This window comes from Vibrio sp. MMH1-50, assembly GCF_022347645.1.
GTDB lineage: Bacteria > Pseudomonadota > Gammaproteobacteria > Enterobacterales > Vibrionaceae > Vibrio > Vibrio harveyi.
Genome location: NZ_JAKRGG010000039.1, coordinates 1 through 52,814, shown reverse-complemented (window position 1 = coordinate 52,814; position 52,814 = coordinate 1). Strand labels below are relative to the sequence as shown.

The window sequence follows — 52,814 nt, the reverse complement described above, 5'->3', positions numbered from 1 at the left end:
ACTCAATAATCAAAATAGTGGCAGGTCTACCTGGATTCGAACCAGGGAATGGCGGCATCAAAAGCCGCTGCCTTACCGCTTGGCGATAGACCTGCAGGCGATAGTCATAAAGACTAATCAAGTTAGAAAAGTATGGTGCGGAAGGAGAGACTTGAACTCTCACACCTTGCGGCGCCAGAACCTAAATCTGGTGCGTCTACCAATTCCGCCACTTCCGCAACTTTTCTGTCGTCATAAGGTAATTGGTAAAACCTAAACAACGAAATAAATGGTGGCTACGACGGGATTCGAACCTGTGACCCCATCATTATGAGTGATGTGCTCTAACCAGCTGAGCTACGTAGCCAACACAATATTCTTTAAATCAAGATGGTGCGGAAGGAGAGACTTGAACTCTCACACCTTGCGGCGCCAGAACCTAAATCTGGTGCGTCTACCAATTCCGCCACTTCCGCAACTTGATTTGTCGTTACTGATATAATTGGTAAAACATCAATAACATTCCTATGTTTCAAGGAAGAATAATGGCAGGTCTACCTGGATTCGAACCAGGGAATGGCGGCATCAAAAGCCGCTGCCTTACCGCTTGGCGATAGACCTACAACTCAATAATCAAAATAGTGGCAGGTCTACCTGGATTCGAACCAGGGAATGGCGGCATCAAAAGCCGCTGCCTTACCGCTTGGCGATAGACCTGCAGGCAATAGTCAAAAGACTATTCAATATATGGTGCGGAAAGAGAGACTTGAACTCTCACACCTTGCGGCGCCAGAACCTAAATCTGGTGCGTCTACCAATTCCGCCATTTCCGCATATATTGTTTAGAGTATTTCAAGATGGTGCGGAAGGAGAGACTTGAACTCTCACACCTTGCGGCGCCAGAACCTAAATCTGGTGCGTCTACCAATTCCGCCACTTCCGCATCTTGAACTCTATAAGTTGTCAGTTAATTGGTAAAAACTAACAACTAAATTTTGTCTTTCAAAAGAAAGAATGGTGGCTACGACGGGATTCGAACCTGTGACCCCATCATTATGAGTGATGTGCTCTAACCAGCTGAGCTACGTAGCCATCTTTTTGAGCGAGACAATATAAACCTTCACGCTCTAAGTGACAACCCTTTTTGTCAAAGGAATCCCACTTTAAATAATGGCAGGTCTACCTGGATTCGAACCAGGGAATGGCGGCATCAAAAGCCGCTGCCTTACCGCTTGGCGATAGACCTGCAGACAGTAGTCGTAAAACTACTTAAAACATGGTGCGGAAGGAGAGACTTGAACTCTCACACCTTGCGGCGCCAGAACCTAAATCTGGTGCGTCTACCAATTCCGCCACTTCCGCATCTATTCCTAATTGCTCTTAAAAAAGAACCTTTAGGAATGGTGGCTACGACGGGATTCGAACCTGTGACCCCATCATTATGAGTGATGTGCTCTAACCAGCTGAGCTACGTAGCCAAAACCATGTTTTCTCGTTCTCGTCGCTAAGTTGCCTTGTCGTCGGGAACGGCGCGCATTATGCGAAGTTGAGTGAGATCCGTCAACAGTTTTTTTCAATAAATCCTGCAAAATCCATCGTTCGCTTCCTTTTTAAACAAAGAGGCGCGTTTATGATCTAAAACTGGAAATAAAATGGCTTGCAGTAAGGGACTTAATTTCTTGTTGTTTTAGAAAGGTATAAAAAAAGCCAGCGCTATGGCTGGCTTTTTATGTAAATGAAGTGTTTAGAATTCATTCACTTAATTATACGTTGAAGCGGAAGTGTACAACATCACCATCTTTAACGATGTATTCTTTACCTTCTAGACGCCATTTACCTGCGTCTTTCGCGCCGCTTTCACCGTTGAATTGGATGAAATCGTCGTAACCAACAACTTCAGCACGGATAAAGCCTTTTTCGAAGTCTGTGTGGATCTTCGCTGCCGCTTTTGGTGCCGTAGCGCCAACAGGGATAGTCCATGCACGAACTTCTTTCACGCCAGCTGTGAAGTAAGTTTGTAGGTTCAGTAGTTCGTAACCTGCGCGGATAACGCGGTTTAGACCTGGTTCTTCGATACCTAGGTCTGCTAGGAACTCTTCACGCTCGTCATCTTCTAGTTCAGCCATTTCTGATTCGATAGCTGCACATACAGGAACAACAACGTTGTTTTCTTTCGCTGCAAACTCACGTACTGCATCTAGGTATGCGTTGTCTTCAAAACCATCTTCGTTCACGTTAGCGATGTACATTGTTGGTTTTAGCGTTAGGAAGTTTAGGTAGCCAATTGCTGCTAGCTCTTCTTTTGCAAGATCAACAGTACGCGCCATGCCACCTTCTGTTAGTACAGGAAGCAGTTTTTCTAGAACCGTCAGTTCGAATTTCGCGTCCTTGTCACCGCCTTTTGCTTTCTTAGCGTTACGCTGGATAGCGCGTTCACAAGAATCAAGGTCAGCCATTGCTAGTTCAAGGTTGATAACTTCAATATCTTCGATTGGAGATACTTTACCTGCAACGTGAACGATGTTGTCGTTTTCGAAACAACGTACAACGTGGCCGATTGCGTCAGTTTCACGGATGTTCGCTAGGAATTTGTTACCTAGACCTTCACCACGAGATGCGCCCGCAACTAGACCAGCGATGTCTACGAATTCCATTGTGGTAGGTAGAACTTTCTGTGGGTTAACGATCTTTGCTAGAGCATCTAGACGTAGATCTGGCACAGGAACCACACCAGTGTTTGGTTCAATGGTACAGAACGGGAAGTTTGCTGCTTCAATACCCGCTTTAGTTAGTGCGTTAAACAGAGTTGATTTACCAACGTTAGGTAGACCAACGATGCCACATTTAAAACCCATGATAGTAACCTTATTCAGCTTTGAACGTGTGGAGGCGATTTTGTGCTTTTGATAGACCATCCTTAATTAGGATATCTAGACAGCGCACTGATTCGTCAGCTGCGGCGTCTAGTAGCTCTTGCTCTTTCGCTGGAGCTTTGCCTAGTACAAAACCCGCCACTTTATCTTTGTGTCCCGGATGGCCAATGCCGATACGAAGACGATAAAAATCTTTGTTATTGCCCAGTTTGCTAATAGTGTCACGCAGACCATTGTGACCACCGTGACCACCACCTTTCTTAAACTTAGCGACACCTGGCGGTAAGTCTAGCTCGTCATGAGCAACCATGATCTCTTCTGGCTTAATTTGGTAAAACTTCGCAAGTGCTGCGATTGCTTTGCCAGAGAGGTTCATGAAAGTGGTTGGGATTAGCAAACGGAGATCCTGGCCATTGACCATAATGCGTCCTGTTAGGCCAAAGAATTTTGGTTCATTCTTCAGGGTAACGTTGTGAACGCGTGCTAATTCTTCTACAACCCAAGCGCCCGCATTGTGGCGAGTTTTGGCGTATTCTGGTCCCGGATTAGCAAGACCAACAAGAAGTTTGATTGGTTGAGTCAAGGTTAGGATCTCTCTGGAATCTCAAAAAGCGCAGTATGATAGCACAGAATTCTCGCAGTGGGCGACCAAGGGATTTTCTGCCTATCGATACAAATAAAAAAACACCCCAAAGAGGGGTGCTTTTGAAATCAGTTTAACTGAAATGTTCGTATTAGTTGAACATTGCAGAGATTGACTCTTCGTTGCTGATACGACGAATCGCTTCAGCTAGCATGCGAGATAGACTTAGTGTGGTTACTTTGCCAGTTGCAGCCATCTCTTTAGATAGAGAGATAGAGTCAGTGACGATAACTTGGTCAAGAACAGAGTTCTTAATGTTGTCCGCAGCGTTACCAGAGAATACAGCGTGAGTTGCGTAAGCGAATACACGCTTAGCACCGCGCTCTTTTAGCGCTTCAGCTGCTTTACATAGAGTGCCACCTGTATCGATCATGTCATCAACGATCACACAGTCACGACCTTCAACGTCACCGATTAGGTTCATTACTTCAGAAACGTTTGCACGTGGACGACGCTTATCAACGATAGCGATGTCGATGTCGCCTAGCGCTTTTGCAGTTGCACGAGCACGAACAACGCCACCTAGATCAGGAGAAACCACTACTGGGTTTTCTAGACCACGAGATTGCATGTCTTCTAGAAGTACTGGTGTACCGAAGATGTTATCAACTGGTACATCGAAGAAGCCTTGAATTTGCTCAGCATGTAGGTCGATAGTTAGAACGCGGTCTACGCCAACGTTAGATAGGAAATCAGCAACAACTTTTGCAGTGATTGGCACACGCGCAGAACGTACACGACGGTCTTGGCGAGCGTAGCCAAAGTAAGGAATTACTGCAGTGATACGACCTGCTGAAGCACGGCGCATTGCATCAATCATAACAACCAATTCCATTAGGTTGTCGTTAGTCGGTGCACAAGTGGATTGAATGATGAAAACATCACTACCACGAACGTTCTCATTGATTTGAACTGCAACTTCGCCATCAGAAAAGCGAGAAACAGATGCATCACCAAGAGAGATGTAAAGACGATCAGCAATACGTTGGGCTAGTTCAGGTGTTGCGTTACCAGCAAATAGCTTCATATCAGGCACGGTGGAAACCTCGGGTTTGCGTCCAGTTTAAATAGGTCGGTGTGAGGCTGATTGGTATTCAGCCAAAGTCTCTTTTAGTGGCGAAATATTTCGCCCTTGAGCGACAAATGCCGAGACTTTATCAGAGAGTTGTGCAAGGATAGTTTCTGCTTCGGATTTGCTCGAAAATTCAGCAAAAACGCAAGATCCTGTCCCCGTCAATCTTGACGGCGCGTATTGTAGCAGCCATGAAAGTTGCTTATCAACCTCTGGGTAGAGCATTCGTACAATTTTTTCGCAATCGTTTACGCTTGGCGTGTTCAAAAGCGTTTCTAAATCGCGTTTTGGCGTGTTTCGAGTCAAATCCGGATGTCCGAATATGTCGGCGGTTGCAATAGAAACATTTGGACGAACAACTAAATACCATTTCTCATCTGGATGAGCAGGAGAAAGTTTCTCACCAACGCCTTCAGCAAATGCGGCAAAACCACGCACAAATACAGGCACATCTGCACCAAGTGCAAGACCAATTTCGGCTAATTCATCATCACTAAGATGGGTTTGCCATAGGTAATTGAGCGCAACCAAAGTAGTTGCTGCGTTGGATGAGCCGCCGCCAATGCCACCGCCCATAGGTAAGATCTTATGAAGATCGATATGTGCCCCATAAGAGCATTTCGCATAACGTTGAAGTGCGGTCGCCGCTTTCCAGATCAAATTGTCTTGCAGAGGAACACCTTCGATCTCTGGCGAAATCGTGATCTCACCTGAATCGTTTGCTTGAATGGTTAGTTCATCGCCGTGATCGACGAACTGGAATAGAGTTTGTAACTCGTGGTAACCGTTTTCGGTCCGACCATTGATATAAAGAAAGAGATTCAATTTCGCTGGTGATGGCCAACGGGTTGAAAGATCGATCATTGGGTGATGTTCCATTTTGTGATCACTAAATTAATTTTTACGTCAGACGTACTGAGTTTTAGCTTGTTTGGGAGAGGTAACGTCTGGTTATGCCACTCAATATCACCGTAACGCTGGTAAGCAATATTCCAGTCGTTCAAACCGATCTGTTTGTCCAGTGCTTGGAGAGTATTGGTCGGTGATAGTTGGAAAGAGTCAGCATCTGTTGGTAAGCCAAGTAGCCAATCAGGTAAATGGTCAACTGGCATCATTAAGCCGGTTAATCGGTAAATCAGTTGGTTAGCATCACGAGCGGAGAGTACTTGGTCATCATAGGTTTCGACGGTTGCGCCTTGTGGCGTAATAGTGAGCTTTAATGCGGTTTGACCAAGTAAGGTCGTTAAGCGTAACTGGCTTAATGACGAAGAGTGCTTCCAGAAGAAATTCAGGCTTTGTCTTTGATCGGGACCAATGTAGCCAAGTTTACCTGTGGCTTGAAAATTTTTAATGGTTTCAAGTCGCTGCTCGTGTGCCTGCCACTCTACGCTGGTGACACTTTCAGGAACAGAACTACAACCTGCGAGAACAATGCTCGACATGAGCAAGATGAGAAAGGAGCGTAAGGTCATGTTTGATGGCTTATTAATCAGTTTCATCGGTAATCGCTCACAACTATAGCATTGAAAAGCCGAGTGAAGGAAAACAAATCCGGCTTACCCTTTCAATAAATGCGTGCTTACAGTAAAATTCTGAACCTATTTTATAACCGATCTCAGAGATACCACGTTAGATGTCCTTGCTTGCTATTGGAATCAATCACAATACAGCGTCTGTTGACTTGCGAGAGAAAGTGGCGTTCGGACCCGATAAATTGGGACCAGCACTTGAGCAACTCAGAGACCATGAAGCCGTCAATGGCAGTGTGATTGTTTCTACCTGTAACCGTACCGAAGTGTACTGCGACGTGAAGCAAGGAGCGCGAAATAAGCTTATCGACTGGTTAGCCCAGTTCCATCAAGTTAGTCAAGAAGACTTGATGCCGAGCCTTTATGTCCATGAAGAGCAAGCGGCGATTAAGCACTTGATGCGTGTTTCTTGCGGCCTTGATTCACTGGTACTAGGTGAGCCTCAGATTTTGGGTCAGGTAAAACAAGCGTTTTCTGATTCCCGAGATCATCAGGCGGTGGATGCGTCGATTGATAAGTTGTTCCAAAAGACTTTCTCAGTCGCAAAACGTGTTCGAACAGAAACTGATATTGGTGGTAACGCCGTGTCGGTGGCTTATGCTGCCTGTACATTGGCGAAACACATCTTTGAATCACTGTCTGACTCAACGGTACTGTTGGTTGGTGCAGGTGAAACCATCGAATTGGTGGCAAAACACTTAGCGTCGAACGGCTGTACTAAGATGATTGTTGCAAACCGAACTCGAGAGCGAGCTCTTGGTCTAGCAGAGCAATTTGGAGCAGAAGTGATCAGCTTGAATGAAATTCCTGACCATTTACCAAGAGCAGACATCGTCATCAGCTCAACGGCGAGTCCTCTACCTATCATTGGTAAAGGCATGGTTGAGACCGCGTTGAAGAAACGTCGTCATCAACCGATGTTATTGGTCGATATCGCAGTACCTCGCGATGTGGAAGCTCAGGTTGGGGAATTGAGTGACGCTTACTTGTACTCGGTGGATGACTTACAGTCGATCATTGATAGCAACATCGAACAACGTAAAGTAGAAGCCATTCAAGCAGAAGCGATCGTTAGCGAAGAAAGCGCGGCATTTATGACGTGGCTGCGTTCACTTCAAGCTGTGGATAGCATTCGTGATTATCGCAAATCGGCCAACGAAATTCGTGAAGACTTACTAAGTAAAAGCCTACAATCATTGGCAACCGGTGCAGACCCAGAGAAAGTGCTGCGCGAACTTAGTAATAAACTCACCAACAAACTGATTCACGCTCCAACTCGCGCGCTGCAAAGTGCGGCAGAGCAGGGCGAACCAGCAAAATTAACGGTTATCCGCCAGACCCTTGGTTTGGATGATCTGTAACTCACGCTTTTTATTAAGAAAACGACACTATGAAAGCCTCTATTCTGACTAAGCTAGAAACGCTAGTAGAACGTTACGAAGAAGTTCAACATCTTCTTGGTGATCCTGATGTAATTGGAAATCAGGATAAATTCCGCGCTCTATCAAAAGAGTACTCTCAGCTAGAAGAAGTTACTAAGTGCTTCCAAGCGTATCAACAAGCGCAAGACGATCTTGTCGCTGCTGAAGATATGGCGAACGAAGACGACGAAGAAATGCGTGAAATGGCGCAGGAAGAAATCAAAGAAGCAAAAGAAACGATTGAGCGTCTAACTGATGAACTACAAATTCTTCTTCTTCCAAAAGATCCAAACGATGACCGTAACTGTTTCCTAGAAATCCGTGCAGGTGCGGGTGGTGACGAAGCGGGTATCTTCGCTGGTGACCTGTTCCGTATGTACAGCAAATACGCAGAAAAGCGTGGTTGGCGTATCGAGGTGATGTCTTCAAACGAAGCTGAACACGGTGGTTACAAAGAGATGATCGCGAAAGTGAGCGGTGACGGCGCATACGGCGTGCTGAAGTTTGAGTCAGGCGGTCACCGTGTACAACGTGTACCAGCGACAGAATCTCAAGGTCGTGTTCATACTTCTGCGTGTACCGTAGCGGTTATGGCGGAAATCCCAGAAGCGGATCTGCCAGAAATCAAGGCAGCAGACCTAAAAATCGATACATTCCGTGCATCTGGCGCGGGTGGTCAGCACGTTAACACCACGGATTCTGCAATCCGTATTACCCACTTACCAACTGGTACAGTAGTAGAGTGTCAAGACGAGCGTTCACAGCATAAGAACAAAGCAAAAGCGATGGCAGTGCTTGCTGCTCGCATCGTTCAAGCAGAAGAAGAACGTCGTGCAGCAGAAGTTTCTGATACACGTCGTAACTTATTAGGTTCTGGTGACCGTAGTGACCGTATCCGTACTTACAACTACCCACAAGGTCGAGTTTCTGACCACCGCATCAACCTAACCATCTACCGTTTGAACGAAGTGATGGAAGGTGACCTGCAAAGTTTGATTGATCCTGTGGTTCAAGAGCACCAAGCAGACCAACTTGCGGCGCTCGCAGAGAACAACTAATCGATGAGCCAAGTTCAATCTATTGAGCAAGCGCTGAAAAGTGCGACGGCAATATTGACTGAAGGCGGCAAAGAGTCGCCTTCTCTCGATGCAGCCGTACTTCTTTGCCATGTCCTTGGCAAACCAAGAACCTATCTTCTGACTTGGCCTGAAAAAGCATTGGACCCCGAGCAACAAGCTCAGTTTGATGCGTTATTGGCTCGTCGTATCACGGGTGAGCCTGTGGCTTACATTATCGGTGAACGCGAGTTTTGGTCTTTACCTCTTAAAGTCTCTCCATCCACATTAATTCCAAGACCGGACACGGAACGTTTGGTTGAAGTTGCATTGGATAAAACTTACGAGCAGACAGGACCAATCCTTGATTTAGGCACTGGCACTGGGGCGATTGCATTGGCATTGGCGTCTGAGTTACCCAAGCGCCAAGTGATGGGAGTTGACCTTAAACATGAAGCGAAAGACCTCGCAGAGTACAACGCATCGCAGTTAAACATCAAAAATGTGACGTTTGATCAAGGTAGTTGGTTCGAACCTATTGCCAGCGGAACAAAGTTTGCTTTAATTGTCTCCAACCCACCGTATATCGACGAAAAAGATCCACATCTCGCGCAAGGTGATGTGCGTTTTGAGCCAAAATCGGCACTCGTTGCGGATGAGAATGGCTTGGCGGATATTCGCCATATCTCTGATCTCGCTCGTCAATATTTGGAAGAAGATGGGTGGCTCGCGTTTGAACATGGTTATGACCAAGGCGGAGCTGTTCGTGAGATCATGACTCATTTTGGTTTTGAACAAGTAGTCACGGAAAAAGACTACGGCGGTAACGACCGAGTGACACTTGGTTGTTACAAGCCTTCATAATAACGAGCAAGTCAGCAGTAACTTATAAAAGAGAAATGAAATGTACGTAGCTCTAAAACACATTCACTTAGTAACGATCGCATTGAGCGCGACGCTACTATCGATCCGATTCGTATTGTTGATGATGGATTCTCCAAAGCGCAACAACCGATTCCTAAAAGTTTTCCCACATATTGTTGATACCGCGTTACTCCTTTCCGGTATTGGTTTGATCATGGTGACAGGCTTTATTCCATTTACGGATGCAGCGCCTTGGTTAACCAACAAGATCACTTGTGTGCTTGCGTACATTGCTCTTGGTTTCTTTGCTTTAAAGATGGCAAAGAACAAGCTGCTGAGAATTTTCGCCTTCTTTGGTGCTCTAGGCTGGCTAGTGATGGCCGCTAATATTGCCGTATCTAAAAATCCAAACTTATTTGGGTAATCTTCATGCTTGAGTTTTTTGACGAAGATTTTGACAACATGGCGTTGGTGGAAGGCGCGTTAGAACTGAACCACTCCATCAATCCAGACACTAATGTGCATTGGGCAAAGCAAGAATTAGAACGTCTTTATAAAGAAGCGGAAGCTATTCTGGTTCACGAGACGGACGAAGAACAACGTTTTGATTCGTTTCTCCGTTTGTTCTTTTATGAATGGGGCTTTAAAGGCGACGATCAAGAGTACTTTATCTCTGACAATAGTTTCATTGATAAAGTGTTGGAGCGTAAAAAAGGCATTCCCGTTAGTTTGGGGGCGGTCCTACTTTACTTGGGGAACCGACTTGGTTTTCCGATGAAAGGCGTGACCTTTCCGACGCAATTTTTGATCAAAGTAGATTGGATGCACAAAACGCCGGACTACATTAATCCATTTAACGGTGAATACGTCGGTGAGAAAATCCTTCAAGCTTGGCTGATTGGTCAAGAAGGTCCACTTGCAACCTTGAAGCCTGAGCACTTTGAAGAAGCGGATAACCCAACAGTAATAGGTCGTTGGTTGGCATTAATTAAAAGTGCGATGTTGCGTGAAGAGCGTTATACGTTAGCACTACGGTGCACCAACCTTGCGCTGACTTTCGTACCGGACGACCCATACGAGATTCGTGACCGAGGCTTTATCTTCCAACAATTGGAGTGCCATCAGGTAGCGGTTTCAGATTTTCAGTACTTTATTGACCAATGCCCAGACGATCCGGCATCAGAGCTACTAAAATCACAAGTTAACGCGATGAGCGAAAAGCACGTTACGCTTCACTAAATTTTATCGGCATGCAGAAAGCGGCGTGTCGAAGACAGACAAAAGAGAATCAAAATGGAACAGAAAATCGTTAATATTGGCGACATTCAGGTTGCTAACGACAAGCCATTCACCCTATTTGCAGGTATGAACGTTCTTGAGTCTCGTGATCTTGCTATGCAGATCTGTGAGCACTACGTAAAAGTAACCGACAAACTTGGCATCCCATACGTGTTCAAGGCGTCGTTCGATAAAGCAAACCGCAGTTCTGTTCATTCATACCGTGGTCCTGGTCTGGAAGAAGGCATGAAAATCTTCCAAGAGCTGAAAGACACGTTTGGCGTGAAGATCATCACTGATGTTCACACTGAGGAACAAGCTCAACCTGTCGCTGATGTGGTTGATGTTATCCAACTTCCTGCATTCCTAGCTCGTCAAACTGACCTTGTAGAAGCAATGGCGAAAACAGGCGCGGTGATCAACGTTAAAAAACCTCAGTTCATGAGTCCTGGTCAAGTAGGTAACATCGTTGAGAAGTTTGCTGAGTGTGGTAACGAAAACATCATTTTATGTGAGCGCGGCTCTTGCCATGGTTACGACAACCTAGTGGTTGATATGCTTGGTTTTGGTGTCATGAAGAACGCATCAAAAGGCAGCCCAATCATTTTTGACGTAACGCACTCGCTACAAATGCGCGATCCGTCGGGCGCGGCATCTGGTGGTCGTCGTGAGCAAACCGTTGAACTTGCGAAAGCGGGTCTAGCAACAGGCATCGCAGGTCTGTTTATTGAAGCGCACCCGAACCCAGATCAAGCTCGCTGTGATGGTCCGTCTGCACTGCCTCTAGATAAACTTGAGCCATTCCTAGCGCAAATGAAGTCACTAGATGACCTAATTAAGAGCTTCGACAGCATCGATATCAAATAATCAGTTTACTGAATGTTTGTGGGAAATGGTCAGCCAATGTGCTGACCATTTTTGTATTGGCATATTCATTCTGCCAAATTATTCTTTTGTCGCTTCTCGCTTCTCGCTTCTCGCTTACCAATTGCATTGAAATGCCTGCCAATGTCACAGCAAAACGATTGCCTGTGAATGGGTCTATAATCTGTTGAAACGTAGCGTCAGAGTTGCAGTTGTTAAAATAGTCATTAGTGATCCATGCATCATAATTATGAAATCAATATGTTAGCGTGCAATTCTTCCTATAAACTACGTCAAGTTTTAGCGCTCTTAATTATATGGACGGAGCTCCTTTAAAGGGTTAAGAGCGTCTGCAGTGGACCCCAGACGATAAAAAGGTAAAACAATGAAGCAACGCCTGATTGTAAAAACCGCTTTGAGCGCGGCGATTCTGGCAACTCTTGCCGGATGTGCAACGCAACCAGCACATGAATGGAATGAAGATACAACATACAAACTGACTGTACTGCACACGAACGACCACCACGGTCGCTTCTGGCAAAACAAATACGGTGAGTATGGTATGGCAGCTCGTAAGACACTGATCGACGAGCTACGTACAGAAATTCAAGCAGAGGGTGGCAGCGTTCTTCTACTGTCAGGCGGCGATATCAATACAGGTGTTCCTGAATCAGATCTGCAAGATGCGGAACCAGATTTCAAAGGCATGAGCAAAATTGGTTACGACGCGATGGCGTTGGGTAACCATGAGTTCGATAACCCACTTGACGTGCTATTCAAGCAGCAAGAGTGGGCTAACTTCCCAATGCTGTCTGCGAACATTTACGATAAGGAAACCGGTGAGCGCTTGTTCCAACCTTACGCAATGTTCAATAAGCAAGGCATCAAGATTGCCGTGATCGGTCTAACGACAGAAGACACAGCAAAACTAGGTAACCCAGAGTACATTGGTCAAGTTGACTTCCGTGATCCGAAAGAAGAAGCGAAGAAGCTGATCGCTGAGCTAAAAGAAACTGAGAAGCCAGACCTTATCTTTGCAGTGACACATATGGGTCACTACGAAAACGGCAACCGTGGTGTGAACGCTCCGGGTGATGTTGCATTGGCTCGCTACCTAAATGAAGGTGATTTGGACATGATTGTGGGTGGTCACTCACAAGAGCCTGTATGTATGGAAGGTCCAAACGTTATTAAGAAGAACTTCAAGCCGGGTGAAGAGTGTAAACCAGATGAGCAAAACGGCACTTACATCGTACAAGCGTACGAGTGGGGTAAGTACGTTGGTCGAGCTGATTACGAATTCCGCAACGGCGAATTGTCTATGGTGAGCTACGATCTGATCCCTGTGAACCTGAAGAAGAAGATCAAAGTTGATGGTAAATCTCAACGCGTGCTTATCCAAGATGAGATCGCGCAAGATGAAGCTATGCTTGATTTCCTACGTCCTTACCAAGAAAAAGGTCAAGGCAAGCTAAACGTTAAGATTGCAGAATCCAATGGCAAACTGGAAGGTGATCGTAATGTGGTACGTTTCCAACAAACGAACCTTGGTCGTCTGATTGCAACAGCACACATGGAGCGTGCGAAAGCAGACTTCGCTGTAATGAACTCAGGTGGTGTTCGTGATTCAATTGAAGCGGGTGACATCACGTACAAAGATGTGCTGACCGTTCAACCATTTGGCAACATGGTTTCTTACGTAGATATGTCTGGTAAAGAAGTACTAGACTACCTAAATGTTGTTGCAACGAAACCTGTTGATTCTGGCGCTTACGCTCAGTTCGCTGGTATTTCAATGACTGTTGAGAATGGCAAAGTAGCAAATGTATTTATCGGTGGCAAACAGCTTCGACTTGATGGTGAGTACCGCTTTACTGTACCAAGTTACAACGCTTCAGGCGGTGACGGCTACCCGAAAGTTAACACTCACCCAGGTTACGTAAATACAGGCTTTACGGATGCTGAAGTACTGAAAGAGTACCTAGAGTCACACAGCCCAATTGACGTAAACGAATACGCGCCTTCAGGTGAGATGGTTTACAAGTAAAAAGCGATTGACTCAAAGTCGCTGATACCATTAACTTAAAGCGCTGCTCCTCACTAGGGGCAGCGTTTTTTGTTTTATAAGGAGAATCTTGATGACTCCGGCCATTAATCTTGCGAAAAAGAAAAAAGTTTCACACACCATTCACCAATATGAGCATGATCCCAGAGCAGACAGCTACGGATTAGAAGCAGCAGAAGTATTGGGACAAGATCCAAAGAAAGTATTTAAGACTTTGCTGTTTTGCTTAAACGGCGAGCCTAAGAACCTTGCCGTTGCGATCATTCCTGTCGATCAAAAATTGAACCTAAAATTGGCGGCGAAAGCTGCGAAAGGTAAGAAAGCGGACATGGCAGATCCTGAAATTGCTCAAAAGACCACAGGTTATGTTGTGGGTGGAATCAGCCCATTGGGGCAGAAGAAAGCGCTGCCTACTTTTCTGCATGAAAGTGCAACACAGCAAGAGACGATCTGTGTGAGCGCAGGTAAGCGTGGTTTAGAAATTGAATTGGCACCCAAAGATTTGTTGAGTCTAACACGTGGTCAATTTGCTCCTCTTTGTCTGTAAATACATGACCAATAAAAAGGACGCTGATGAGCGTCCTTTTTTGATCTTGTGATGGAGCGAATGGTTACTTCTTCAGGCTCAACGTGCCGCCTGTGCGTTTCGTTGGTTTGCTTGGCTTCGCTGCATTTGGATTCATGTAATGCTGCTTAGGCTTGCTCGGTGATTGAGGTCTATTGTGATCACCTTGAGGCTTACTGCGTTCACCTTGTGGTTTCGCTTTGTAGTGCTCTTTTGCAGGGCGTGCATTCTCATCATCACGTTGGCGACGTTTTTGCTGACCTTTTTTAGAATTTGGCGCATGGCGGAATTCATCCGCGTTGTTACCACGGAAGGTACGTGTTTTTTGGTTACGGCGTGCCGTTGAACCTTGGTTTTCTTCGCGGCTATCAAATAGTTTGGCATCGGTCGCTTTACGAATGTTACGACCTTTAGAATCTGTCTTTGACGCTTCCTCTGTGCCCACTGAACCTTCACACATTGCTAGGATCTCTGCCACTTCATCGTCACTCAGGTAACGCCATTTACCATTTGGAATGCCGTCAAGTGAGATGTTCATGATACGTACGCGACGCAGTTTAAATACTTCGTAGCCGAGCGCTTCACACATACGACGGATTTGACGGTTCAAACCTTGCGTTAACACGATGCGGAAAGAGAATTTGGTTTCTTTTGTTACCTGACAAGGTAGCGTGACTGTATCGAGGATTTTCACACCGCTCGACATCTGTTTTAGGAATTCGCCAGTAATAGGCTTATCAACACGCACCACGTATTCTTTTTCGTGGTTGTTACCTGCACGCAGAATCTTATTTACGATATCGCCATCGTTAGTCAGAAAGATCAAACCATCTGAGGGCTTATCCAGACGACCGATAGGGAAGATACGCTTTTTATGACCGATGAAATCAACGATGTTGCCCGGGATGTCGCGTTCAGTTGTACAGGTGATGCCCGTTGGTTTGTTCAACGCGATATAAATCGGTTTTTCTTTTGCTGCAACAGGGTTTCCATCGACACAAACGTCATCGCCTGGAAGTACTTTTGTTCCCATTTCTGGTTGTTGACCATTAATGGTGACACGACCTTGCTCGATAAGACGGTCGGCTTCACGACGTGAGCAGAAGCCCGTTTCGCTGATGTATTTGTTTAAGCGTTTTGCGTTGTCTTGTGACATGTTGGTCTCCTAACGTTTCACAACGGCGGTTAATAAAGGTTGTCTTGCCGCAGTTAATTGCAGCAAGACAAGATAAGGTCGGGCATTCTAGCACCGAGATTCGAGTTAGCCTAAACGTTTTTGATGACGTTCACGCGTCTCCATTTTCTTTTCAGCACTCTTTCTTAATAGAACGTAAACGGCGCCGCTGCCACCGTGGAATCGTTGTGCACTATGCACGCATTGCACTTCACGGATCTGTTGTAACCAACTGCTGACGAAACTTTTCATTAATGCTGGTGGATTAGAGCGCTCGCCACGACCATGTACGATCACGACGGTACGGATATCCATCTCAATACATTGCTTGAGGAATTTGACTACTTCGTCACGTGCTTCTTTCAGTGTCTTACGGTGCAGATCAAGTCGAGCTTGAATTGGGTATTTACCAAGGCGTAGTTTGCGGTATACACCATCTTGTACACCATCCCGTTTGAACTCGATAAAGTCATCGGGTTTGAGCATTTCTGCATGGTCAATCGACAGGTACTCTGGGTCGTCTTCAGTAAGCCAAATTGCGGCTTCGCGTTTCGCCATCTGAGCGTCCGTCACTTGGTGCACTTTTTTGTGCTCTGCAGTATCGTGGTCGATAGGCTTTACGTCGCCCATCATCTGTTGAAACAGATCAAAATCGTCGTCTTGAGACATAACGGCAATCTCATAAAGAACAGGGTAGGAATAGTAAGATTATATCAATGAGTAGTGCATTGAGATCAAATAAAAAACCGGAGCAGGCAAGTAACCAACTCCGGTGCAAAGCGTTTCTAGAGCTAAGCGAGATCTAGTGAGGAGATTTGTCGTTCATAATCTTGTAAATGAAGAAACCGCCGTAAAACAACATCAGACCAATTGCCCCAAAGATTACTATCATTGACGATAGTCCCACCGCATTACCAAATAGGAGATCAAGCCAAAAGTCCATACGTTTCCTCCAAGATATTTCCGACATTGATAACGTTAATGGGTGGTGTTTTTTTGCACACTGATCTGGATCAATTATGTTGCCAAGGTTAATAAACTGTGTTTTATTGTGGGTTCTTAGTCACATTTCACGTGCTAGTGTTCAGTAAATCGTCAAACGAATTAAGACATTACGTTTTTTTGTAAAAAGCGCTTGCGTCTAACTAAAGAATCCGTAATATACGCATCCGTTGACGGGGATAAGTCCTCAGTTAAACATCTCGGTGAATAGCGCAGCTTGGTAGCGCATCTGGTTTGGGACCAGAGGGTCGGGGGTTCGAATCCCTCTTCACCGACCACTTTCAGAAAGCCTGCTCAATGAGCAGGCTTTCGTCGTTTCAGCGGTCGCAAATTTGGCTTTGATAGTAGTGAACCAAATGGGGTTCGCCTGAAGTTAGAATATGGCTCTTTACCGACCGTATTAGAGAAAGCCGTAGCAGAAATGCTACGGCTTTTTTGCGTTTTACGGCTTTTTGAATCGAGAACGCTTCGCTTCGGGAACAGACTCTGCTCTTCGAGATGCGAGAGAAGGAACGCTTTGAGGCAAATCAGCTTTCATCAGCTGGTAAATGAAAACGTAAGAGATCCCCAACTCGCTCGTCCCTCGCTCTTGAGGATGACGAATAAAAAGCACTGAATTCAAAGGCGTCATTCCCGAAAGCGACGAAGGAGCGCAGTCGGGAATCTCTCTATTGTTCTGAGTGATATGATAAAACTGCGCTTCTCGCTAGTTCACATCACAACTAATGTCTTTAATCGGAGTTTCGGACGTCGTGAAACAAACGTAAGCCGTTTTTGGATGGTTTGGACCGATTTTAATGTACCCAGCTTTTAGCTCATCTTCATCAAAAGTAGCGGAATGAGACTGACCAGTTTTGCCATCAAAGTAAGTAGCTTCAAAGCTCTGGTTCATCATATGAGCGACGCGGTTACGAGTATGGGCGGTTGAAAAAGTGATGTTTGCACAACGCATCATAGGCTTTTGGTTAATGAGAAACTGTCCACTTTCTTTATCCAAAACACCGCCTTTTGTATCCGGCGTAATATCAATAGGTTGGAAGTCTTCAATCGTACAAGACGATTTTGCATGGGCAAGCGATGGCAATAGTAGCGCGCTAGCAAGGCATAATAATGAGGCTTTGAACGTCATAAAGGCTCTTATCAAATTTGAAGTTGTTTAAGGATTGACTCGATAGTATCCAATAGGTGACCGCATTTGTCAGCGTGACGTAAGCGTCATTTGCCTACAAATACAACACGATAAGTAGATGTAAGCATACCAGCAAATGGAGCTATCTTCTTTATCCAATATCGCAGTCTGCTTTGTGAGTTTTTGCTAGTGGTTTGACAGTGAAACCGCGTTTTTCTAATAGTTCGATTACATTGTCTTTACCTACTAGATGTAAGCTGCCTACCACCACGGTGTATTTACCGGATTTTTTCGGTAGTACACTACCTGTATCGAGTTTCTGAGCCCAGTCGCGATTACGGGAATAGAGAAAGGCTTCATTGAACTCATCACTGGATTGTTCACTCGCTGATGCTGCTTCAAGCGAGCTACCATCGCCGCTCTTCCAACTGTCGATTAAGCATTGTACCAGTTTGTCGCCACCGTCATATTCTTCAATAGAAGAGAGCAAAAAATCTTTACCGCCATCTTTTTGTCCCGCAATTAAGTCCAATTGGAATTGCACATTCTCCAAAGCAAGTACTGGTACTTTTTGTTGGTCAGCTAAGTTAATGAGGTGCATGTCGACACCTTGATCAGACGCGTAACCAAGTTTGTTTACCAACATTAACTGGATTGTCAAAGCCGCAGACCATGGCGGTGCATTGAGCAACTGTGCTTCTTGTAGACCTAGGTCATTGGCTATTTCAGCAAGATGTTTGCGCTGTGTTTTATCTAAAACATCTCTAGCGTGAAGCGAGGTTTCCGGGTAAGTCACCCCTTCTGTATTTCGAATGTCTGCTTCGATGATTAAACCATCACTGTTTGTCAGGAACCGAGTCACAGCTTCTGGTAATGGATACATGCTTTTATCGCCGACATGTACAGACCCGATAATCATGTATTCCGTCTCGCCCTTCTTTGCCAGCCAGTGTTGTGGTTCGGCTTGAACAGAATAAGAAGTAAAAAAGACGATCAGAGATGACATCACGGACAAGAGTCGAAACATATTTTGCTCCTCGAATTCAATAAGCACTTTATCTATAACATGGTTCGGCAAAATCGTCATTTTTTAAAAAATTGACGAGTTTTAACGGCTAGGAAATGAGAGGTAATTCACGAAAGTGTTTCAATTGAGTTTGTTGTTAATGGTTCACTTAATAACCAATAGTGATCAGAATCCTACAAAATCAGTCGAAACCCATCGATATTCGTGATTGAGATCGCAACAAACTCGTCAAAAAAAGTTAGCCGCTTTTAACGTCAAGTTTAACTTGTTGAAATTATTATGTTTATATTTTTGAATGCTTGGCTTAATTTGAGCCAGATCACTTCTTAGTTTTATTAATTTTACGCTTAGAAATAACTGCTTGTATGTTGAATGCAACTGTTAAGCGCCTCGCATTTAGGTGCTCACCATTTTTAATAAATGTCGTTTTGAACCACTGACTTTTTGGGGAAAGTAAGATGTTGAAACATAGTCTGATTGCTGCTTCTGTTATCGCTACATTGGCAGGCTGCTCTTCACTACAGAGCTCTGAGCAACAAGTTGTAAACTCACTGGCTGATAACCTTGATATCCAATATGAAGTGTTAACTAATCATGGTGCTAACGAAGGTCTTGCGTGCCAAGATATGGGCGCAGAATGGGCTTCCTGTAACAAGGTAAACATGACGCTTGTTAACCAAGGTGAAGCTGTTGACTCAAAAGATTGGGCTATTTACTTCCACAGCATTCGTCTGATTCTGGATGTTGACAACGAGCAGTTCAAAATCTCTCGTGTAACGGGTGACCTACATAAGCTAGAACCAACAGATAAGTTTGACGGCTTCGCTGCCGGTGAAGAGGTTGTTCTTCCATTGGTTGGTGAATACTGGCAACTATTTGAAACTGACTTCATGCCAGGTGCATTCGTTTCTGCTCCAAACGCAGAACCTAAGATGATTGCTTCTCTAAATACTGAAGATGTTGCGTCTTTTGTGACGGGTCTTGAAGGTAATAACCTAAAACGTACACCAGACGACAACAATGTATTTGCAAACGCTGTGTCTCGTTTTGAGAAAAACGAAGACCTAGCAACACAAGACGTATCAACCACGTTACTACCAACACCAATGCACGTTGAAGCGGGTAAAGGCAAAGTAGATATCGCGGATGGTATTGCGCTGCCTAAAGACGCATTCGATGCGACTCAGTTCGCAGCGATTCAAGATCGTGCAGAAGTGGTAGGTGTGGACGTTCGTGGTGATCTTCCTGTAAGCATCACTGTTGTTCCTGCAGACTTCACCGGTGAATTAGCAAAATCTGGTGCTTACGAAATGAGCATCAAAGGCGACGGTATTGTGATTAAAGCGTTCGACCAAGCAGGCGCTTTCTACGCAGTACAATCTATCTTTGGCCTGGTAGATAGCCAAAATGCTGATTCTCTACCACAACTGTCTATTAAAGATGCGCCTCGTTTTGATTACCGTGGTGTGATGGTGGATGTGGCTCGTAACTTCCACTCTAAGGACGCAATCCTTGCAACGCTAGACCAAATGGCAGCGTACAAGATGAACAAACTTCACCTTCACCTAACCGATGATGAAGGCTGGCGTTTAGAAATCCCGGGTCTGCCTGAGCTGACAGAAGTGGGTGCTAACCGTTGTTTCGATACACAAGAGAAAAGCTGTTTACTGCCTCAGCTTGGCTCTGGTCCAACGACAGACAACTTTGGCTCTGGCTACTTCAGCAAAGCAGACTACGTGGAAATCTTGAAATACGCGAAAGCACGTAACATTGAAGTGATTCCAGAAATCGATATGCCAGCTCACGCTCGTGCAGCAGTAGTATCAATGGAAGCTCGTTACGACCGCCTAATGGAAGAAGGTAAAGAAGCTGAAGCGAACGAATACCGTCTGATGGATCCTCAAGATACATCAAACGTAACGACGGTTCAGTTTTACAATAAGCAAAGCTTCATCAACCCATGTATGGAATCTTCAACTCGCTTTGTTGATAAGGTGATTTCAGAAGTGGCAGCAATGCACCAAGAAGCTGGCGCTCCACTAACAACTTGGCACTTCGGTGGTGACGAAGCGAAGAACATCAAGCTAGGTGCTGGTTTCCAAGACGTTAACGCAGAAGATAAAGTAAGCTGGAAAGGCACGATTGACTTGTCTAAACAAGACAAGCCGTTTGCACAGTCTCCACAATGTCAGACGCTAATCACAGATGGCACAGTCAGTGACTTTGCTCACCTACCAAGCCACTTCGCGGAAGAAGTGTCGAAGATTGTTGCTGAGAAAGGCATTCCAAACTTCCAAGCTTGGCAAGATGGTTTGAAATACAGTGACGGCGAAAAAGCGTTCGCTACAGAAAATACTCGCGTAAACTTCTGGGACGTTCTTTACTGGGGCGGTACTTCGTCAGTGTACGAGTGGTCTAAGAAAGGTTACGACGTGATTGTTTCTAACCCAGATTACGTGTACATGGATATGCCATACGAAGTTGACCCGAAAGAGCGTGGTTACTACTGGGCAACACGTGCAACGGATACTCGTAAGATGTTTGGCTTTGCACCAGAGAACATGCCTCAAAACGCAGAAACTTCTGTAGATCGCGATGGCAATGGCTTTACGGGTAAAGGTGAAATCGAAGCGAAACCTTTCTACGGTCTATCTGCACAACTTTGGTCTGAGACAGTACGTAACGACGAGCAATACGAGTACATGGTATTCCCTCGCGTCCTCGCTGCTGCTGAGCGTGCATGGCACCGTGCTGACTGGGAAAACGACTACAAAGTTGGTGTTGAGTACTCGCAAAACTCTAATCTAGTTGATAAAGCATCGCTAAACCAAGACTACAACCGCTTTGCGAACGTACTTGGTCAACGTGAACTGGCTAAGCTAGAAAAATCAGGTATCGACTACCGCCTACCAGTACCAGGTGCAAAAGTAGAAGATGGTAAGCTAGCAATGAACGTTCAGTTCCCTGGCGTAACGCTTCAATACTCTCTGGATGGTGAGAACTGGTTGACTTATGCAGACAACGCTCGTCCAAATGTAACTGGTGAAGTCTTCATCCGCTCGGTATCTGCGACAGGTGAGAAGGTAAGCCGTATCACTAGCGTGAAATAATAGCGCTCAGTATTCACTAAAATCATAGTTCCTTACTCAAAGCCCTCAACTTATGTTGGGGGCTTTGTTTATTTTTCTTCGGAAAATAAGCGTGATCAATGTCTAATTATTTTTTATTGATAATTAAGTTTCTAATTTAGGGTGTCTGTCATAGTGTGATCTGGATGTGTATTTAACTGTCAAATAAAAGGGGAGATATGCCTTACTTCACACTTTATTTTTTTGACGAATTTTTAGTTTTTATATCAAACTACTGTATTTAATAAACTTTTTTTATTTTCGAAAATCACGATTTGAATTTGATCACTGTTTTAAACGATTTATTTTTCAATGCGAATTAAATTGCGCAGTATTGCCGTCGCCAGGGAGGCACATCCCAAAGTATGTGATGAGAGGCAAGTGATAGCCAAAAAACTCGTCGCATAACGTGAACAAATAAAGGCAGTAATTATGAAAAACGTTTTAGCACTAAGTGCACTTTCTCTTGTTTTCGCTTCAAGCGCTTTCGCGGGTTCATCTTATGTAACTGGTAACATCCAATTCCACGATGACGGTCGAATTCACGGTTCAGACATGACATCTACGCTAGAAGCGGGTCATACGTTTGATAACCAATTCGGCGGTCTTACGGTTTACACTGAGTTTGATGGTATTCAGCTAGGCAAACTGGAAACTGAAAATGGCGGCGCAGGCAACACAACGCCAGCCATAACTGTAGGTGGTGAGCAATCTTTCAACATCACTGATCATCTATGGGTTGCTGCGGGCTACCAACACCTATTCTCTGCGGGTGAGAGCATCCAGTACCGTCCACTTGTAAAGATCGGCTACAACTTTGATAACGGCATCTCATTGAGCAACCGTACTCGCGCGCACATCGATGCAACGTCTGCAGACGCGAAAACAGACTACCGTATGGATAACCGCATTGGTTACGTAATGAACGAAGATGTGACTTTGAGCTACAACAACGTTTACATGATTGAAGCAGAAACGATGGACCACGAGCTACGTGCAACATGGACTCGTAAGGGCGTTCAGCCTTACTTCGAGTTCCGTAGCCAAGCACACGGTGCGGAAAATGCGGCGGGTGATAGCCTAGTGAACAACGCATTCGTATTTGGTGCGTCTTACGGCTTCTAATTAAAGAGTTTTGTCTTAACTGTCCATTAAGAAAAAGCCCAGCGGTATGTCTCGCTGGGCTTTGTTTTTACTGGTCGTTGCCTTTGTGGAAGCGGTATTCGTAAACCTGACCTTTGTCGTTGTAGGCGTAGACGGCGTAACTGTCTTTTTTATCGCCATACTCCATACCCGGTGATCCCATAGGCATGCCGGGTACCGCAAGGCCTTTTGCGTTGCGAGGTGGGTTTTCTAAAAAGGCTTTAATGTCGTCAGCAGGAATATGACCTTCAAATACGTAGCCATTAATTTCTGCGGTGTGGCACGAGTAAAGCTGTTCATTCTTGATGCCCAAGTCGCGTTTAACCGCGTTCATGTCATCGTGCAGCTTTTCTTCGACGGAAAAGCCGTTCTCTTCCATGTGTTTCGTCCATTCTCCACAGCAGCCACAGTATGGCGATTTGTGGTTGATGACATCAGCGGCTAATACGTTCGCCGATGTGACAGCAAGCATTGTAAAGGTCAATAGTTTCAACTTCATAATATCCTCTATAAGAAGTGTCGCTTACTTAATGGTAAACAGTCGTAGTCGATTTGCATTACTCACGACTGTGATTGAAGACAGTGCCATTGCTGCGCCAGCAACAACAGGACTGAGTAGGAATCCGAATGCTGGGTAGAGCACGCCAGCGGCGATTGGAATACCCAACGAGTTATAAACAAAGGCACCAAACAGGTTTTGTTTCATGTTCTTCAATGTTGCACGAGATAGTTCGATGGCATGAACAATGGCCATTGGTGATGTATTAAGAATCGTCATTTGTGAACTTTCGATCGCCACATCACTGCCGCTGCCCATTGCAACGCCGAGATCGGCGAGGGCGAGAGCGGGTGCGTCATTAATACCATCACCAATCATGGCGACGGTTTGTCCTTGTGATTGTAGTTGTTTTATATGTTGCGCTTTCTCATCTGGCATCACCTGAGCAATGACTTCATCAATGCCTAATTCGTTGCCGATGGCTGTCGCTACGTGTTGATTATCACCAGTGAGCATCACTGTGTTGATACCCTGTAATTTTAGTGCAGTGACTGCTTGTTTGGCATCAGATTTAATTGGATCAGCGATGGCAATTAAACCAATCAGTTCGTTGTTGAGGGAAATGGCAACCGGTGTCCATGCGTTGTTGGCGCAATCTTGAATGGCTTGCTCCATCGCGGAAGTATCTACCTGCTCTGTTTGCATAAACTGCAATGAACCAATCAGCAGTGGTTGTGCTTGGTAAGTTGCAAGAATGCCGCGACCGCGAATGTTTTCAAAAGCGTCCAACTCGATATCTTCAGCCGCATTTTCCTTAGCGTAATCACACACGGCTTTTGCTAATGGGTGCTCAGATTGACGCTCTGCTGCGTATGCTAATGCTAACAAGTGTTCTTGGCTGGTGGCGTGAGTAAATACTTGCTGCACACTGGGTTTGCCCTGAGTTAACGTACCGGTTTTGTCGAATACGACGGTGTCGACTTTGCTCGCCAATTGCAGTGCGTCTGCGTCTTTGATCAAGATACCCAGTTCTGCGGCTTTGCCCACGCCTACGGTGACCGACAATGGTGTTGCTAAGCCCAGCGCACAAGGACAGGCAATAATCAGTACAGTCGTCGTTACCACAAGCATGTAGCTGGCTTTAGGTTCTGGACCTACTGCGAACCAAACCAAAGCAGCAAGGATTGCGATACCGACAACCACAGGGACGAATACAGAAGAAATCTGATCCGCTAATTTGGCAATTGCTGGCTTACTGCTTTGTGCGGTGCGTACCATACGGATAATACGCGCTAGCATGGTATTTGCACCGATGCCGGTGGCTTCAATAATCAGAGCGCCATCGGTATTTAGTGTGCCCGCAGACACTTGAGCCTCTTGCGCTTTTAACACGGGTACGGGTTCACCAGTTAGCATAGATTCATCAATGTATGATTCCCCCTGAATCACGATACCATCAACGGGCACTTTCTCACCCGGTTTGATGCGTAGCTTCATGCCCAACGTGATTTGCTCAACCGCAATTTGCTGATCGCCATTTTCAGTAATGACGGTGGCTTGCTGAGGTTGTAGGTTAATCAGAGCTTGCAATGAGCGTGTTGTATTTGCCTTTGCTTTTGCTTCTATATAGTGACCAAGAGAAATCAGACCGACGATCATCGCACTTGCTTCAAAGTAAACATGGCGAGAGGCGAGTGGGAACCAATCAGGAAAAATCACCACAAGCATTGAATAAAACCACGCGGCGCCAGTACCTAGGGCAACTAAAGTGTCCATGGTGGCACGTTTGTGAGTGGCTGCTAACCATGCGTTAGTAAAGAAGTGCTTACCTGCTGTCGCCAGCAATAATAGACAGAGAATACCTATCGCACCCCAAACCATTTGATCACTGGCATCTCGGATAACCATGTTGCCACCAAACACACCCCAGAGCATCAATGGTGCACCAACGACTAAGCCTGCGATAGCATCAAGTTTAAAGCGCTTTTGTTGAGCAAGTTGCTGTGCTGCTTGTTTTTCTTGTTGCGTTGCTGCGTCTTGAAGGATTTCTGCTTGATAGCCCGCTTGTTTTACTGACTCGATGATGGCTTGATGAAGCATTTCACTATCTTGGTTTGCAAATACTAACGCGCTCTGCTCTGCAAGATTGACCTGTGCTTTCTCTATGCCTTCGACATTAGTGAGTGCTTTCTCTACCGAAGATACACAGCTGGCACATGTCATGCCTTGAATCAGCATCTGTAGCTGAACATTGGCAGATTCGGGTTGGTTACGATCGAGATGCGCTTCTTTTATTGCGGGCGTTATTTGCTCTGTGACTTCTTCTTTAGCCTCGATAGTCTCGATGCTAGCGGTATAGCCCAATGTCGCAACGAGATCGATCACTTGCTGCTCAGAGAGTAGGGTTGTGATGTCAAGTTGTGTTGTAGAGGCTTGGAATGTAATGACGTCTTGATTTGATTCTAATAAAGAAGAGAGCTTTTTCACGCAGCCACCACAGCTCAAACCCGTTAAATGGAATTGATATTGGTGACCGGCGTGGTAGCCCAGCGATTCGATGGATTCAATAATAGAAGAGAGTGAAGATTCGGTTTTCACCTCTACCATCGTCGGGGACAAATTAATGATCTCAACACTGTGATTGGCATGTAAAGCTTTCTCAACTTTTCTCGCACAGCCCATGCAGTTGAGTCCCGACATAGGTACAACAAACTGATACATAATTTGTCCTCAATAATAGTAATGTGTAGAGCATAAACCTTCCTGCAAGGGGAAGGTCAAGCTTTTCGACGCGAAACAAATTTGTCAAAATCCCCTTTATTGAGCCGCCCTTACGCCCCTATTGTTGCGAGTTATCTCAAAGTTTTTTCTCTCTGAATATAAAGTTCCGTTAAAACGCCTAAAACCTGAGTGAAGTCGCTCACGATTTTTGAGCTTTTTATATAAAAACGAAGTTGATTAGAACGGTTTTGACGTTTTTATATTTTTATTTATCACTATAAATAGCTGTTATTTAAAGATTTATATTCTTTTTGATCTTCTCATTTTGAACTTGCTCAGATTGCCGCTGGGAAAGTTTTTTACTGCGAAAAAAGTTTGTCATATTTGCCCCGTCCACACATTGTTTCAAGTTCCTGCAATGTCCTAGTTAGCGAATTTGAAAATGGAAAAAACTAAAAATATAGGGGTTTAAAATGTCTTACCTAAAGAAAAGCCTACTTGCTACTGCAATCACAGGCATGATGTTCAGTGGTTCAGCTTTTGCTGATGGTGCAAACAGTGATGCAGCGAAAGAGTACCTAACTAAAGACTCTTTCTCTTACGAAGTTTACGGCATTATCGCGATGCAGGCCGCGTACCGCGATTACGATTCTGGTAGCAAAGCAACTGACGACGATTTGGGCGGCATGCAGCTAAACAACGAATCACGTATCGGCTTCCGTGGTAAAAAGCAATTCGCTAACTTTGAACCAACGTTCATTTGGCAAATTGAAGGTGGTTACGTAGACCCAAGTTTCGGTGGTGAAGGTGCAGGTCTTGGTGAGCGTGATACATTCGTCGGTTTTGAAAGCGCTTCTTGGGGTCAAGTTCGTCTAGGTCGTGTTCTTACTCCAATGTACGAGTTGGTTGACTGGCCAGCATCTAACCCAGGTCTAGGCGATGTTTACGACTGGGGTGGTGCGATCGGTGGTGCTAAGTACCAAGACCGTCAATCAAACACAATCCGTTGGGACTCTCCAATGTTTGCTGACAAATTCTCTCTAGATATCGCAGCGGGTGCAGGTGACAAAGCTGGTCTAGGTGAAGGTGACGATTACTGGGGCGGCATCGCGGCTCACTACAAGTTAGGTCCACTACAATTGGATGCTGCGTACGAAGGTAACCGCAACATCGAAGGTGAAGGTCAAACTTGGGAAAACAACACGTACCTAGTAGGTGTTCAAGGTTGGTTTGAAAACGGCATCTCTTTCTTCGCTCAATACAAATACATGGAAGCTGACGCAAGCAACGGTGTAAACGAGAAGCAAGATGCAATGTCTGCAGGTCTTATGTACACAACAGGTGACTGGCAGTACAAACTGGGTTACGCAGCAAACTTTGACCTAGAACGTGACGGTAAGACAATCGACAACACAGCAGATGATGTACTATCTGCACAGATCATGTACTTCGTAGACCCATCCGCAGTACTTTACGCTCGTGCACGTACTCTAGACTTCGGTGACGGTGCGTCTCAACTAGACAAGCCAACAGAAGCACGTTGGAAGTCAGCTGACTACGACGAGTTCTCTGTAGGTGTTGAATACTACTTCTAATAAAGAAGCAGCTAAAAGGGCGGAAACGCCCTTTTTGTCTTGATACTTATTCACATAAGCCATTGGAATGACCGGCCTGTTAGTTTCAGTGGCTTATCTAAATTGGTATAAGACGAGAAAACCATGATGAAAAAAACAACCACACTATTAGGACTTTGCGCAATCCTTTCTGCGCCTGCATTTGCTGCTCAACTGACTCTGCAAGCGGAATTGGTTCCTCGCGTTCTCAACAGTGAGTTCGTCTACCCTGAGTGGATCTCTGACAACAACAGCATCAAAGTTGAAGATGGTGCAAACCAACTTGCTGTAAATGTTGGTCAAATTGTGTTTGAAGATGGCAAGCGTCGTAAGTTTGATTCACAGCCGCTTTTACTTGAATTTGATGCACCGAAAGGTGCTGAGCTTACGCTGACATACAACAAGTTCCGCACTATTGAAGAAGCCAAGGCTTTTGAAATGGACCCTAAACTGACGCTAAAAGATGCGAACGGTAAAGACGTTAAGTTCTCAATGGTTCAACTTCGCAAAGGTGGTTTACAAGGTTTCCGTGACTACGAACGTGAAGTCGCTGACTACAACCAAGCAATGAACAAGCAAACGACGAAAGCGAGCATTGCAGCTTCTCCAGCGGTAACAAAAACACTGAAAGAGTCGTTCAACGATCTAAGCCGTGAAGAGCAGCAAGAGTTCATGCAATGGGCAATGCGTAACCTAAAGTAATCTGGTTTTCTTCTTTTATATAGGCTTTCTATAGCGATAGTAGTTATCTAGCAACAATTGTACTTAAGAGATAAATCAAAGGGCAGCATCGTGTTCGGTGGCTGCCCGTTTTTATTTCTGGCGTTAAACCACAAGGAAGGATTGTAGTATTGACTTACGGTGGTAAAATGTCGCCACTTTTATCCTTGACATTACAACGAGAGCCTTCTCGTTGCTCATTATCCCTAAGGAACTCAAATGACGGTTAAAACTCGTTTTGCTCCTAGCCCAACTGGCTACCTACACGTTGGTGGTGCTCGTACTGCACTTTACTCTTGGCTATACGCTAAAAACCAAGGTGGTGAATTCGTTCTACGTATCGAAGATACTGACCTTGAGCGTAACTCTCAGGAAGCGGTTGATGCGATCCTAGAAGGCATGGAATGGCTAGGTCTTGAGTGGAACGAAGGCCCTTATTTCCAAACTCAACGTTTTGATCGTTACAACGAGATGGTTGATAAGCTTCTAGAAGAAGACAAAGCATACAAATGTTACGCGTCTAAAGAACTGCTAGACGAAGTTCGTGCAGAGCAAGAAGCAAACAAAGAAATGCCTCGCTACGATGCTAACCATCCAAAAATCAAAGCGGCAAACGAAGCGGCAAAAGATGGCGATCCATGTGTTATCCGTTTCCGTAACCCGAAAGAAGGCAGCGTAGTATTTGATGACCAAATTCGTGGTCGCATTGAAATCCGCAACGACCAAATGGATGATCTGATCATTCGTCGTACTGACGGCTCTCCAACGTACAACTTCTGTGTTGTGGTTGACGACTGGGATATGGGTATCACTCACGTTGTTCGTGGTGAAGACCACATCAACAACACGCCTCGTCAGATCAACATCTACGAAGCGCTAGGTGCGCCAGTACCAACATTTGCGCACTGTGCAATGATCCTAGGTGATGACGGCGCGAAACTGTCTAAGCGTCACGGTGCAGTATCTGTAATGCAGTACCGCGATATGGGTTACCTACCTGCTGCGCTAAACAACTACCTAGTGCGTCTTGGTTGGTCTCATGGTGATCAAGAAATCTTCACTCAAGAAGAGATGATCAACCTATTTAGCCTAAACGCAGTATCTAAGTCAGCGTCTGCATTCAACACTGACAAACTGCAATGGTTGAACAACCACTACATCAAAAACTCAGATCCAGCGTACGTTGCACAGCACCTACAATGGCACCTAGATCAACAAAAACTAGACGTAACTAATGGTCCAGCTATCACGGAAGTGATCAAGCTTGTTGGTGAGCGTTGCAACACGCTTGTTGAGCTAGCTGAGCAGATTCGTTACTTCTACGAAGATTTCTCTGAGTTTGAAGCGGGCGCAGCGAAGAAGCATCTACGCGGCGTAGCTAAAGAGCCTCTAGAGCTTGCTCTAGCGAAAGCTGAAGCACTGACTGAGTGGACGACAGCGAACATCAAAGATGGTGTTATCGCAGCTGTGTGCGAAGAGCTAGAAATCGGCATGGGCAAAATCGGTATGCCACTGCGTGTTGCAGTAACAGGTGGCGGTCAGTCTCCTTCTGTAGACGCAGTAATGGAACTGATTGGCAAAGAGCGTTGTGTTGCACGCATCAAAATGGCTCTTGAGTTCATCGCTGAGCGCGAAGCAAACGCATAATTACTTGAATAAATAATCAGAAAGCCGCGATATATTTCGCGGCTTTTTTGTGCCTGACGTTAAGAAAACATCTTAACTCAACATAAATGACGTCGAAATCTGTATGTTTTCCCAACAATAGTTCGAAAAGTTAATAAGTTTTACTTATCCAAATATATCCTCGACGAATGTTTTTTTGACCTTTCAATACAAAATATCTCTCTGACTTAGCACCAAAATCCATAAAGTTCCTTAAATATCGTCTCATTAATGAGAAGTTAATTTGCTTTACTTATTTTATCTTGAAATGTCACGCAAACGTTTGCGTCATTGCTATCACTCGTATTTGAGTGCTCTAGATCACATAAAGTCATGCTTTTCGATGACATTAAATTGACAGTTTTGGGATTTGTCTTGGGATTTCTTGGAGTTATAGTGCTCGCCATCAGTGAAGCAGCAATATGCATCACTGGTCAGGATCCATACCCAAGTAACTTTTATGCAAAATTGCGGAAGTTACTTCAGTATCAAAATCAAAGGATTTGAATAAAAGAATTGAAATACAACGTCAGTCAGGCGGCGCATTTCGTTACGAACAAGAGAACTTCTTTTAGAGGAATCAATAATGAAAAAACTAGCAGCGGTAATTTCAGCTTCTTTACTTATGGCTTCAGCAGCACACGCAGAAGTGTACGTGGGCGGTAAGATGGGTAAGTCTTGGATGGAAGACGCTTGTGTAGCTGGTCAAGCTTGTGACAAAGATGGCTCTACTCTAGGTGCTTTTGTTGGTTACGAAATGAATGACTACTTCTCAGTAGAAGCAGGCTTCGACAACCTTGGTGATTTTGACCAAACTTCTTTCGGCGGTCACGTAGAAGCAATCACTCTTGCTCCTAAATTCAGCCTACCAATCACTGAAGACATCGCTCTTTACGGTAAAGTTGGTGGCGCATACCTAATGATGAACGACGGTAAAGACGATTACTCTTACCTAGGTGCGGCTGGTCTTGAGTTCAACGTTAGCCAAAACGTAACAGCACGTGCGGAATACCAAACAATCACTGACATCAACAACGATTCAGTAAAAGCAATGGGTAACACAGCAACTCTAGGTGTGTCATTCAAGTTTGGCGGTCAAGACGAAGTGGTTGTTGAAGAAGAGCCAGTAGTTGAAGAAGTAGTAGTAGAAGAAGTTGTTGCACCAGTTGTTGTAACGAAAACTTTCGAAACTCAAACAATCGGTACAGGTAGCTTTGCGCTAAACAGCACAACGCTTAAACCTGCGAGCGCAGCAAAACTAGACGACCTAGTAGCGTTCCTAAACGAGTACCCACAAGCAAACGTTGATGTAATTGGCTACACAGATACTTCTGGTCCAGCGGCATACAACCTAAAAGTTTCTGAGAAGCGTGCTGAATCTGTAGCAAATGCTCTTGTAGAGAAAGGTATCGATGCTTCTCGCATTCACGCTCGTGGTGAAGGTGAAAACAACCCAATCGCTTCAAACGACACTCGTGAAGGTCGTGAGCAAAACCGTCGCGTAGAAATCGTTGTTCCTGAGTTTGAATACCAAGTTCAACAATAATCGCGAAATCTAACACTAACCGTTAGAAAGCTAGATACGAAAAGCCCCAAAGAGTTCGCTCTTTTGGGGTTTTTTTATATACCCAAGTGACTTTAAGATTCCGGATTCAGAGCGTTGTCATTGATTCCCTATTTACCGAAAGCAAGCAAGGAAAACAACGTAGCGTACCTGCTCATTCCAAGTTGTTTGACGCAGCCATTGGTTTAATAAAAAAGCGAGTCAATGACACACTCCCAAAGGGTACTCTTTGCAAATAGTAAGAACCTTGGCTTGTATACTTTGTTGTCGGTTCTTGATTTAGGTCCACTAGACCTTTAAATCGTCGCCGCGTCTACAAAACAAGTCATTCTCGCTGAACCCTGCATCTCGAGGTTACTTGGGTATATCTGTTTATCAGCGAAGAACACTCAATGAAAGGAAGGAATAAAGGTCACTTGAGGTCAATGCTGTTGAGACGCCCCATAAACGTCAGGATTTCCAGGTTATCTTTGTGTGCATCCAGCAACGCTTTCTTTGTTTGCATATAGGCGGCCAGTTTGCCGTACTTGTTAATAGAGCGCACGACCGTTTTATATTTGTACTCGCCAGCATCGTTAAACTCACGCCATTTCGCAATGTAGCAGGTGTCTCTATTATCAGGATCCTCTAGGGTAGGGTTAGGCTTATGGACAATCTTTGGTTCGACGCTATGCGGCAGTCTGGTCATTAAATAGGGGTCTTTCAGCAGACGACGCCAAAATTTACCCCACATCTCCCGTCCAAGCTCGTTACGCAGCTTGATAGCCTTTTTAAGCCCTTTCTTTTCTCCAATGCGAACGAAACCTACGGAGCGGTGTAAAACCGTGTCATCCGGTGTGTGGATATGAATCTTGAAGGCCGTTTTGCCCTTCGAGATGAAGCGGTGTCCAGTGTTTGTAATTAAATTGCTCTTAGACATAGTGCTAACTAATAGTTTTGTTAATAGCTAAAAGGGTAAGCAAAACTCATAGATAATTAAAGTAATAAAATACAAAACTGTAAATAGCATGAGTATTGAATCTTTTCTGATACATCTAAATCAAGACAGAATTCTTGAGTTAGGCACTCCCTCAAAGCCGGCAAAAAGTTTGTCTGCTAAGAGTAGTCGATAAAAGAGAAGTCTCATGGTGTATTTACTTTGTTGCAATTTGAGGAGTAATAAGAAGTGCCAATAATGCATCAACACACATATATGAAAAAATTTGTTAGCATGAGCTATTTAATGCCACGGGAGAAATATGATGAATGCTTTTTATCGATTGCGTTTCGCAAAACCATCCACGTTTAGTTTTGAATCTGGCTTACATTTTTCCCAACTGGAGATAATGCTAGATGACCTTGCAAATGCACCCAAGGAGGTGAGGGAAGTTGCGGTATTGGAAGTGAAAAAAATGCTGGAGCTTAAGTCGAGCTGGGATGTTAATGAGAGTAAAAAAGAGTATGAAATGCTGTATGAAGACTTAAAAGAATGGATGGCTCAGTTTTACCTTGAGTAAGGTTTGCTTATTGGGAGAATTCGGGGCATCAACCTCAATGCATGGACATTTTGTGGATACAAACAAAAACGCCTTAGCTAAAGTTATAGCTAAGGCGTTGATCTATGTGGCGCCCCCAGTAGGATTCGAACCTACGACCTGTCCCTTAGGAGGGGACTGCGCTATCCAGCTGTGCCATGGGGGCGTAATCAAATAAGATGCGTTGCCTATGATATTCAAAAGTAGGCATATGGCAATGCTTTATACGTGCATCTACAACATCTTGTTCATTACGTCGCCAATTTGCACGCTAGACGCAAGGTTTGGCTGGTCAATCGTGAGCTCCGCTTCGTGTTCGTAAACACGAGAAACCGTTAGGGTAATTTCACTCTGAGACACCTTGTTACGCGGCAAGCCATTTTGATCGATGAACGACGCCGTGTGCCAAAGTTGTAGCTGGTCGCCTTCTTTTACGCCGTGCATACGACCAAGATCCATGGTTACGGTATTGCCAAATACTGCAACGACTTCAGGAAGCGTGATCTTACAAGACAGCTCTGATTCTAGGTCTAGCATGATATTGCGGCTCACACGCAGCATCATCTCACCGTAAGTCGATGCCCAGAAACGTGCGCTACGAGTATCTACTTGACTGGTTTTTGCAAAAGGCCAGTGTGCCACTTCACGATAGTTTTTGTGGTAGACCTCGTGACCTGTCTTGCCATCAAAGACTTTCATCTCTAGTGCAAACTGACGGTTGATCACATCATCTTGGAGTAGTTTGGCATCAATGGTTGCCGTTAAGTCTGTAATCACACCACCGATGATGTACTGAGCGCCATTATCTTGAGCAATCATCTGGGTGCGTTCTGGTGACTTCGCTGAGATCGAATAGTCTGTGGTGCCGACAGAAACAAAGCTGCGCGATGTTTGATCTAACTGGCGGTTGACGACGTGACTAAAATCATTGCCCACGTTGTAGATCTGTCCCATCACCGCTTGCTGCGGAGAGGCAACATCAATATTGCCGACTAATACCGTCTTCTTGTATTGATTCACGTGGCAACCCGTTGCCGACGGATAGATGTCCACTCGGATCCTCATTTCCATCTTGCCGCCACGTTTACGTTCAGATTCTACCAAGATGTAACGTACTTCATGGTTCGTGAATTGGTACTCTTTACGGCTTTCTTCTAGCAGTGGCATCAAGTTACTGATGCTACCGATATCCGCACCCGAAAAGTTGACGGCTTTAAAGAGTGCGTCCTCTAACGCATGTAGCCTTGCCGCTTCATCTGAAGAAACGATCGTGGCAACGCCTGTCACTTCATACCAAGATGCCACCGCACGAAATGGTAGGATCAATATGAAAGTGATTGATATAAGGCTAAAAATTATTTTTTTCATTGTTTGTAACCGTTCGGGTATAAATATTGCTTTACCAATTTCAGTGAAGTTTGGTGAGCTTTCTTTCGTTCGACAAACAGAAGAAAAGCAAAGACTGTTCCAAGATTGCACTTTATAGAAATGAAGTCAGTAAAGAGCAGTAACACCTAAGATTATCTGGAGAATCAAACCATGAAAAGATGGCTTGTTGCCGCATCGATGATGACGCTTTTAACATCGTGCGCATACTCACCAATTTATAATGGTAAAGAACCGTACTCTGGCAGTCAGTTCATGTTAATGGACAGTCCACGCCATACGATGGATTTCTTTATTGAAAGCATGACTGAAGAGTTGATGGTTTCAAACGTTGCAGTGTCGTCACGTACGCCCGTTGCGATTACTTCTTTTGTCGACCTGCAAAACATGGATTCAACCAATTGGTTGGGTAACTCAGTATCGGAAGGGTTTATCCACCAGTTCCAACGTCGCGGTTTTAAAGTTGTCGACTTTAAAACGACAGGTTCAATCCAAGTAACCCAACAGGGAGATTTCGCTCTGAGCCGAGATTGGCAAGATCTGGCACAAGAGCAAGAGATCCAGTACGTATTGACGGGCACAATGCTACGTCAAGAAGGCGGTGTCCTCGTCAACGCACGCATTGTCGGTATGCAGAGCCGCATTGTTGTTGCTACGGCGCAAGGCTTCTTACCTGCGGACCGTATCGGTCGTGATCTGGATACGCTTAATAGCATCCGTACTCAAGATGGTGTGTTGATTCGTTCTGACCCAACCATCCGTCAGCCATACACAGTGATTCTCCGCCCGTAGGAAACAGACATGAAGAAGTTATTATTTATTATCGCGACCTTAGTGCTGGTGGGTTGTCAGCCTCTGCAGCAGATGCGTCAAGACGAAATTTTAGTGGCGGTGGGTTATGCAAGCGTTAGTGAGCAAACCGGTCGCACAATGGAAGAGAAGCGCGTTCGTGCAATGCGTGCATCTAAGATCGATGCGTACCGCGAACTTGCCGAGCAAGTATATGGCATGCGTGTAAGTGGTCGTGCGCAGTTGGAAGACCAACGTTTAGGCATTGAAAGCACAAGCGGTGCTGTAGACGGTGTGATTCGTGGTGCAGAAGTGGTACGTAGTTACTTAGTTGAAGACAGCTATGTGACAGAGTTGCGTTTGGATATCCGTAAGATGGATAAATTACGCGACTACGGTGAAGTGCAACAGGTGCCTGAGAAGCGTCAGCAGACCTTGTTCTAATTCAATCTTCACTAAACAGATGATCTTTTTGAGCGGCTGATTGGCAACAATTGGTCGCTTTTTTATACGTGATACTTTTTGGGAATGAGTGAAGCTAATAAACTTGCTGTATTAGACGGCAGTTTAAATAGACTGAAGGACAGAAGAAAAGTGCTAGGCTTTGATGTTGGTGCCTAGTGTGGAGATGGTGTGAGTTTTGCCGCCGGAGTTGTAAGTCATGCCGACCTTTCCGTGCGTGCGTTGAAGCATGTTGTTGAGTTTATTGAAACTCGATTGGGCACGATTGAGCGATTCACCATTCATTTGGTTTACTTGCTGACAATCGAGAACGATAGATTGGATTTGAGCGACAACCTGACTCAGGTTTTCATCTTCGGTAAGTTGATTGACGTGCGGGTGAGAGGCGATTCGCTGGTCGGTGGTTCTTAGTTGACCAATGAGTGTCATCTTTTCCTTGGCGAGTTTTTCGATCTCAGTAGACACACGAGCGCTGATCGCCTGTGTTTCTTGACGTAACACACCAGAAAGTGCTTTTGCATTTTCTAGTTGGAAGTTTACAAGATCGACTAATGCTGCCATGAATACTTACCTTGGGCCTAAGTCAGTTAGCTTTTGCCTTGCAATTCATTTTCAAACTTAATCATATTGTCAGCCAGTTTTTCTGGGTCAACTTTGTATGAACCGTTTGCAATTGCTTCTTTAATTGCCGCCACTTTCGCGCTGTCATAAGCCGGAGAAGCTGCCATATCCTTTTGGAGTTTGCTGACTGCTTTGCCTTGTTGGCTTAATGATACCGCGTCTTGTTGTGCTGGCGCTTTCTTTGATTCTGTTGTGCTGGTCGCACTAGAATCAGTACGTGCAGGAGCGCGACTTGTCGTCGTCATCATCTGACCTGAACGTATATTATCTATACCTGCCATATCTCAACCTTAAACTCGTATCGTAATACTGGTATCCAGACTATCGACCAAGCGCAAAATAACTTTAGAGATTTTTTGCATTTTTATTGATCGATTTGCCGTACACCAGCCTACCTTAGAAGGTGATGGTGATTTCCGCAATACCTGTCACAATTCCTTCTATTATACGTTGGGACTTATCATTTTTCACTCTTACTTGATCACCAGATGATCCATCTTGCAATGCCGTACCCTGTGTGGTGATGGTCATGCCGCCTTTTACGGCTCGAATCGTCACTTTTTCATTTCGGCAAACTACGCACACATCGTTACGTTCGACCACGTCACCCAAGCGAACATTGCGTTTTAACTTTGCGCCAACTACTTGCTCAAAGTTAGTAAAGCCATCTTTGCGAAAACGCTGAAGCTCGATCATTGATGTGGTGACATCTGAAGCGCTAATGATCTCGCCGCGACCCAATTGGCGGGTAGAAACGATCATTGGCACTGACGCTGAGATCCTAACTGGGACATAAACTTTCCAGTTGTCAGCCAGACACTCGACTAAGACGTTGATGTTGCTACGTGTGCTACTGGTTGATGATGCAGACGTTTCCAGTGGCTCTGGGCAATCCGTGGCTTTGATACGTGGATCAATATTTGCCGCATTGACTGTTAATTTCCCTCCCGCTGGCTGCTCTACCGTGCTAAGAATGTGCTGTTCAGCGGCGGTTCTGATTTGCTCAATTTGACTTTCCGTTGCTGAATGAACAAAAAAGCTAAACATACTGAGCAAAATGCCGATAAACTTAGCGTACTTTGTAAATAACGCTCTACATATTGTCATAGTAAATGGTGTCGAATTTATATTATGATACGCCATACTGTTTCTCTGGTATTATGCCTGCCAGTGGTAGAGTATCATTTAAAAACAAAAAGTTTGAGATGGAGATGAGCATATGACGGGGATTCTTGACTCGGTGAATCAGCGTACGCAACTCGTCGGCCAAAACCGATTGGAGCTACTTACTTTCCGATTGATGGGTCGACAGCGCTACGGCATTAACGTATTCAAAGTAAAAGAAGTACTTCAGTGCCCTAAGCTGACTTCGATGCCAAATCTACACCCGCTGGTTAAAGGTGTCGCTCATATCCGTGGCCATACCGTGTCAGTGATCGATTTAAGCTTGGCTATTGGTGGTCGTCCGACGACTGATATTGACAAGTGTTTTGTTGTGATCGCTGAGTTCAACCGAACAATCCAGGCGTTCTTGGTATCTTCTGTTGAGCGTATCATTAACATGCACTGGGAAGCGATTTTGCCGCCGCCAGATGGCGCAGGTAAAGCACACTACCTAACGGCAGTCACTAACATCGACAACGAGCTAGTTGAAATTCTGGACGTTGAGAAGATCTTGGCTGAGATTGCACCAGTAGATGAAACCATGGATTCAACCATCGGTGAAGAAATTGCAGTCGCAGAACAAGAAAAGCCAATCGTACGTCGTATTTTGATTGCGGATGACTCTACGGTTGCGCGTAAACAGGTTGAAAGAGCAATTACTTCTATCGGATTTGAAGTTGTCTCTGTGAAAGATGGTAAAGAAGCGTACAATAAGCTGATCGAAATGGCACAAGAGGGTAGTATCTACGATCAGATCTCCTTGGTGATTTCGGATATCGAGATGCCAGAGATGGACGGCTATACCTTAACAGCTGAAATTCGCAGAAATGCAGATTTGAAGAACCTTTATGTTATCCTTCACTCCTCATTGAGTGGCGTCTTCAACCAAGCCATGGTTGAGCGTGTAGGTGCGAACACCTTCATTGCGAAATTTAACCCAGACGAATTGGGTAACGCGGTTAAATCTGCTTTAACACAATAAAAGAGACATTAATGACTGCTATTACAATCAGTGATCAAGAGTATCGTGACTTTAGCCGTTTTCTAGAATCACAATGTGGCATCGTATTAGGTGACAGCAAACAGTACCTAGTGCGCAGTCGACTGAGCCCGCTTGTGACTAAGTTCAAGCTTGCTTCTTTGTCGGATCTGCTGCGTGATGTCGTGACAGGTCGCAATCGTGAGCTGCGTATTGCTGCTGTTGATGCAATGACGACTAACGAAACATTGTGGTTCCGAGATACTTATCCGTTCACGGTATTAGCTGATAAACTATTGCCGGAGATGGCGGCAAACAAACGACCAATCAAAATTTGGTCTGCAGCCAGCTCGTCAGGTCAAGAACCTTACTCAATGGCGATGACTGTTCTGGAAACACAACAGCGTAAACCAGGACTGCTTCCGAACGTATCGATTACGGCTACGGACATCTCATCGAGCATGTTGGATATGTGTCGTGCGGGTTTGTACGACAACCTAGCATTGGGACGTGGTCTTTCTCCTGAGCGTCGCCGCACCTTCTTTGAAGATGCGGGAGACGGTCGCATGAAAGTGAAAGACAACGTAAAACGCCTAGTGAACTTCCGTCCTCAGAACTTGATGGACAGTTATGCACTTATGGGCAAATTCGACATCATCTTCTGTCGCAATGTACTGATTTACTTCTCGCCAGAGATGAAGTCTAAAGTACTAAACCAAATGGCAAACAGCCTTAACCCCGGTGGTTACTTATTGCTTGGTGCGTCAGAATCGCTAACAGGTTTGACTGACCGATTTGAAATGGTGCGCTGCAACCCTGGCATTATTTACAAGTTAAAATAGCGGACTCTTTAACCCATTCCAAAGCCTGACCTTGTGTCAGGCTTTTCTTTTTTATTCGATTTTCTTTTTCCTTGTCTTTTTTCACGTCTCTTATTCTTACATCGCTTTTTCGCGCCCTTGTTCTAAAAGCTCACGCCATTTTTGCCTGCTCCCGACCATAGGGTGTATATTTTTTAAAGAGTCGAGCTGATTACTCGATTCGTATGACACTCCATCAATAACATTGGCTTGCTTATTGCAAACCATTACGTCGATAACTGAAGCGGCAAAATGGCATGTTCTATTTTTGGCACGCTAATTGCTTTTTAGTTATTAATTACGGTCAGTTCTTAATGTAGAGGCAAACATGGCTATATCTTTTGACAACGCACTAGGCATCCACCAGTACACGGTGGGCGTACGTGAGCGCAACGCGGAGGTGATTTCCACCAACATCGCGCAAGCAAACACGCCTGGTTATAAAGCAAGAGGTTTAGACTTTGCCAAGGAATTGCAGGCGGCAACATCTGGGGCAAGCATTGGTCTTAGCCGCACAGATGGTCGGCACATTCCTGCCACTACAACGTTGGTCGGGGACAAGCTATATCGTCTACCTACGCAACCAGATACGGGCGATGGCAACACGGTTGATTTGGATTTAGAGCGTAACTTGTTTATGCAAAACCAAATTAGACACCAAGCATCACTCGACTTTCTAGGCAGCAAATTCAAGAACTTAACCAAAGCAATCAAAGGGGAATAATTTAGATGAGCTTATTTAACGTTTTCAATGTGACAGGTTCCGCAATGAGCGCTGAGTCCGTTCGTCTGAATACTACCTCAAGCAACTTGGCGAATGCCGACAGTGTCAGCAGTTCTGCGAAAGACACTTATAAGGCTCGTCATGCTGTGTTTGGTGCTGAGTTAAGTAACGCCATGCGTGGCGGTGATACGGTGCCAGTGAAAGTGATGGGTATTGTAGAAAGCGATAAACCGCTTAGTGCGGAGTACAACCCTGACCATCCCCTTGCAAACGAGGAAGGCTACATCTACAAGCCTAACGTGAATGTAATGGAAGAAATGGCAAACATGATTTCAGCTTCTCGCGCATACCAAACTAATGTGCAAGTGGCTGATTCTAGTAAACAAATGCTGCTGCGTACGCTGCAGATGGGTCAATAAGGATAAGGGGGTAGCGTATGGCCGGAATTAACAACGTTGGTCAAAGCGGCTTGTCCTATATCGACCAGCTTAAAAGCCTACAAGAGAACAAGAAGACTGAAGAGAGTACAGGTAAGCAGGACCTGAAACAGGAAGACTTCCTATCTTTGCTCACTAAGCAATTGTCTCAACAGGACCCTTTTAAGCCGGTAAGTAATGACCAGATGATTGCGCAAATGGCGTCATTTGCGACCGTAGATGGTATTGGCAAGATGAACTCTCAGTTCGAGAGCTTAAACTCGTCAATGACATCAAACCAAGCGTTACAAGCTTCCTCTTTGGTTGGTCGTGACGTATTGGTCCCAGGTGCGGCGGGTGTGAAGCAAGACAATGCGGCAATGGCGGCAATGGTTAAGCTAGCACAACCGATCGACAACTTATTTGTCCGAGTAGAAAACGAAGCGGGCCAACTGGTGCGTACTTTTGAGGTAGGTGCGAAACCAGCCGGTGATACTCGTGTACTTTGGGACGGTAATGATGAAAACGGTAATCCGATGCCTGCTGGCAAATACAATGTGAAAGCGTCTGGCTTGGTAGAAGGGGAGTCTCAAGAGTTCCCAGTATCTACTTACGCGAACGTGAACAGTGTGTTGCTAGGCAAGGGTGACGGTAACGTATTACTCAATCTGGCAGGCTTTGAATCGCCAGTTCGACTTGCAGAAGTTTTGGAAGTTGGCAAAGCGTAATCAATAGCACGTCAGGTTAGGAGATTTTGGAATGTCATATGTATCTTTAAGCGGTTTGTCCTCCGCTCAACTGGATTTGAACACCACCAGTAACAACATTGCGAACGCCAACACGTACGGCTTTAAAGAGTCTCGTGCGGAATTCAGCGATGTGTACTCAAACTCTTTGTTCACTAACGCAAAAACCACTCCGGGTGGCGGTGCACAAGCGAACCAAGTGGCGCAACAGTTCCACGAAGGTTCAAGCATTTACACCAATAACCCAATGGATTTGCGTGTATCGGGTACGGGCTTCTTCGCGGTAGCGAAAGATCGTCTTATCCCACAACAAAATGAAATGACACGTAACGGTGCATTCCATTTGAACAAAGACAACTACATGGTAACAGCGAACGATGAGTTCCTACTTGGTTACCAAGTAAACCCAGAGTCTGGTGAGGTTTCATCTTACGAGCCACAACCAATCAATATTCCTGCAGAATTTGGTAAGCCAAAGCAAACAGCGAACATTGAAGTGGGTGTGAACTTACCTGCTAACGGTGATTTGAAAGATCCAACTCAGTTTGATTTTTCTGACCCGGATACATATAACCGCTCTACGTCTTCGACGATTTATGACTCTATGGGTCAGTCTTACAAGTTAACTACGTACTACTTGAAAGACCAAACTCAACCGAACACGTGGCAAACCTACTACACCGTGACAGATAAAGGTGGTGAGAAGCCATTGAACATCGCAAACGGTGATGCGGCAACGCCAACGGGTCATGTTGGTCACACAATGAAGTTCAACAACGACGGTACATTGGCGAGCCTAAACAATGGTCAGCCAATCACATCGGTAGCGTTGGGCGATCCTGCGACAAACACGACACCACTTGATCTGAACGGTGCGGACATTGCGCAAACACTTAACTTTGGTCTAGGTTCAGCAACACAGTTTGCCGCTCCATTTGAGCTAACTAAGTTCGATGAAGATGGTGCGACAACAGGCTTCCTAACCAAAGTCGACTTTGATGAGAACGGTAGCGTGTTGGGTACTTACTCAAACGGTGAAAACGTAACATTGGGTCGTGTAGCGCTGGTTCGTGTTCCTAACGAGCAAGGTTTGGATAAAAAAGGCGGTACTCAATGGGATTCAACACAGTTCTCTGGTGACAAGATCTGGGGTGAATCTAACAAGGGCTCTTTCGGTACTATTAACAACGGTATGCTAGAGCAATCAAACATTGATATGACTCAGGAGCTGGTGGATCTGATCTCTGCTCAGCGTAACTTCCAAGCGAACTCTCGTGCGCTAGAAGTACATAACCAGCTACAACAAAATATCCTGCAGATTCGCTAGAGCGCTAATTGATAGCTCACTAGGTAATCTGTTTAATCAAACGCTGCGTGCGCTTGCCGCTTCGTTTGATAACATCATGACATTCATCTGATGCTCAACCTGAAATTACCTCAATTCAGGTTGGGCATGCTTTGATCTCCAGCTTGCCGCTATTGCCGCTAAGCGGATCAAAACATTGCCTCTCTTTTGGTTGATTCTCATTGAATTGCCATCTTAAAGACTACATTTCATGTTCAAGTCTTTGATTAATAACATTATTTTAATGTTGGCATAACTATTGCTTTTACTCCTTCGTACAGAGAATTTTTGGAGTAATTTATGGATCGCGCACTGTTTCTCGCAATGAGCGGCGCCAAGCAAAATATGCAGGCCCTGCAATTGCGTGCCAACAACTTGGCAAACGTGAGTACAACGGGTTTCCGTGCTGACTTGGCACAAGCTCGTTCTATGCAAGCTTATGGTGAAGGTTTACCTTCACGTGTATTCAGCATGACGGAACGTCCAGGGCACAACTTTGCGCAAGGTAGTGTGATCACTACAGGTCGCGATCTTGATATTACAGTGGAAGGCAGCGGTTGGATTGCGGTTATGGACCAAACTGGTAAAGAAGGTTTGACGCGTAACGGTAACCTAAAAGTTGATCAAAATGGCTTACTGACAAACGCTAGTGGTCATGTGGTACTGGGCGAAAACGACGCGCCAATTACGTTACCCATTCCAGTCTCCAAAATCGAAATCGGTCGTGATGGCACCATCTCTGTACTGCCTCAAGGTGCGCCTGCCGAAGAATTAGAAGTGGTTGATCGTATTAAGCTTGTACGCACAGACGATCAAAGCTTATTTAAAGATACCAATGGCTTATTCCGCCATAAAACTCCAAACCAGCCTTACGAAGCAGACGGCACTATCCGCATCCAAACTGGTGCAATTGAAGGTAGTAACGTAAATGCCGTGGGTGAAATGACTGCTCTGATTGACCTTCAGCGTCAGTTTGAAATGCAAGTCAAGATGATGAGCACCGCTGAAGAGATGGATAAATCTTCAGATTCATTGCTTCGTATGAGTTAACAGAGTTAGAGGTTCACAATGCATCCAGCACTATGGGTAAGTAAAACGGGTTTAGATGCCCAGCAGACCAACATCGCAACGATTTCGAACAACTTGGCGAACGCCTCTACCGTGGGCTACAAAAAAAGCCGCGCGGTATTCGAAGATCTTTTCTACCAAAACATTAACCAGCCTGGCGGTCAATCGTCTCAAAACACTGAACTGCCAAGTGGTTTGATGCTGGGTGCCGGCTCTAAAGTGGTTGCGACACAAAAAGTGCACACGCACGGTAACGCGCAAACTACAACTAACGCTCTCGATATGATGGTAGAGGGTGATGGCTTTTTCCAAGTGACACTGCCAGACGGCAACATTGGTTACACTCGTAACGGTCAGTTCACGCTAAACGGCGAAGGTACGCTAGTGACCTCTGGCTCCGGTTACCCAGTTGAGCCAGAGATCGTGATTCCTGAAGATGCTATCTCGATTACTGTCGGTACTGACGGTGAAGTCTCTGTACGTATCCGTGGTGAGCAAAACAACGTTGTGGTTGGTCAGTTAACCATTACCGATTTCGTAAACCCTGGTGGTCTAGAGCCAATCGGTCAAAACCTTTACCTACCAACAGGCGCAAGCGGTGACCCACAAGAAGGTGTCCCAGGTCTTGATGGTTTGGGCGAAATTCGCCAATCCATGCTTGAAGCATCAAACGTGAACGTGACTGAAGAGTTGGTCAACATGATCGAAGCGCAGCGTGTGTATGAAATGAACTCAAAAGTGATCTCATCTGTCGATAAGATGATGAGCTTCGTTAACCAGCAGCTTTAATCGCTAGAATCGGGATTTAGGAGCCAATGATGAAACGTATTTGTCTACTTGCACTTATCGCTACGATGTCTGGCTGTACGATGCTAGAGCCTATCGAAACAGATGAAGTCAGCCAAGCAACAACAGTGGTTGATGCGGTTGAAGGCGATAAGTCGAAAGACGAGAGCAGCGGCATCATTGATACTCTGCGTGGCAGAAGCGATCCAGTAGCAGGCGATCCGGCATGGGCCCCGATTCATCCTAAGCAAAAGCCAGAGCATTACGCGGCGGCAACGGGCTCTTTGTTTAGCGCAGAACACATTACTGACCTGTACGATGACTCTAAACCTCGTGGCATTGGTGACATCATTACCGTGACGCTCGATGAGACGACTCGTGCGACTAAGAGTGCAAATGCGGATCTATCGAAAACCAACGACGCGAAGATGGAACCGCTGTCGGTGGGTGGTCAAGAGCTGCAAGTGGGCGGTAAGTACAACTTCTCTTACGATTTGAACAACACCAACACGTTTGCTGGCGATTCTTCGGCGAAACAGAGTAACAGCATCAGCGGTTACATTACGGTGGAAGTGATTGAGGTGCTGGCAAACGGCAACCTAGTGATCCGTGGCGAAAAGTGGATGACGCTAAACACGGGTGACGAGTACATTCGCCTGAGCGGCACAATTCGTCCTGATGACATCAACTTCGACAATACTATTGCGTCAAATCGCGTATCTAACGCAAGAATTCAATACTCTGGCACGGGTCTACCACAAGATATGCAAGAGCCTGGTTTCTTGGCACGATTCTTTAATGTAGCCCTATAAAACGCCGCATTGACGGCAATTTGACTGCAAGAGATTAAGTAAGCATGAAAAGAATCCTATTAGCACTGATGAGCGTTGCACTGTTCGCAACCACAGCCCAAGCTGCACGTATCAAAGACGTCGCGCAGGTGGCAGGTGTGCGTAGTAACCAACTCGTGGGTTATGGCTTGGTTTCAGGCTTACCAGGAACGGGTGAATCCAATCCGTTTACAGAACAAAGCTTCGCGGCAATGCTGCAAAACTTCGGCATTCAGATGCCGCCGGGCACAAAGCCAAAGATCAAAAACGTTGCCGCAGTAATGGTAACGGCTGAGCTACCTGCGTTTTCGAAACCGGGTCAGCAAGTTGACGTGACGGTTTCTTCAATCGGTAGCGCGAAAAGTTTACGTGGCGGTACCTTGTTACAAACTTTCCTAAAAGGTCTAGATGGACAAGTTTATGCCGTTGCTCAAGGTAATCTTGTTGTCAGTGGTTTCAGTGCAGAAGGTGCCGACGGCTCAAAAATCGTTGGTAACAACCCGACGGTCGGTCTTATCTCTAGCGGTGCAACAGTAGAGCGTGAAATCCCAAACCCATTTGGGCGTGGCGACTACATCACATTTAACCTACTGGATTCTGATTTCACGACTGCGCAGCGTATGGCTGATGCGGTAAACAACTTCCTTGGTCCTCAGATGGCTAGTGCTGTCGATGCCACGTCTGTGCGTGTTCGTGCTCCACGAGACATCAGCCAACGCGTTGCATTCCTATCGGCAATTGAGAACCTAGAGTTTGACCCGGCAGATGGCGCAGCAAAGATCATTGTTAACTCTCGCACTGGCACTATCGTGGTCGGTAAGCATGTCCGTCTTAAACCAGCGGCCGTAACGCATGGTGGTATGACAGTCGCAATCAAAGAAAACCTTAACGTTAGTCAGCCGAACAGCTTCTCTGGTGGTCAAACGGTTGTCGTGCCGGATTCTGATATCGAAGTGAGTGAAGAAAAAGGCAAGATGTTCAAGTTTGAACCGGGTTTGACACTGGATGATCTCGTTCGTGCGGTTAATGAAGTTGGTGCAGCACCTTCTGATTTAATGGCGATTCTGCAAGCATTAAAACAAGCTGGTGCCATTGAAGGCCAGTTGATCATCATCTAATCGATTAGGAGGCAAACCATGGTGAACAATCCTAACGATATCGGCTTTATTCACGACATCAGCTCCCTTGATACGCTGCGTCAGAAAGCCGTAAAAGAAGGCAAAGACGGCGAGCATGAAGCACTGCGTGCGGCCGCTCGTCAGTTTGAATCTATCTTTACGTCGATGATGCTGAAATCAATGCGTGAGGCGAATGAAGGCTTCGAATCGAACTTCATGAATAGTCAGAACGAAAAGTTCTACCGCCAAATGCTTGATGAACAAATGGCAAGTGAACTGAGTGCTTCAGGTTCAATGGGGCTAGCTGACATGATTGTTAAGCAGTTGACGGTAGGCCAGGGCGATGACAAGAGTGAAACAGCAATGCGCGATGCGGCAAACAATGCTGTGGAATATCGTCGTGTAGACCCTAAAAAAGCGCGCGAGATTGAGCAGCGCTTGATTGAATCGGGTCAGCTGTCTCGTCCTGGTTCAGAGCCGTCACGTTTTGATACACCAGAATCCTTCGTTAACTCGATGAAGCCTTACGCTGATCGCGCAGCAAAAGCACTGGGTGTCAAGCCGTCATTACTGCTTGCTCAAGCCGCGCTAGAAACAGGCTGGGGGCAAAAGGTGGTGAAGAATGCGCGTGGTAGCAGCAACAACTTATTCAACATCAAAGCGGACAGAAGCTGGCAGGGTGATAAGGTAACGACTCAAACCTTGGAATTCCATGACAATACGCCAGTGAAAGAGACTGCCGCATTCCGCTCTTACTCTAACTACCAAGACAGCTTTAATGATTATGTGCGTTTCTTGAATGAAAATCCGCGCTACGAAACCGCTCTTCAACAGAAAGGTGATTCGGAATCATTTATTCGTGGTATCCATAGTGCAGGTTACGCAACCGATCCAAATTACGCAGACAAAGTACTGCAGGTGAAGCAGAAAATCGAGAGCATGTAATTCATAACGATTTTGAATGCTTAAGACACTTCTTGATAAGGCTTGCTATGGTGCAAGCCTTTCTTTTTTCCTAGGTTTCTCTTTCTTTTCTAAACTGGCACATCTTTTGCTAAATGCTAACTAGGTGATCGGTCAATACCGATTTTATTTCGTTTTTGGGGGCATGTATGGCGTCAGATCTGTTGAATGTGGGTACACAAAGTGTGCTTACTGCTCAGCGACAGTTGAATACGACTGGTCATAACATTTCTAATGCTAATACAGAGGGTTACAGCCGTCAGTCTGTTATCCAAGGCACCAATGACCCACGCCAATTTGGCGGCTCTACCTACGGCATGGGCGTGCATGTGGAAAATGTTCGCCGCTCATGGGATGAATTTGCCGTTAAAGAGCTTAATCTGTCCACCACCAACTACGCCAATAAGCTAGATAACGAAAAGAACCTCGATTTGCTGTCTGGCATGTTGTCTTCTGTGGCATCGAAAAAGATCCCAGAGAACATGAACGAATGGTTTGATGCTGTGAAAACCATGGCGGACACTCCCAATGACATGGGGGCGCGTAAAGTAGTGTTGGAAAAAGCCAAACTGCTTAGCGATACCTTAAACGAATTCCACGAAACCGTACGTCAGCAATCCGATGTGACGAATAAGTCACTGGATATGGGCATTGAACGCGTGAACCAACTTGCCGTTGAGATCCGCGATGTTCATCGATTGATGATGCGAACCCCAGGTCCTCATAACGATTTGATGGACCAACATGAAAAGCTGATTAAAGAGCTGTCTGAATACACCAAAGTTACCGTGACCCCGCGAAAAAACGCTGAAGGTTTCAATGTGCATATTGGTAACGGACATACGCTTGTTTCAGGCACTGAAGCTAGCCAGCTGAAGATGATTGATGGCTTTCCTGACGTCCATGAACGTCGTCTTGCTATGGTTGAAGGTGGCGGCATTAAAGCGATCAAATCGGACGATATTGACGGCAAAATTGGGGCACTATTGAAAATGCGCGACGAGCACATCCCTCAAGTGATGGATGAACTTGGTCGCCTATCGGTTGCTTTTTCAAGTGAAGTGAACCACTTGCAATCACAAGGTTTGGACCACTACGGCAATGTCGGTGACCCTTTGTTTACCGATGTGAACTCAGAGCCGTTAGCGAAATCTCGTGTGGTAGCCGGACCTCAATCTACTGCTGATATGGCGGTATACATCAACGACATTAGTGCGCTGAAAGGCGGTGAGTATTCGCTTCGTTACGATGGCGACAGCTACAGTGTGACGAAGCCGAATGGTGAAACCGTTAAGCTGAACACCGATTCAGGGAATGCTTTCTATCTTGATGGTATGCGAGTGGAAGTGCGCAATGAACCTAAAGTCGGTGAGCACATTTTACTTCGCCCAACGCGCAGCAGTGCGGCACAAATAAAAGTTGAAACCAACGACCCAAAAGCCATTGCAGCGCAGAGCTATGAAGCGTCAACCACATTCGCTCAAGGCAACGCGAAGTTTGAAATCGTTGACGCAGGTGACCTACGAGAGTTTGAGGTAGTGGTTTCTCCTACCGGCGATCAATTTGCTGTTACGGACACCAAAGGCAATGTGCTTATGGCTCCGCAGCCATACCCACCAACTGGACCTGTGTCGGTAAGCTTACCAAGTAACCATCCGGGTTATAAAAACGGTGGCGCGACGGTATTTGAGCTCACGAGTGGTGCACTACCTAACGATAAGTTTACGGCTAACCTTGTGCCTTCTGAAGGTGATAACGGCAACTTACGTAAGATGCTGAATATTCAAACCGACAAGAAGATGAACGGCAATGAGTCGACTCTGGTTAGTCTTTACTACAACTTGAACACAGATGTGGGCTTGAAGACATCTACTGCAAGTCGTTTAGCCGATGTCGCTCAATTAGAAAGTGAAGCAGCGCAAGAGCGAGTGGCGTCGATCTCGGGGGTAAACCTCGATGAAGAAGCGGCAAACATGATGAAGTTCCAACAGGCGTATATGGCCTCTTCTCGTGTGATGCAGGCGGCAAATGACACCTTCAACACCATCTTGCAATTGCGATAACAGGAGGCCGTAGATGTTAACTCGAATTTCCAGCTTCCATAACTACCAGTCGGTGCAAAACGATTTGCGCCGTCAGGAAAACAAAGTTCACCACAATCAGGAGCAACTTGCTTCTGGTAAGCAGTTGACCAAGCCGAGCGATAACCCGTTGGCGACGCACTACATACAGAGTATTGGTCAACAAGAAGAACAGCTAAAGCAGTACCTTGATGCAATCGTTCTGGTTCGTAACCGACTAGAAAACCAAGAGGTCGTGATTGCCAATGCTGAGGAGTTCACCGATGAATCGAAGCGTATTTCGATGGAAATGATCAACGGTGCTTACTCTCCAGAAGACCGTGCCGCGAAAAAGCGCGAGCTTGAAGAGATTGCCAATAACTTCTTGGCGCTAGTGAACACTCAAGACGAATCAGGTAACTACGTTTTTGCCGGTACTAAGCCGAAAACTCAGCCGTTTTTTAGAGATAACGATGGCAGCGTTGTGTACACCGGCGATGATTACCAACGCAAGATGAAGATTGCGAGCAATATTGAGCTAGGCATCAACTACCCAGGTAACCACTTGTTTTCAGAGATCCCGAATCCGTTTGGTGATTTCGAACCACAATACGATTTACAAGAAGGCTCTGAGTTGTTGCTTGGTCAAGCAACGAGTGCGTCAGAAGATAACTCAAACTACAAAGTGACCTTTGTGGATATGAGTAACGGCAAGTTTGGTTATCAGTTAGAAAAAGACGGCAGCATCGTGCAGGTTGATGATTATTCACCTGTTGATGGCATCAAATACGAAGGCGTGAATATTCAGCTTAAAGGTCAAGTATCGGCTGGCGACAGCATTACGTTAGAGCCACGCCAAACCTTTAGTATTTTTGATGCGTTTAGAGAAACCATGCAATGGTCGGAGAGCTCGGTATCAGACGCTTCGGCGACCGCGAAGCTGCATCAAATGACAGAAGAATTCCAAGCGGCATTTGTTCATATGAACAAAGTAAGAACCGATTTGGGTGCTAAGTTGAGCACGCTCGATATTCAAGAGCAAAACCACGAAGATTTTAATTTGTCTCTGGCGAAAGCGAAGAGCAATTTTGAGGATTTGGATTATTCCAAGGCGGTCATCGAGTTCAGCGAGAACTCACGTGCACTGCAAGCCTCGCAACAGGCTTTTGGTAAAACCAAAGACCTAACGCTATTTAACTATATTTAGCGACACTTAATTCGATCTAGCGCTGCTGAAACCTAGCGAGATGCCCATAGCATCTGAATGGAAGAGTAACGCCTTTAATCCGTAATTTTAATGCCTTATGTGCAAAGCCTTAAGCGCGAGAAATCAACGGAAAATGCCGAGTAATGCGAGCCAAGCGGCACGATTTTACCGAAAGCGGCAATGAGGTTCGCGGCAAATCAAGCGGCAATAGATCAACAACTGGCTGATAACGTAACTCAGCAGAAGGAAAAGGCGAATACGCCCTTTCATTGCTGAACTAACTTGTTGTTTATTTGCTCGTTTTTAAAAGAGTGAGTTATTAAATTCAAGTTGGCACACAAATTGTATTGATGTTGTCAGAACAGACTTACGAGATTCTAAACCCTGCCATATAGGCAGATTTAGCAAGTAATTTTTACGGTCAGTGCTTATCCAAATGAGAGTAAAGCTGGCCGCTTCGCAAAAGCTTGCGAACTCAAAAGGAGAGCAAAATGGCTGTAACAGTTAGTACTAACGTCTCCGCGATGACCGCGCAGCGTTATTTAAACAAGGCGACCAACGAACTTAATACTTCGATGGAACGTCTTTCATCTGGTCACAAGATTAACAGTGCAAAAGACGACGCAGCAGGTCTACAGATCTCTAACCGTCTAACGGCTCAGTCTCGTGGTCTAGATGTGGCAATGCGTAACGCAAACGACGGTATCTCGATTGCCCAAACGGCAGAAGGTGCGATGAACGAAGCGACGTCAGTAATGCAACGTATGCGTGACTTGGCGATCCAATCTTCAAACGGTACTAACTCTCCGGCTGAGCGTCAGGCGATCAACGAAGAATCATCAGCGTTGACGGATGAACTAAACCGTATCGCAGAAACGACATCATTTGGTGGTCGTCGTCTATTGAACGGTTCGTTTGGTGAAGCAGCATTCCAAATTGGTTCAAGCTCTGGTGAAGCAATGATCATGGCTCTAACAAGCATCCGTGCGGATGACCAACGTATGGGCGGTGTGACTTTCTTCTCTGAGAATGGCAAAGACAAAGACTGGGGTGTTGATCCTGCTAAAGCTGATCTAAAAATCACACTACCAGGTATGGGTGAAGATGAAGATGGCAACCCAGATGATCTAGAAATCAGCATCAATGCGAAAGCAGGCGATGATATTGAAGAGTTGGCAACGTACATCAACGGTCAATCTGATATGATTAACGCATCGGTGAGTGAAGACGGCAAGCTGCAAGTATTTGTAGCGCACCCGAACGTTCAAGGTGAGATTTCAATCTCTGGTGGTCTAGCTTCTGATTTGGGTTTAAGTGACGAGCCAGTACGTACATCAGTACAAGACATCGATATGACAACCGTACAAGGTTCTCAAAACGCGATTTCAGTATTGGATTCAGCACTTAAGTATGTTGATTCACAACGTGCGGACCTAGGTGCGAAGCAAAACCGTCTAAGCCACAGCATCAACAACTTGGCAAACATCCAAGAAAACGTCGATGCGTCTAACAGCCGAATTAAAGATACGGACTTTGCGAAAGAAACAACGCAAATGACCAAAGCGCAAATTTTGCAACAAGCAGGTACTTCGATTCTTGCTCAAGCGAAACAATTGCCAAACTCTGCGATGTCACTATTGCAGTAGTTTACCTAGCCTGTACTCAATACATTCAGACGTGGATGGGAATGCAGGCTTTTGGCAAGCAACTTTATAATAGAATGTGCGGCTCTCTCATCTCTCACCTGCCAATCATTTTCAATGTAAGGTTGCACCCGGTGTGTCGGATATGTGTTCATTTCTCTTGATCTCCACATAGGCTCTGGCTACCAACCTAGCCCCGGTTCTCTCAAAGGAAAAGGGGCTTTTTCTTTTCTATCTTCCAGCAAACCTCCTTACTGATACCGCTCTAACTGACTGCTTTTATTCGCTTTTGGTTGTTTTATGTACAAAACATTCCGCTCGGCGTGAATCTAAGAAACTTGAGCGCTTTTTTCTACTTTTCTCCAATTTTTCTAGCCAAATCTCGCTAATTCACTTTTTTTTATTTTTTTCTAAAGCTTCTGAAATCCGAGTCGTTAATAGAAGTAACTTTGAGAGAACTACTTGGTTTTCCGAGACGTCGGAAACCGCTACATCGGAAAATCAATTGGAGAAATCACCATGGCAGTGAATGTAAACACT

Annotated in this window: 48 protein-coding genes and 14 tRNA genes; 32 read left to right on the top strand and 30 right to left on the bottom strand. The window is 45.4% G+C overall.

From position 1 onward, the window contains the following. Nucleotides 1–18: 18 nt before the first annotated feature. The 17 genes from MHO32_RS21545 to lolB form a co-directional block, all read right to left on the bottom strand. Nucleotides 19–93: transfer RNA gene (locus MHO32_RS21545), tRNA-Gln, on the bottom strand. Between the two features lie 40 nt (nucleotides 94–133). Beyond that, nucleotides 134–218 (bottom strand) — tRNA-Leu (locus MHO32_RS21540). A 51-nt stretch (nucleotides 219–269) separates the two neighbouring features. After that, nucleotides 270–346 (bottom strand) — tRNA-Met (locus MHO32_RS21535). A gap of 24 nt (nucleotides 347–370) precedes the next feature. Further along, nucleotides 371–455 (bottom strand) — tRNA-Leu (locus MHO32_RS21530). 70 nt (nucleotides 456–525) lie between these two features. Beyond that, a tRNA-Gln gene (locus MHO32_RS21525) sits at nucleotides 526–600 on the bottom strand. 21 nt (nucleotides 601–621) lie between these two features. Continuing rightward, nucleotides 622–696, bottom strand: a tRNA-Gln gene (locus MHO32_RS21520). A gap of 31 nt (nucleotides 697–727) precedes the next feature. Beyond that, nucleotides 728–812 (bottom strand) — tRNA-Leu (locus MHO32_RS21515). A gap of 25 nt (nucleotides 813–837) precedes the next feature. Then, nucleotides 838–922, bottom strand: a tRNA-Leu gene (locus MHO32_RS21510). Nucleotides 923–994: 72 nt separating this feature from the next. Continuing rightward, nucleotides 995–1,071: transfer RNA gene (locus MHO32_RS21505), tRNA-Met, on the bottom strand. Nucleotides 1,072–1,150: 79 nt separating this feature from the next. Beyond that, nucleotides 1,151–1,225 (bottom strand) — tRNA-Gln (locus MHO32_RS21500). A 31-nt stretch (nucleotides 1,226–1,256) separates the two neighbouring features. Then, nucleotides 1,257–1,341, bottom strand: a tRNA-Leu gene (locus MHO32_RS21495). 39 nt (nucleotides 1,342–1,380) lie between these two features. Next, nucleotides 1,381–1,457, bottom strand: a tRNA-Met gene (locus tag MHO32_RS21490). 285 nt (nucleotides 1,458–1,742) lie between these two features. Continuing rightward, nucleotides 1,743–2,834, bottom strand: a complete 1,092-nt coding sequence (gene ychF, locus MHO32_RS21485) for a redox-regulated ATPase YchF (RefSeq protein ID WP_005449255.1) — start codon at nucleotides 2,832–2,834, stop codon at nucleotides 1,743–1,745. Nucleotides 2,835–2,844: 10 nt separating this feature from the next. Next, the gene (gene pth / locus MHO32_RS21480; RefSeq protein ID WP_005438598.1) at nucleotides 2,845–3,435 is read right to left on the bottom strand and encodes an aminoacyl-tRNA hydrolase; all 591 of its coding nucleotides are present in this window, start codon (nucleotides 3,433–3,435) and stop codon (nucleotides 2,845–2,847) included. Between the two features lie 151 nt (nucleotides 3,436–3,586). Beyond that, the gene (locus tag MHO32_RS21475) at nucleotides 3,587–4,531 is read right to left on the bottom strand and encodes a ribose-phosphate pyrophosphokinase (protein ID WP_005449254.1); all 945 of its coding nucleotides are present in this window, start codon (nucleotides 4,529–4,531) and stop codon (nucleotides 3,587–3,589) included. Nucleotides 4,532–4,558: 27 nt separating this feature from the next. Continuing rightward, on the bottom strand, nucleotides 4,559–5,431 hold the full coding sequence (gene ispE / locus MHO32_RS21470) for a 4-(cytidine 5'-diphospho)-2-C-methyl-D-erythritol kinase (RefSeq protein ID WP_009696818.1): 873 nt from the start codon (nucleotides 5,429–5,431) through the stop codon (nucleotides 4,559–4,561). Beyond that, on the bottom strand, nucleotides 5,428–6,066 hold the full coding sequence (lolB, locus tag MHO32_RS21465) for a lipoprotein insertase outer membrane protein LolB (protein ID WP_005449252.1): 639 nt from the start codon (nucleotides 6,064–6,066) through the stop codon (nucleotides 5,428–5,430). The genes ispE and lolB overlap by 4 nt, the downstream gene beginning before the upstream one ends. 134 nt (nucleotides 6,067–6,200) lie before the next feature. On the opposite strand from lolB, the gene hemA reads away from it, so the two are divergent. The 8 genes from hemA to ybaK all read left to right on the top strand — a co-directional run bounded on the left by hemA (nucleotide 6,201) and on the right by ybaK (nucleotide 14,190). After that, the gene (gene hemA, locus MHO32_RS21460) at nucleotides 6,201–7,457 is read left to right on the top strand and encodes a glutamyl-tRNA reductase (RefSeq protein WP_005449251.1); all 1,257 of its coding nucleotides are present in this window, start codon (nucleotides 6,201–6,203) and stop codon (nucleotides 7,455–7,457) included. A 29-nt stretch (nucleotides 7,458–7,486) separates the two neighbouring features. Then, nucleotides 7,487–8,575, top strand: a complete 1,089-nt coding sequence (gene prfA / locus MHO32_RS21455; protein ID WP_005449249.1) for a peptide chain release factor 1 — start codon at nucleotides 7,487–7,489, stop codon at nucleotides 8,573–8,575. A gap of 3 nt (nucleotides 8,576–8,578) precedes the next feature. After that, the gene (prmC, locus tag MHO32_RS21450) at nucleotides 8,579–9,436 is read left to right on the top strand and encodes a peptide chain release factor N(5)-glutamine methyltransferase (RefSeq protein WP_239213892.1); all 858 of its coding nucleotides are present in this window, start codon (nucleotides 8,579–8,581) and stop codon (nucleotides 9,434–9,436) included. A gap of 40 nt (nucleotides 9,437–9,476) precedes the next feature. Further along, the gene (locus MHO32_RS21445; protein WP_005449241.1) at nucleotides 9,477–9,860 is read left to right on the top strand and encodes a SirB2 family protein; all 384 of its coding nucleotides are present in this window, start codon (nucleotides 9,477–9,479) and stop codon (nucleotides 9,858–9,860) included. A gap of 5 nt (nucleotides 9,861–9,865) precedes the next feature. Next, on the top strand, nucleotides 9,866–10,675 hold the full coding sequence (locus tag MHO32_RS21440) for a SirB1 family protein (RefSeq protein ID WP_005449240.1): 810 nt from the start codon (nucleotides 9,866–9,868) through the stop codon (nucleotides 10,673–10,675). 54 nt (nucleotides 10,676–10,729) lie between these two features. Then, nucleotides 10,730–11,581: a 3-deoxy-8-phosphooctulonate synthase gene (kdsA, locus tag MHO32_RS21435; RefSeq protein ID WP_005449239.1), complete on the top strand. Its 852-nt coding sequence runs from the start codon at nucleotides 10,730–10,732 to the stop codon at nucleotides 11,579–11,581. 382 nt (nucleotides 11,582–11,963) lie between these two features. Continuing rightward, nucleotides 11,964–13,625: a bifunctional UDP-sugar hydrolase/5'-nucleotidase UshA gene (gene ushA, locus MHO32_RS21430; protein ID WP_009696822.1), complete on the top strand. Its 1,662-nt coding sequence runs from the start codon at nucleotides 11,964–11,966 to the stop codon at nucleotides 13,623–13,625. 91 nt (nucleotides 13,626–13,716) lie between these two features. Then, nucleotides 13,717–14,190: a Cys-tRNA(Pro) deacylase gene (gene ybaK, locus MHO32_RS21425; protein ID WP_005449237.1), complete on the top strand. Its 474-nt coding sequence runs from the start codon at nucleotides 13,717–13,719 to the stop codon at nucleotides 14,188–14,190. A 64-nt stretch (nucleotides 14,191–14,254) separates the two neighbouring features. Here ybaK and rluF read toward each other — a convergent pair whose 3' ends face one another. The 3 genes from rluF to MHO32_RS21410 form a co-directional block, all read right to left on the bottom strand. Then, the gene (rluF, locus tag MHO32_RS21420) at nucleotides 14,255–15,364 is read right to left on the bottom strand and encodes a 23S rRNA pseudouridine(2604) synthase RluF (RefSeq protein ID WP_005449236.1); all 1,110 of its coding nucleotides are present in this window, start codon (nucleotides 15,362–15,364) and stop codon (nucleotides 14,255–14,257) included. Between the two features lie 105 nt (nucleotides 15,365–15,469). Beyond that, the gene (gene smrA / locus MHO32_RS21415; protein ID WP_005449235.1) at nucleotides 15,470–16,051 is read right to left on the bottom strand and encodes a DNA endonuclease SmrA; all 582 of its coding nucleotides are present in this window, start codon (nucleotides 16,049–16,051) and stop codon (nucleotides 15,470–15,472) included. A 133-nt stretch (nucleotides 16,052–16,184) separates the two neighbouring features. Continuing rightward, complete coding sequence (locus MHO32_RS21410) at nucleotides 16,185–16,325, bottom strand: DUF3149 domain-containing protein (RefSeq protein ID WP_005382236.1); 141 nt, start codon at nucleotides 16,323–16,325, stop codon at nucleotides 16,185–16,187. Between the two features lie 260 nt (nucleotides 16,326–16,585). Between MHO32_RS21410 and MHO32_RS21405 the strand changes: the two genes are divergently transcribed. Then, nucleotides 16,586–16,662 (top strand) — tRNA-Pro (locus MHO32_RS21405). A 428-nt stretch (nucleotides 16,663–17,090) separates the two neighbouring features. Here MHO32_RS21405 and MHO32_RS21400 read toward each other — a convergent pair. After that, a complete protein-coding gene (locus tag MHO32_RS21400; RefSeq protein WP_239213889.1) occupies nucleotides 17,091–17,513 on the bottom strand; it encodes a hypothetical protein in 423 nt (140 codons plus the stop codon). Between the two features lie 151 nt (nucleotides 17,514–17,664). Next, the gene (locus MHO32_RS21395) at nucleotides 17,665–18,540 is read right to left on the bottom strand and encodes a TraB/GumN family protein (protein ID WP_188015358.1); all 876 of its coding nucleotides are present in this window, start codon (nucleotides 18,538–18,540) and stop codon (nucleotides 17,665–17,667) included. Nucleotides 18,541–18,998: 458 nt separating this feature from the next. Here MHO32_RS21395 and MHO32_RS21390 point away from each other — a divergent pair, with 458 nt between their 5' ends. Both MHO32_RS21390 and MHO32_RS21385 read left to right on the top strand, forming a co-directional pair. Next, nucleotides 18,999–21,650, top strand: a complete 2,652-nt coding sequence (locus MHO32_RS21390) for a beta-N-acetylhexosaminidase (protein ID WP_005449232.1) — start codon at nucleotides 18,999–19,001, stop codon at nucleotides 21,648–21,650. A gap of 450 nt (nucleotides 21,651–22,100) precedes the next feature. Then, entirely contained in the window at nucleotides 22,101–22,793 is a 693-nt protein-coding gene (locus tag MHO32_RS21385; protein WP_005449231.1) for an oligogalacturonate-specific porin KdgM family protein, read from the top strand. A gap of 67 nt (nucleotides 22,794–22,860) precedes the next feature. Here MHO32_RS21385 and MHO32_RS21380 read toward each other — a convergent pair whose 3' ends face one another. Next, nucleotides 22,861–23,310, bottom strand: coding sequence for a DUF411 domain-containing protein (locus MHO32_RS21380; RefSeq protein WP_061065659.1), 450 nt, complete (start codon nucleotides 23,308–23,310; stop codon nucleotides 22,861–22,863). Nucleotides 23,311–23,334: 24 nt separating this feature from the next. Continuing rightward, entirely contained in the window at nucleotides 23,335–26,031 is a 2,697-nt protein-coding gene (locus MHO32_RS21375; protein ID WP_050926168.1) for a heavy metal translocating P-type ATPase, read from the bottom strand. A 473-nt stretch (nucleotides 26,032–26,504) separates the two neighbouring features. On the opposite strand from MHO32_RS21375, the gene chiP reads away from it, so the two are divergent. The 4 genes from chiP (at nucleotide 26,505) to MHO32_RS21355 (ending at nucleotide 31,575) form a co-directional block, all read left to right on the top strand. Next, nucleotides 26,505–27,626: a chitoporin gene (gene chiP / locus MHO32_RS21370; RefSeq protein ID WP_038898462.1), complete on the top strand. Its 1,122-nt coding sequence runs from the start codon at nucleotides 26,505–26,507 to the stop codon at nucleotides 27,624–27,626. Between the two features lie 123 nt (nucleotides 27,627–27,749). Then, the gene (locus MHO32_RS21365; protein WP_239213886.1) at nucleotides 27,750–28,346 is read left to right on the top strand and encodes a YccT family protein; all 597 of its coding nucleotides are present in this window, start codon (nucleotides 27,750–27,752) and stop codon (nucleotides 28,344–28,346) included. 237 nt (nucleotides 28,347–28,583) lie between these two features. Then, nucleotides 28,584–30,011 (top strand): glutamate--tRNA ligase, encoded by a 1,428-nt coding sequence (gene gltX, locus MHO32_RS21360; RefSeq protein WP_005449225.1) that lies wholly within the window; start codon nucleotides 28,584–28,586, stop codon nucleotides 30,009–30,011. A gap of 604 nt (nucleotides 30,012–30,615) precedes the next feature. After that, on the top strand, nucleotides 30,616–31,575 hold the full coding sequence (locus MHO32_RS21355; RefSeq protein WP_005449221.1) for an OmpA family protein: 960 nt from the start codon (nucleotides 30,616–30,618) through the stop codon (nucleotides 31,573–31,575). 430 nt (nucleotides 31,576–32,005) lie between these two features. Here MHO32_RS21355 and MHO32_RS21350 read toward each other — a convergent pair whose 3' ends face one another. Further along, nucleotides 32,006–32,512, bottom strand: coding sequence for a hypothetical protein (locus tag MHO32_RS21350; protein WP_005449220.1), 507 nt, complete (start codon nucleotides 32,510–32,512; stop codon nucleotides 32,006–32,008). A gap of 319 nt (nucleotides 32,513–32,831) precedes the next feature. Here MHO32_RS21350 and MHO32_RS21345 point away from each other — a divergent pair, with 319 nt between their 5' ends. Next, nucleotides 32,832–33,089: a hypothetical protein gene (locus MHO32_RS21345; protein ID WP_155483423.1), complete on the top strand. Its 258-nt coding sequence runs from the start codon at nucleotides 32,832–32,834 to the stop codon at nucleotides 33,087–33,089. 107 nt (nucleotides 33,090–33,196) lie between these two features. Here the strand turns inward: MHO32_RS21345 and MHO32_RS21340 are convergent. Both MHO32_RS21340 and MHO32_RS21335 read right to left on the bottom strand, forming a co-directional pair. Continuing rightward, nucleotides 33,197–33,273, bottom strand: a tRNA-Arg gene (locus tag MHO32_RS21340). 68 nt (nucleotides 33,274–33,341) lie between these two features. Beyond that, nucleotides 33,342–34,475, bottom strand: coding sequence for a flagellar assembly protein FlgT (locus tag MHO32_RS21335; RefSeq protein WP_050907079.1), 1,134 nt, complete (start codon nucleotides 34,473–34,475; stop codon nucleotides 33,342–33,344). A 171-nt stretch (nucleotides 34,476–34,646) separates the two neighbouring features. Here MHO32_RS21335 and MHO32_RS21330 point away from each other — a divergent pair, with 171 nt between their 5' ends. Further along, entirely contained in the window at nucleotides 34,647–35,285 is a 639-nt protein-coding gene (locus tag MHO32_RS21330) for a FlgO family outer membrane protein (RefSeq protein ID WP_005449216.1), read from the top strand. Between the two features lie 9 nt (nucleotides 35,286–35,294). Then, nucleotides 35,295–35,726: a flagellar assembly lipoprotein FlgP gene (gene flgP / locus MHO32_RS21325; RefSeq protein WP_005449214.1), complete on the top strand. Its 432-nt coding sequence runs from the start codon at nucleotides 35,295–35,297 to the stop codon at nucleotides 35,724–35,726. Nucleotides 35,727–35,879: 153 nt separating this feature from the next. On the opposite strand, the gene MHO32_RS21320 is transcribed toward flgP, so the two are convergent. The 3 genes from MHO32_RS21320 to flgA all read right to left on the bottom strand — a co-directional run bounded on the left by MHO32_RS21320 (nucleotide 35,880) and on the right by flgA (nucleotide 37,508). Beyond that, nucleotides 35,880–36,305 carry a flagella synthesis protein FlgN gene (locus MHO32_RS21320; RefSeq protein WP_005449212.1) on the bottom strand — a complete coding sequence of 142 codons (426 nt, stop codon included), beginning with the start codon at nucleotides 36,303–36,305 and terminating at the stop codon, nucleotides 35,880–35,882. A 26-nt stretch (nucleotides 36,306–36,331) separates the two neighbouring features. After that, entirely contained in the window at nucleotides 36,332–36,646 is a 315-nt protein-coding gene (gene flgM, locus MHO32_RS21315) for a flagellar biosynthesis anti-sigma factor FlgM (protein ID WP_005425628.1), read from the bottom strand. Nucleotides 36,647–36,761: 115 nt separating this feature from the next. Further along, nucleotides 36,762–37,508 carry a flagellar basal body P-ring formation chaperone FlgA gene (gene flgA, locus MHO32_RS21310; RefSeq protein WP_045488675.1) on the bottom strand — a complete coding sequence of 249 codons (747 nt, stop codon included), beginning with the start codon at nucleotides 37,506–37,508 and terminating at the stop codon, nucleotides 36,762–36,764. 76 nt (nucleotides 37,509–37,584) lie between these two features. Between flgA and MHO32_RS21305 the strand changes: the two genes are divergently transcribed. The 14 genes from MHO32_RS21305 (at nucleotide 37,585) to MHO32_RS21240 (ending at nucleotide 52,277) form a co-directional block, all read left to right on the top strand. Next, on the top strand, nucleotides 37,585–38,511 hold the full coding sequence (locus tag MHO32_RS21305; protein ID WP_005449208.1) for a chemotaxis protein CheV: 927 nt from the start codon (nucleotides 37,585–37,587) through the stop codon (nucleotides 38,509–38,511). A gap of 11 nt (nucleotides 38,512–38,522) precedes the next feature. Beyond that, a complete protein-coding gene (locus MHO32_RS21300) occupies nucleotides 38,523–39,350 on the top strand; it encodes a protein-glutamate O-methyltransferase (protein WP_009696835.1) in 828 nt (275 codons plus the stop codon). Between the two features lie 346 nt (nucleotides 39,351–39,696). After that, on the top strand, nucleotides 39,697–40,092 hold the full coding sequence (gene flgB, locus MHO32_RS21295; RefSeq protein WP_005449205.1) for a flagellar basal body rod protein FlgB: 396 nt from the start codon (nucleotides 39,697–39,699) through the stop codon (nucleotides 40,090–40,092). 5 nt (nucleotides 40,093–40,097) lie between these two features. After that, nucleotides 40,098–40,511: a flagellar basal body rod protein FlgC gene (gene flgC, locus MHO32_RS21290; protein ID WP_005393132.1), complete on the top strand. Its 414-nt coding sequence runs from the start codon at nucleotides 40,098–40,100 to the stop codon at nucleotides 40,509–40,511. A gap of 17 nt (nucleotides 40,512–40,528) precedes the next feature. After that, on the top strand, nucleotides 40,529–41,236 hold the full coding sequence (gene flgD, locus MHO32_RS21285; protein WP_005449203.1) for a flagellar hook assembly protein FlgD: 708 nt from the start codon (nucleotides 40,529–40,531) through the stop codon (nucleotides 41,234–41,236). A 31-nt stretch (nucleotides 41,237–41,267) separates the two neighbouring features. After that, the gene (gene flgE / locus MHO32_RS21280) at nucleotides 41,268–42,581 is read left to right on the top strand and encodes a flagellar hook protein FlgE (RefSeq protein ID WP_005449201.1); all 1,314 of its coding nucleotides are present in this window, start codon (nucleotides 41,268–41,270) and stop codon (nucleotides 42,579–42,581) included. Nucleotides 42,582–42,899: 318 nt separating this feature from the next. Then, entirely contained in the window at nucleotides 42,900–43,649 is a 750-nt protein-coding gene (locus MHO32_RS21275) for a flagellar basal body rod protein FlgF (RefSeq protein ID WP_239213884.1), read from the top strand. Nucleotides 43,650–43,667: 18 nt separating this feature from the next. After that, on the top strand, nucleotides 43,668–44,456 hold the full coding sequence (gene flgG / locus MHO32_RS21270) for a flagellar basal-body rod protein FlgG (protein ID WP_005449197.1): 789 nt from the start codon (nucleotides 43,668–43,670) through the stop codon (nucleotides 44,454–44,456). Nucleotides 44,457–44,485: 29 nt separating this feature from the next. Continuing rightward, on the top strand, nucleotides 44,486–45,265 hold the full coding sequence (gene flgH / locus MHO32_RS21265; RefSeq protein ID WP_005449195.1) for a flagellar basal body L-ring protein FlgH: 780 nt from the start codon (nucleotides 44,486–44,488) through the stop codon (nucleotides 45,263–45,265). A gap of 44 nt (nucleotides 45,266–45,309) precedes the next feature. Continuing rightward, nucleotides 45,310–46,401, top strand: coding sequence for a flagellar basal body P-ring protein FlgI (locus tag MHO32_RS21260; RefSeq protein ID WP_005449193.1), 1,092 nt, complete (start codon nucleotides 45,310–45,312; stop codon nucleotides 46,399–46,401). An 18-nt stretch (nucleotides 46,402–46,419) separates the two neighbouring features. Then, the gene (gene flgJ, locus MHO32_RS21255; protein ID WP_239213881.1) at nucleotides 46,420–47,346 is read left to right on the top strand and encodes a flagellar assembly peptidoglycan hydrolase FlgJ; all 927 of its coding nucleotides are present in this window, start codon (nucleotides 46,420–46,422) and stop codon (nucleotides 47,344–47,346) included. A gap of 167 nt (nucleotides 47,347–47,513) precedes the next feature. Further along, complete coding sequence (flgK, locus tag MHO32_RS21250) at nucleotides 47,514–49,427, top strand: flagellar hook-associated protein FlgK (RefSeq protein ID WP_005449189.1); 1,914 nt, start codon at nucleotides 47,514–47,516, stop codon at nucleotides 49,425–49,427. A gap of 13 nt (nucleotides 49,428–49,440) precedes the next feature. Next, nucleotides 49,441–50,631 carry a flagellar hook-associated protein FlgL gene (gene flgL, locus MHO32_RS21245; RefSeq protein WP_005449187.1) on the top strand — a complete coding sequence of 397 codons (1,191 nt, stop codon included), beginning with the start codon at nucleotides 49,441–49,443 and terminating at the stop codon, nucleotides 50,629–50,631. Nucleotides 50,632–51,122: 491 nt separating this feature from the next. After that, nucleotides 51,123–52,277: a flagellin gene (locus MHO32_RS21240; RefSeq protein WP_005449185.1), complete on the top strand. Its 1,155-nt coding sequence runs from the start codon at nucleotides 51,123–51,125 to the stop codon at nucleotides 52,275–52,277. Nucleotides 52,278–52,814 lie beyond the last annotated feature (537 nt).

Excerpts from the sequence above, each read along its gene's own strand:
- ychF (WP_005449255.1), bottom strand. The coding sequence starts at position 2,834 with ATGGGTTTTAAATGTGGCATCGTTGGTCTACCTAACGTTGGTAAATCA.
- ispE (WP_009696818.1), bottom strand. The coding sequence starts at position 5,431 with ATGATCGATCTTTCAACCCGTTGGCCATCACCAGCGAAATTGAATCTC.
- lolB (WP_005449252.1), bottom strand. The coding sequence starts at position 6,066 with ATGAAACTGATTAATAAGCCATCAAACATGACCTTACGCTCCTTTCTC.
- hemA (WP_005449251.1), top strand. The coding sequence starts at position 6,201 with ATGTCCTTGCTTGCTATTGGAATCAATCACAATACAGCGTCTGTTGAC.
- prfA (WP_005449249.1), top strand. The coding sequence starts at position 7,487 with ATGAAAGCCTCTATTCTGACTAAGCTAGAAACGCTAGTAGAACGTTAC.
- prmC (WP_239213892.1), top strand. The coding sequence starts at position 8,579 with ATGAGCCAAGTTCAATCTATTGAGCAAGCGCTGAAAAGTGCGACGGCA.
- MHO32_RS21445 (WP_005449241.1), top strand. The coding sequence starts at position 9,477 with ATGTACGTAGCTCTAAAACACATTCACTTAGTAACGATCGCATTGAGC.
- MHO32_RS21440 (WP_005449240.1), top strand. The coding sequence starts at position 9,866 with ATGCTTGAGTTTTTTGACGAAGATTTTGACAACATGGCGTTGGTGGAA.
- kdsA (WP_005449239.1), top strand. The coding sequence starts at position 10,730 with ATGGAACAGAAAATCGTTAATATTGGCGACATTCAGGTTGCTAACGAC.
- ushA (WP_009696822.1), top strand. The coding sequence starts at position 11,964 with ATGAAGCAACGCCTGATTGTAAAAACCGCTTTGAGCGCGGCGATTCTG.
- ybaK (WP_005449237.1), top strand. The coding sequence starts at position 13,717 with ATGACTCCGGCCATTAATCTTGCGAAAAAGAAAAAAGTTTCACACACC.
- rluF (WP_005449236.1), bottom strand. The coding sequence starts at position 15,364 with ATGTCACAAGACAACGCAAAACGCTTAAACAAATACATCAGCGAAACG.
- smrA (WP_005449235.1), bottom strand. The coding sequence starts at position 16,051 with ATGTCTCAAGACGACGATTTTGATCTGTTTCAACAGATGATGGGCGAC.
- MHO32_RS21410 (WP_005382236.1), bottom strand. The coding sequence starts at position 16,325 with ATGGACTTTTGGCTTGATCTCCTATTTGGTAATGCGGTGGGACTATCG.
- MHO32_RS21400 (WP_239213889.1), bottom strand. The coding sequence starts at position 17,513 with ATGACGTTCAAAGCCTCATTATTATGCCTTGCTAGCGCGCTACTATTG.
- MHO32_RS21395 (WP_188015358.1), bottom strand. The coding sequence starts at position 18,540 with ATGTTTCGACTCTTGTCCGTGATGTCATCTCTGATCGTCTTTTTTACT.
- MHO32_RS21390 (WP_005449232.1), top strand. The coding sequence starts at position 18,999 with ATGTTGAAACATAGTCTGATTGCTGCTTCTGTTATCGCTACATTGGCA.
- MHO32_RS21385 (WP_005449231.1), top strand. The coding sequence starts at position 22,101 with ATGAAAAACGTTTTAGCACTAAGTGCACTTTCTCTTGTTTTCGCTTCA.
- MHO32_RS21380 (WP_061065659.1), bottom strand. The coding sequence starts at position 23,310 with ATGAAGTTGAAACTATTGACCTTTACAATGCTTGCTGTCACATCGGCG.
- MHO32_RS21375 (WP_050926168.1), bottom strand. The coding sequence starts at position 26,031 with ATGTATCAGTTTGTTGTACCTATGTCGGGACTCAACTGCATGGGCTGT.
- chiP (WP_038898462.1), top strand. The coding sequence starts at position 26,505 with ATGTCTTACCTAAAGAAAAGCCTACTTGCTACTGCAATCACAGGCATG.
- MHO32_RS21365 (WP_239213886.1), top strand. The coding sequence starts at position 27,750 with ATGATGAAAAAAACAACCACACTATTAGGACTTTGCGCAATCCTTTCT.
- gltX (WP_005449225.1), top strand. The coding sequence starts at position 28,584 with ATGACGGTTAAAACTCGTTTTGCTCCTAGCCCAACTGGCTACCTACAC.
- MHO32_RS21355 (WP_005449221.1), top strand. The coding sequence starts at position 30,616 with ATGAAAAAACTAGCAGCGGTAATTTCAGCTTCTTTACTTATGGCTTCA.
- MHO32_RS21350 (WP_005449220.1), bottom strand. The coding sequence starts at position 32,512 with ATGTCTAAGAGCAATTTAATTACAAACACTGGACACCGCTTCATCTCG.
- MHO32_RS21345 (WP_155483423.1), top strand. The coding sequence starts at position 32,832 with ATGATGAATGCTTTTTATCGATTGCGTTTCGCAAAACCATCCACGTTT.
- MHO32_RS21335 (WP_050907079.1), bottom strand. The coding sequence starts at position 34,475 with ATGAAAAAAATAATTTTTAGCCTTATATCAATCACTTTCATATTGATC.
- MHO32_RS21330 (WP_005449216.1), top strand. The coding sequence starts at position 34,647 with ATGAAAAGATGGCTTGTTGCCGCATCGATGATGACGCTTTTAACATCG.
- flgP (WP_005449214.1), top strand. The coding sequence starts at position 35,295 with ATGAAGAAGTTATTATTTATTATCGCGACCTTAGTGCTGGTGGGTTGT.
- MHO32_RS21320 (WP_005449212.1), bottom strand. The coding sequence starts at position 36,305 with ATGGCAGCATTAGTCGATCTTGTAAACTTCCAACTAGAAAATGCAAAA.
- flgM (WP_005425628.1), bottom strand. The coding sequence starts at position 36,646 with ATGGCAGGTATAGATAATATACGTTCAGGTCAGATGATGACGACGACA.
- flgA (WP_045488675.1), bottom strand. The coding sequence starts at position 37,508 with ATGGCGTATCATAATATAAATTCGACACCATTTACTATGACAATATGT.
- MHO32_RS21305 (WP_005449208.1), top strand. The coding sequence starts at position 37,585 with ATGACGGGGATTCTTGACTCGGTGAATCAGCGTACGCAACTCGTCGGC.
- MHO32_RS21300 (WP_009696835.1), top strand. The coding sequence starts at position 38,523 with ATGACTGCTATTACAATCAGTGATCAAGAGTATCGTGACTTTAGCCGT.
- flgB (WP_005449205.1), top strand. The coding sequence starts at position 39,697 with ATGGCTATATCTTTTGACAACGCACTAGGCATCCACCAGTACACGGTG.
- flgC (WP_005393132.1), top strand. The coding sequence starts at position 40,098 with ATGAGCTTATTTAACGTTTTCAATGTGACAGGTTCCGCAATGAGCGCT.
- flgD (WP_005449203.1), top strand. The coding sequence starts at position 40,529 with ATGGCCGGAATTAACAACGTTGGTCAAAGCGGCTTGTCCTATATCGAC.
- flgE (WP_005449201.1), top strand. The coding sequence starts at position 41,268 with ATGTCATATGTATCTTTAAGCGGTTTGTCCTCCGCTCAACTGGATTTG.
- MHO32_RS21275 (WP_239213884.1), top strand. The coding sequence starts at position 42,900 with ATGGATCGCGCACTGTTTCTCGCAATGAGCGGCGCCAAGCAAAATATG.
- flgG (WP_005449197.1), top strand. The coding sequence starts at position 43,668 with ATGCATCCAGCACTATGGGTAAGTAAAACGGGTTTAGATGCCCAGCAG.
- flgH (WP_005449195.1), top strand. The coding sequence starts at position 44,486 with ATGAAACGTATTTGTCTACTTGCACTTATCGCTACGATGTCTGGCTGT.
- MHO32_RS21260 (WP_005449193.1), top strand. The coding sequence starts at position 45,310 with ATGAAAAGAATCCTATTAGCACTGATGAGCGTTGCACTGTTCGCAACC.
- flgJ (WP_239213881.1), top strand. The coding sequence starts at position 46,420 with ATGGTGAACAATCCTAACGATATCGGCTTTATTCACGACATCAGCTCC.
- flgK (WP_005449189.1), top strand. The coding sequence starts at position 47,514 with ATGGCGTCAGATCTGTTGAATGTGGGTACACAAAGTGTGCTTACTGCT.
- flgL (WP_005449187.1), top strand. The coding sequence starts at position 49,441 with ATGTTAACTCGAATTTCCAGCTTCCATAACTACCAGTCGGTGCAAAAC.
- MHO32_RS21240 (WP_005449185.1), top strand. The coding sequence starts at position 51,123 with ATGGCTGTAACAGTTAGTACTAACGTCTCCGCGATGACCGCGCAGCGT.